Annotated in this window: 46 protein-coding genes and 1 riboswitch (2 of these 47 running past the window's edge); of the genes, 41 read left to right on the plus strand and 5 right to left on the minus strand. The window is 53.0% G+C overall.

Annotation, left to right across the window (positions count from 1 at the left end):
• The 5 genes from cobM to NST69_RS07455 form a co-directional block, all read left to right on the plus strand.
• Positions 1 to 10: the end of a precorrin-4 C(11)-methyltransferase gene (cobM, locus tag NST69_RS07435; protein ID WP_076079758.1), read on the plus strand. Its footprint begins 788 nt before the window's first position; the window shows 10 of its 798 coding nt (coding positions 789-798); its start codon lies off the left edge, out of view; its stop codon occupies positions 8 to 10.
• The gene (locus tag NST69_RS07440) at positions 3 to 1,142 is read left to right on the plus strand and encodes a cobalamin biosynthesis protein (RefSeq protein ID WP_342548896.1); all 1,140 of its coding nucleotides are present in this window, start codon (positions 3 to 5) and stop codon (positions 1,140 to 1,142) included. Before cobM ends, NST69_RS07440 begins: the two co-directional genes overlap by 8 nt.
• A 1-nt stretch (position 1,143) precedes the next feature.
• Positions 1,144 to 2,733, plus strand: coding sequence for a cobyrinate a,c-diamide synthase (locus tag NST69_RS07445; protein ID WP_339257385.1), 1,590 nt, complete (start codon positions 1,144 to 1,146; stop codon positions 2,731 to 2,733).
• Positions 2,734 to 3,157: 424 nt separating this feature from the next.
• Entirely contained in the window at positions 3,158 to 4,039 is an 882-nt protein-coding gene (locus tag NST69_RS07450) for an ROK family protein (RefSeq protein ID WP_051477785.1), read from the plus strand.
• A 169-nt stretch (positions 4,040 to 4,208) separates the two neighbouring features.
• Entirely contained in the window at positions 4,209 to 5,225 is a 1,017-nt protein-coding gene (locus NST69_RS07455) for an HRDC domain-containing protein (protein WP_342548897.1), read from the plus strand.
• 170 nt (positions 5,226 to 5,395) lie between these two features.
• Here the strand turns inward: NST69_RS07455 and corA are convergent, their stop codons facing one another.
• A complete protein-coding gene (gene corA / locus NST69_RS07460; RefSeq protein WP_209873045.1) occupies positions 5,396 to 6,331 on the minus strand; it encodes a magnesium/cobalt transporter CorA in 936 nt (311 codons plus the stop codon).
• Between the two features lie 526 nt (positions 6,332 to 6,857).
• A riboswitch (SAM riboswitch) is annotated at positions 6,858 to 6,989 on the plus strand.
• Positions 6,990 to 7,105: 116 nt separating this feature from the next.
• On the opposite strand from corA, the gene metA reads away from it, so the two are divergent.
• The 26 genes from metA to NST69_RS07590 all read left to right on the plus strand — a co-directional run bounded on the left by metA (position 7,106) and on the right by NST69_RS07590 (position 40,628).
• Positions 7,106 to 8,023, plus strand: a complete 918-nt coding sequence (metA, locus tag NST69_RS07465) for a homoserine O-succinyltransferase (RefSeq protein WP_339254979.1) — start codon at positions 7,106 to 7,108, stop codon at positions 8,021 to 8,023.
• Between the two features lie 48 nt (positions 8,024 to 8,071).
• A complete protein-coding gene (locus tag NST69_RS07470; RefSeq protein ID WP_036722449.1) occupies positions 8,072 to 9,238 on the plus strand; it encodes an aminotransferase class I/II-fold pyridoxal phosphate-dependent enzyme in 1,167 nt (388 codons plus the stop codon).
• A gap of 230 nt (positions 9,239 to 9,468) precedes the next feature.
• A complete protein-coding gene (gene mqnC / locus NST69_RS07475; RefSeq protein ID WP_339254980.1) occupies positions 9,469 to 10,605 on the plus strand; it encodes a cyclic dehypoxanthinyl futalosine synthase in 1,137 nt (378 codons plus the stop codon).
• A gap of 494 nt (positions 10,606 to 11,099) precedes the next feature.
• On the plus strand, positions 11,100 to 15,470 hold the full coding sequence (locus NST69_RS07480) for a bifunctional 2',3'-cyclic-nucleotide 2'-phosphodiesterase/3'-nucleotidase (RefSeq protein ID WP_342548898.1): 4,371 nt from the start codon (positions 11,100 to 11,102) through the stop codon (positions 15,468 to 15,470).
• A 150-nt stretch (positions 15,471 to 15,620) separates the two neighbouring features.
• Positions 15,621 to 16,463 carry an SPFH domain-containing protein gene (locus NST69_RS07485; protein ID WP_342548899.1) on the plus strand — a complete coding sequence of 281 codons (843 nt, stop codon included), beginning with the start codon at positions 15,621 to 15,623 and terminating at the stop codon, positions 16,461 to 16,463.
• Positions 16,464 to 16,476: 13 nt separating this feature from the next.
• Positions 16,477 to 16,650: a toxin-antitoxin system HicB family antitoxin gene (locus NST69_RS07490; protein ID WP_036722388.1), complete on the plus strand. Its 174-nt coding sequence runs from the start codon at positions 16,477 to 16,479 to the stop codon at positions 16,648 to 16,650.
• Between the two features lie 456 nt (positions 16,651 to 17,106).
• Positions 17,107 to 19,044 carry a threonine--tRNA ligase gene (gene thrS / locus NST69_RS07495; RefSeq protein WP_342548900.1) on the plus strand — a complete coding sequence of 646 codons (1,938 nt, stop codon included), beginning with the start codon at positions 17,107 to 17,109 and terminating at the stop codon, positions 19,042 to 19,044.
• Between the two features lie 114 nt (positions 19,045 to 19,158).
• Positions 19,159 to 19,917, plus strand: a complete 759-nt coding sequence (locus NST69_RS07500; protein ID WP_342548901.1) for a 3D domain-containing protein — start codon at positions 19,159 to 19,161, stop codon at positions 19,915 to 19,917.
• A 132-nt stretch (positions 19,918 to 20,049) separates the two neighbouring features.
• On the plus strand, positions 20,050 to 20,196 hold the full coding sequence (locus tag NST69_RS07505) for a hypothetical protein (protein ID WP_342548902.1): 147 nt from the start codon (positions 20,050 to 20,052) through the stop codon (positions 20,194 to 20,196).
• A gap of 265 nt (positions 20,197 to 20,461) precedes the next feature.
• Positions 20,462 to 21,541: a cell wall-active antibiotics response protein LiaF gene (gene liaF, locus NST69_RS07510; protein ID WP_342548903.1), complete on the plus strand. Its 1,080-nt coding sequence runs from the start codon at positions 20,462 to 20,464 to the stop codon at positions 21,539 to 21,541.
• Positions 21,542 to 22,582, plus strand: coding sequence for a sensor histidine kinase (locus NST69_RS07515; protein WP_342548904.1), 1,041 nt, complete (start codon positions 21,542 to 21,544; stop codon positions 22,580 to 22,582).
• 63 nt (positions 22,583 to 22,645) lie between these two features.
• Complete coding sequence (locus NST69_RS07520) at positions 22,646 to 23,299, plus strand: response regulator transcription factor (RefSeq protein WP_340755434.1); 654 nt, start codon at positions 22,646 to 22,648, stop codon at positions 23,297 to 23,299.
• A 54-nt stretch (positions 23,300 to 23,353) separates the two neighbouring features.
• Positions 23,354 to 24,349 carry an ROK family protein gene (locus NST69_RS07525; RefSeq protein WP_342550106.1) on the plus strand — a complete coding sequence of 332 codons (996 nt, stop codon included), beginning with the start codon at positions 23,354 to 23,356 and terminating at the stop codon, positions 24,347 to 24,349.
• 156 nt (positions 24,350 to 24,505) lie between these two features.
• Positions 24,506 to 25,717 (plus strand): MFS transporter, encoded by a 1,212-nt coding sequence (locus tag NST69_RS07530; protein WP_342548905.1) that lies wholly within the window; start codon positions 24,506 to 24,508, stop codon positions 25,715 to 25,717.
• Between the two features lie 263 nt (positions 25,718 to 25,980).
• Complete coding sequence (locus NST69_RS07535; RefSeq protein WP_342548906.1) at positions 25,981 to 27,642, plus strand: trypsin-like peptidase domain-containing protein; 1,662 nt, start codon at positions 25,981 to 25,983, stop codon at positions 27,640 to 27,642.
• A 130-nt stretch (positions 27,643 to 27,772) separates the two neighbouring features.
• Positions 27,773 to 28,459: a response regulator transcription factor gene (locus NST69_RS07540; protein WP_036722376.1), complete on the plus strand. Its 687-nt coding sequence runs from the start codon at positions 27,773 to 27,775 to the stop codon at positions 28,457 to 28,459.
• Between the two features lies 1 nt (position 28,460).
• Positions 28,461 to 29,912 carry a HAMP domain-containing sensor histidine kinase gene (locus NST69_RS07545; RefSeq protein ID WP_342548907.1) on the plus strand — a complete coding sequence of 484 codons (1,452 nt, stop codon included), beginning with the start codon at positions 28,461 to 28,463 and terminating at the stop codon, positions 29,910 to 29,912.
• Between the two features lie 57 nt (positions 29,913 to 29,969).
• Positions 29,970 to 30,926: a 4-hydroxy-3-methylbut-2-enyl diphosphate reductase gene (locus NST69_RS07550; RefSeq protein WP_209872942.1), complete on the plus strand. Its 957-nt coding sequence runs from the start codon at positions 29,970 to 29,972 to the stop codon at positions 30,924 to 30,926.
• Positions 30,927 to 31,187: 261 nt separating this feature from the next.
• Positions 31,188 to 32,234 carry a 3-deoxy-7-phosphoheptulonate synthase gene (gene aroF, locus NST69_RS07555; protein ID WP_036722366.1) on the plus strand — a complete coding sequence of 349 codons (1,047 nt, stop codon included), beginning with the start codon at positions 31,188 to 31,190 and terminating at the stop codon, positions 32,232 to 32,234.
• Positions 32,235 to 32,247: 13 nt separating this feature from the next.
• Complete coding sequence (locus NST69_RS07560) at positions 32,248 to 32,526, plus strand: hypothetical protein (protein WP_076079776.1); 279 nt, start codon at positions 32,248 to 32,250, stop codon at positions 32,524 to 32,526.
• Complete coding sequence (gene glnA, locus NST69_RS07565; protein ID WP_036722362.1) at positions 32,516 to 33,940, plus strand: type I glutamate--ammonia ligase; 1,425 nt, start codon at positions 32,516 to 32,518, stop codon at positions 33,938 to 33,940. The genes NST69_RS07560 and glnA overlap by 11 nt, the downstream gene beginning before the upstream one ends.
• Before the next feature lie 644 nt (positions 33,941 to 34,584).
• Positions 34,585 to 37,332 (plus strand): cellobiose phosphorylase, encoded by a 2,748-nt coding sequence (locus NST69_RS07570; protein ID WP_342548908.1) that lies wholly within the window; start codon positions 34,585 to 34,587, stop codon positions 37,330 to 37,332.
• A gap of 145 nt (positions 37,333 to 37,477) precedes the next feature.
• The gene (locus NST69_RS07575; protein WP_036722361.1) at positions 37,478 to 38,362 is read left to right on the plus strand and encodes a hypothetical protein; all 885 of its coding nucleotides are present in this window, start codon (positions 37,478 to 37,480) and stop codon (positions 38,360 to 38,362) included.
• A 106-nt stretch (positions 38,363 to 38,468) separates the two neighbouring features.
• Positions 38,469 to 39,560 (plus strand): 3-phosphoserine/phosphohydroxythreonine transaminase, encoded by a 1,092-nt coding sequence (serC, locus tag NST69_RS07580; protein WP_036722639.1) that lies wholly within the window; start codon positions 38,469 to 38,471, stop codon positions 39,558 to 39,560.
• A 195-nt stretch (positions 39,561 to 39,755) separates the two neighbouring features.
• Positions 39,756 to 40,220 carry a tRNA (uridine(34)/cytosine(34)/5-carboxymethylaminomethyluridine(34)-2'-O)-methyltransferase TrmL gene (gene trmL, locus NST69_RS07585; RefSeq protein WP_036697752.1) on the plus strand — a complete coding sequence of 155 codons (465 nt, stop codon included), beginning with the start codon at positions 39,756 to 39,758 and terminating at the stop codon, positions 40,218 to 40,220.
• 153 nt (positions 40,221 to 40,373) lie between these two features.
• Entirely contained in the window at positions 40,374 to 40,628 is a 255-nt protein-coding gene (locus tag NST69_RS07590; RefSeq protein ID WP_036697751.1) for an AbrB/MazE/SpoVT family DNA-binding domain-containing protein, read from the plus strand.
• Positions 40,629 to 41,014: 386 nt separating this feature from the next.
• On the opposite strand, the gene NST69_RS07595 is transcribed toward NST69_RS07590, so the two are convergent.
• Entirely contained in the window at positions 41,015 to 42,082 is a 1,068-nt protein-coding gene (locus NST69_RS07595; RefSeq protein WP_209872933.1) for a phosphodiester glycosidase family protein, read from the minus strand.
• A complete protein-coding gene (locus NST69_RS07600) occupies positions 42,079 to 42,486 on the minus strand; it encodes a hypothetical protein (RefSeq protein WP_036722356.1) in 408 nt (135 codons plus the stop codon). The genes NST69_RS07595 and NST69_RS07600 overlap by 4 nt, the downstream gene beginning before the upstream one ends.
• A 283-nt stretch (positions 42,487 to 42,769) precedes the next feature.
• Here NST69_RS07600 and NST69_RS07605 point away from each other — a divergent pair, with 283 nt between their 5' ends.
• From NST69_RS07605 to NST69_RS07625, 5 genes are all read left to right on the plus strand, one after another.
• On the plus strand, positions 42,770 to 43,426 hold the full coding sequence (locus NST69_RS07605; RefSeq protein WP_036722353.1) for a response regulator transcription factor: 657 nt from the start codon (positions 42,770 to 42,772) through the stop codon (positions 43,424 to 43,426).
• 67 nt (positions 43,427 to 43,493) lie between these two features.
• Complete coding sequence (locus NST69_RS07610; protein ID WP_036722351.1) at positions 43,494 to 44,711, plus strand: PLP-dependent aminotransferase family protein; 1,218 nt, start codon at positions 43,494 to 43,496, stop codon at positions 44,709 to 44,711.
• 266 nt (positions 44,712 to 44,977) lie between these two features.
• Complete coding sequence (locus tag NST69_RS07615) at positions 44,978 to 46,435, plus strand: 6-phospho-beta-glucosidase (RefSeq protein ID WP_209872927.1); 1,458 nt, start codon at positions 44,978 to 44,980, stop codon at positions 46,433 to 46,435.
• Positions 46,436 to 46,683: 248 nt separating this feature from the next.
• Positions 46,684 to 47,535, plus strand: a complete 852-nt coding sequence (locus NST69_RS07620; RefSeq protein WP_209872925.1) for a PRD domain-containing protein — start codon at positions 46,684 to 46,686, stop codon at positions 47,533 to 47,535.
• Between the two features lie 140 nt (positions 47,536 to 47,675).
• Positions 47,676 to 49,574, plus strand: coding sequence for a beta-glucoside-specific PTS transporter subunit IIABC (locus NST69_RS07625; RefSeq protein ID WP_342548909.1), 1,899 nt, complete (start codon positions 47,676 to 47,678; stop codon positions 49,572 to 49,574).
• A gap of 833 nt (positions 49,575 to 50,407) precedes the next feature.
• Here NST69_RS07625 and NST69_RS07630 read toward each other — a convergent pair.
• Positions 50,408 to 51,307, minus strand: coding sequence for a DUF2161 family putative PD-(D/E)XK-type phosphodiesterase (locus tag NST69_RS07630; protein ID WP_342548910.1), 900 nt, complete (start codon positions 51,305 to 51,307; stop codon positions 50,408 to 50,410).
• Between the two features lie 170 nt (positions 51,308 to 51,477).
• Here NST69_RS07630 and NST69_RS07635 point away from each other — a divergent pair, with 170 nt between their 5' ends.
• Entirely contained in the window at positions 51,478 to 53,373 is a 1,896-nt protein-coding gene (locus NST69_RS07635) for a PrkA family serine protein kinase (RefSeq protein WP_209991405.1), read from the plus strand.
• Positions 53,374 to 53,568: 195 nt separating this feature from the next.
• On the opposite strand, the gene NST69_RS07640 is transcribed toward NST69_RS07635, so the two are convergent.
• Entirely contained in the window at positions 53,569 to 54,450 is an 882-nt protein-coding gene (locus NST69_RS07640) for a hypothetical protein (RefSeq protein ID WP_342548911.1), read from the minus strand.
• Between the two features lie 160 nt (positions 54,451 to 54,610).
• Between NST69_RS07640 and NST69_RS07645 the strand changes: the two genes are divergently transcribed.
• The 4 genes from NST69_RS07645 to NST69_RS07660 all read left to right on the plus strand — a co-directional run.
• A complete protein-coding gene (locus tag NST69_RS07645; RefSeq protein ID WP_036721318.1) occupies positions 54,611 to 55,198 on the plus strand; it encodes a TetR/AcrR family transcriptional regulator in 588 nt (195 codons plus the stop codon).
• A 144-nt stretch (positions 55,199 to 55,342) separates the two neighbouring features.
• A complete protein-coding gene (locus NST69_RS07650; protein ID WP_036721321.1) occupies positions 55,343 to 55,786 on the plus strand; it encodes a flavodoxin domain-containing protein in 444 nt (147 codons plus the stop codon).
• A gap of 58 nt (positions 55,787 to 55,844) precedes the next feature.
• Positions 55,845 to 56,762: an AraC family transcriptional regulator gene (locus tag NST69_RS07655; protein ID WP_342548912.1), complete on the plus strand. Its 918-nt coding sequence runs from the start codon at positions 55,845 to 55,847 to the stop codon at positions 56,760 to 56,762.
• Between the two features lie 54 nt (positions 56,763 to 56,816).
• Positions 56,817 to 57,671, plus strand: partial view of a VanZ family protein gene (locus tag NST69_RS07660; RefSeq protein WP_342548913.1) — the 5' portion only. Its footprint extends 78 nt past the window's final position; the window shows 855 of its 933 coding nt (coding positions 1-855); the start codon lies at positions 56,817 to 56,819; its stop codon lies off the right edge, out of view.

Below are 57,671 nucleotides of genomic sequence, written 5' to 3' on the forward strand. Positions count from 1 at the left end.
CGGTGAGTAAGCGGTATGCGGCTGTTGCGATTACGCGCAGCGGGATAGAGCAGGCTGTGAAGCTTGGCGGGAGGCTTGGCGGGACTGAGGTCTTTGTCTATGCCAAGTATAGCGGAGAGCTGGAGGCGCGGAGCGGGGAGATCACTGTTTTTGACGGACCGGTCAGAGGGGTGCTGCCTGGGCTCTTCGGGAGCTATGAGGCGGTCATTCTGTTCTTCTCACTGGGGGCGGCTGTCCGGCTGACGGCTCCGCTGCTGCGGGATAAAAGAACCGATCCTGCCGTCATCGTCATCGATGAGCGCGGGGAGCATGTCATCAGCATGCTCTCCGGCCATCTTGGCGGAGCGAATAGGCTGACACTGGAGATTGCGGAGCTGCTGGGCAGCCATCCGGTGATCACCACGGCTTCGGATGTGCAGGGTACCTTCGCTGTCGATCTGCTGGGCCGGGAGTACGGCTGGCGTGCCGACAGCTTCACCTCCATGAAGGGGGTTAGTGCTGCGCTCGTTAACGGGGAGCCGGTAGCCTTTGTGCAGGAGAGCGGGGAACGTGACTGGCTGCCGCCGGGTGCTGAGGTGCCGGAGCATGTCTCTATGTTCGCAAGCAGAGCTGAGCTTCGGCATAGCGGACGCAGCTTCAGCGCAGCGATTGTGGTAAGCGACCGGGTGACGGAGGAACCAGAGGAGGACGCACCGGCAGATACTACTCTGGCCGAGTACACTGTAGTGTATCGCCCGCGCAGTCTGGTGCTTGGACTCGGCTGCAACCGCGGGACGTCTGCGGATGAGCTGGAAGCGGTGGTTCTTCACACTCTGCACGAGCTTAATTTGTCGCTCCATAGTGTGCGGAATGTGGCGACAGCCGGGATCAAGGGGGATGAAGCGGGACTCTTGGCCTTGTGCGCCAAATACAGCTGGGAGCTGGTTCTGTACACCCCGGAGCAGCTCAATACAGTAGAGCTGGACCATCCGTCTGAGGTGGTATTCAGGGCAACCGGGGCTTACGGTGTCTGTGAACCTGCTGCGCTGCTGTCTTCAGGTGCGCATTCGCTCCTGCAGCCTAAGCTCAAGAGCGGCAATGTGACCATCGCCGTAGCCCGGATTGTCTATCCCGGAGAGAAGGAGGGGAAGAGCGGTGAATGAGCTGAGGAATGCAGCCAGATATGAAAAAAAGCCTGGATCAGCCCCCCGTGAGCCGCAGGCGCATCCCCGCCTGGTCATCGCAGGCACAGGCAGCGGCTCGGGCAAAACAACCGTCACACTGGGGCTGATGCGCGCTTTTGCCCGGCGGGGCCTGAAGGTTCAGGGCTTCAAATGCGGCCCTGACTATATCGATCCCGCCTATCACACTGCGGTCACAGGCCATCCCTCGCGCAACCTGGACTCCTGGATGACTTCAAGCGACTATCTGCAGGAGTATTTCCTGCAGGCCTCGGCGGATGCTGACCTGTCCGTCATTGAGGGCGTGATGGGGTTGTATGACGGCAAGGAAGACACAGCACTGACCGGATCCACGGCGGAGATCGCCATCCTGACCGCCAGCCCTGTGCTGCTGGTGGTCGATGTCCGCAGCATGGGGCGCAGTGCCGCGGCGATAGTGCTGGGCTTCCGGCAGCTGGAGCCGCAGGTGCAGATTGCCGCCGTTCTGGTGAACCGCTGCGGCAGCGAGGGTCACTACCGGTTAGTTAAGGCTGCCATTGAAGCAGCCTGCGGGATTCCCGTGATTGGCTGGCTCCCCCGCGACAGCGGGCTGGACATCCCGGAGCGGCATCTGGGCCTGCTGCCCGCTGTGGAGCGAGGGGAGCTTGCGCCCTTGTTCGAGCGTGCCGCCGACATGCTGGAGCAAGGCACGGATCTGGAACGGCTGCTGGAGCTTGCGGCTGCCGCTCCTGCTGTGCAGGGGCAGCCTGTGTCGCCGGAGCAAGAAGCCTTGCTTGCCTGCATGCAGATGCCGGACCAGCAAGTTCGCTCTCTTACATATGCGGCTGAACTTTGTAACCCCGCTGCTCAGATACATAAGACACAGGCAGGCCCGGCGGGGCCTGGCCCGCTCATTGCCGTAGCCCGGGATGCGGCGTTCAATTTCTATTACGCCGATAATCTGGAGCTGCTTGCACGTGAAGGTGCTAAGCTGGTGTACTTCAGCCCGCTCAGCGGTGAAGGCATTCCGCCGGAAGCTGACGGCATCTATCTCGGCGGCGGCTTCCCGGAAGAATTCGCGGCGGTGATTGCCGCGAACCAGCTATTCCTCGACGGCCTGAGATCTGCCGCAGACGCTGGAATGCCACTGTATGCGGAGTGCGGCGGCTATATGGTGCTGGCCCGCAGTCTGACCGACCGCACCGGCACGGTGCATGAGATGGCCGGGATCATTCCGGCGCATACCGTGATGCAGGAACGCCGGGCGGCACTCGGGTATCGTGAAGTTACGGCACTTCACGACTGTCTGCTGCTGAAGCAGGGCGAGCGTCTGCGCGGCCATGAATTTCATTACTCCGTCATGAGCTATCCTGACGGGGAAGCCCGGACCTATGCCTATGAGAGTAAGGGCAGAGGGGGGAGCCAGCCTGAAGGCTACATCGGAGGAAGCATCATGGCTGCTTATGCTCATATCCATCTGGCCTCCCATCTTCCGGCAGCAGCCCGGCTTGTAGCAGCCTGCCGGGCCTATCGTGACCGCAAACAGGCTGTGCAGCAGCATGTTCCCGGCTCCCGCAACCAACAAGTGGAATAACGTATCTTAAATTATTAATTCTAACGAAATGTGTGGCGATAAGTGGAAAAACAACATCTATTCATGTTACTTTTAGCTACTTGGGCTAAAATGGGCAACATTAAGTGTTGTTTTTCCAACTGTTGTTCTAGCATCGGCTATTCGTTCATTAGCAAGTGTAGAAAATCCAACTACCCCCGTCCCGTTCAATGCGGCCTAAGCCTCATCAGCAAATCACTTATTCATACTGTATGTCAACCGCTTGTCATACGTATATTTGATACGTATAATAGGACAAGAGAACGCTTCATTAATGCGCTCGGACTGGTCAACCGGCTAGTTCCAGCGCAGGAAACTATCATTGTATTTATCGTATCTCAGGAGTCTATTGAAATTATCAGAAGCAACAGCATATGGATGCATCAGGAGAAGGGGGAACGCTGCAGTGAAATTGTTGGGAGCGATTGAAGCAGGGGGAACGAAGTTTGTATGCGGTATCGGGAATGAGGACGGGACGATTATCGACCGGGTGAGCTTTCCGACGGCTACTCCTCAGGAGACTATGGGCCAGGTAATGGATTATTTCAGCGGAAAATCAGTGGAGGCTATCGGGATCGGTTCATTCGGACCGATTGACCCTGTTATCGGCAGCCCCACCTATGGATATATTACAACCACACCGAAGCCGCATTGGGGCGGGTATAATCTGGTTGGAGCCGTTGAGGAGCAATTCCGGGTTCCGATCGGCTTTGATACAGATGTGAACGGCGCAGCGCTGGGCGAGTACACCTGGGGAGCAGCGCAAGGGCTGGACAGTTGTCTCTATATCACGGTGGGCACCGGGATTGGTGCCGGTGCTGTGGTAGGCGGGAAGCTCGTTCACGGGCTGTCCCACCCCGAGATGGGCCATATCCTGGTCCGTCGTCATCCTGAGGACCACTACGAAGGCTTTTGCCCTTATCACGGCGATTGCCTGGAGGGTCTGGCGGCGGGGCCGGCCATCGGCAAGCGCTGGGGTAAGCCCGCGGGCGAGCTGCCTGCGGATCATCCGGCCTGGGCGATGGAGGCCCACTATCTGGCTCATGCGCTTATGAACTATGTGCTGATCCTCTCGCCGCAGAAGATCGTAATGGGCGGCGGTGTGATGAAGCAGAGCCAGCTCTTCCCGCTGATCCATGCCAAGCTGCAGGAGCTGCTCGGCGGATATGTGCAGCATCCGGCGCTCAATGAAGAGATTGGCAGCTATATTGTGCCTCCGCAGCTTGGAGATAACGCTGGTCTGTCTGGCGCACTGGGTCTGGCCAAGCTGGCTTTAGACCGCAAGTAGGATATTTTGTCAAAAAGAGATTGACTGTTACGTAATATATGGTATTCTAGGTTTTAACAGTATAGCATTTAAGAGGAAGCACCTCTTTCACGAATGTCGTGGGAGAGGTGCTTTTTTTTGCGTTCAGAGCGCTCATGCGTACTGTAAGACGAAGAAAGAAGGGATTCATATGCAGATCGTATTTATGAACCGTTTGTGCAGAAGATCAGGAGTGGACGAAGAGAATTTTGCCCAGCTGTGGATTGGAGAGGAAGAGGGTCAGTGGCGTCTTGGCTGGCGTGATTTCTCCGGCGAAGAGGAGACGGGCGACAGCCTGTGGTATGAAGGCGGATCGTGGAATGAGATGCTGTGTGTATACCGGCACGAGCTTGCCGTCAAGATGGGAGATGGCTACCGCCCGCTGATTGACGGGGTATTTCATGATGACGATAACCTCAGCAGCCGCAGCCAGGAGCAGCTTAAGCTGCAGTATTACAGTGAGCAATACGGGAATGAAGCCATCTTCGAGGAGCTGTGCTCCTGGCGCAGAGGGAAGGCCTCCAGTGAGCGGAAGGCGCCTTATATCCTGGCCAGCAACCGACTGCTGCGCATGATCAGCGCATTTCTTCCCCGCACGGAGGAGGAGCTGCTGCAGCTCCCGGGTGTGGGTGAAGGCAAAGTCTCACAGTATGGTGCAGACTGGCTTAGCATCACCGCGGCGGCTGAGCGTGAGCATGATTTTCCGCTAAGCTGGGTGAATCATGCCATAGACGAAGAGAGCTTCGTATCCTGGCACTATAAGCAGAAGGAGCTTAAGTACAAGAAGCAGCTGGAGCGGCTGAGACTGCGGCGCGTTCTATTACAGGGGATTGAAGAGGGACAGGGGATGGAGCAGCTCAGAGTGCTTAGCGGAGTTTCCCGCCGTGAAGTGCTTGAAGTGGTAGAGGAGCTGGAGAAGGACGGCTACTCGGCCGAGAAGCTTATTGCCCTGGAGCTGAGCGAGGTGAGCCCCGAAGAACAGAACAATATTTGGACAGCCTATGAACTGATCGGCGACAACTTCCTGAAGCCTGTCCTCTACAAAGCCTACGGCGACAACTTCGTACCTGCTGACGGACTTGATCTGTATTACGAACGCCTGCGGCTGATCCGCATCCGCTTCCGGCGGGAGCATCCGGCGGCGTTAGGGATAGTTACCCCTCAATAATTATTGAGTCTGTCGGCCTGCATCGGCCCCAATCTGCGGTCCTGATGAACAGAACTCCTGATGGGCGTAGACGCATTACATACTGGTGACATACCAAAAAGACGAAGGCTCTCCGAGTCCCGGTAGCCGGGTATACGGTGCCTTCGTCCTTCGTATTCGTCCGCTCTGCTTCATAGCCACTCCTTCTTACGGAAGATAATTAGCATTCCGCAGCCTAGCGTCACCATAACGGCAATGACGCCATAGTAGCCGTACTCGGTGTGGATCTCCGGGATATTGTCAAAGTTCATGCCGTAGATTCCGGTAATCACGGTCAGCGGCATGAATATGGTAGTAATTGCTGTAAATACACGCATGATTTCATTGGCTCGGTTCGCAATACTGGACTGATAAGCTTCGCGCAAGTTGCCCATGAGATCGCGGTATGTTTCGAAGGTCTCAGAGATCTTGACCGCATTCTCATAAATATCGCTGAAATACTTCTGCAGCTGATCGTCGATTAGGCGAAGATCCTTCTTGTTGAGTGTGTTGATAACTTCCTTCTGCGGGCCGAGCATCTTCTTCAGCCAGAGAATCTCACTGCGCAGACCGATGATCTCGCTCAGATGCGATTTCTTGGTATGCATGAGGATGTCTTCCTCCAGCTTCTCGATCCGTGCTTCAATCCGGTCACCGACCGAGAAGAAGTTGTCGACAACGAGGTCAATCAGCAGATACAGGAAGCGGTCAGGCGTACTGACCTCCTGCTCCCATAGTACGGGCTTCAGGACACGCAGCTCATGGATCTTCTGCTTCGTAACGGTAATAATGAAATGTCTGCCAAGGAATACGTTAAGCGCACGCAGGAAGATTTCCTCATCATCGAACCGGATGCTGTTCACCACGATGAAGTAATGACTCTCATAAATCTCCAGCTTCGGACGCTGATCCTCTTCACTTAGACAGTCTTCCACAGCCAGATCATGCAGGCCGTATATAGGCTGAAGCTCTACAAGGTCCTCCACATCCGCATCAATCCAGTAGAACCCCTCGGCAGGGGCGGTTAAAGTTTCTTCAATATTGTCAATAGGCGTAAAAACCCCTGCATTCACCAGCCGGATTTTCATCTGATTCACTCCTTATGTCCCTGGTCTTCTCCAGGGGTATGCTAATTTCAGCACACGGAAAAAATCAGCTTGGCCGGTGGTACAATCATGGACGAAGGCCAAAAGACGGTCCGAGAGCATGAAGAAAAAGGGCTCCCGCCGCCGGCAAGCTGATGTTAATCCTGTGTGGTTGTTCATTCTGCACGCTTATTCGCGAGCCCGGGTCGCCTTCCATTGTTCTCTCACCTCTTCTTTTCGCCGTTTTTTTTGAAATATAAGAATGTATAGGTTTCACACGATACCTTATCCTTATATTTCTCGCTGAAACGGTACCGTCCTTTAAAGGGACGGCAAAGCCGTTTCCACTTGGTTGAAACACTTGTCTAGTATAACGCCGGGATATGGCTCTTACAAGAGAAATTGTTTTCTGTTATAAGGCCCCTTCAGCATTGTATGGACTTGACGAAAAGGAGGTTCATGATTTAAAGTGAAATTTAAGAAAAAGCATCGTTCAGATGCTTAAGGTTATTCAACTGAATACAGCTAAATCTTATCAAGAGCAGGTGGAGGGACTAGCCCGATGAAACCCGGCAACCGGCGTGTGAACGCACGGTGCTAATTCTTGCGGAAGCTTTGCAGGGCGTTATTCGTCCGGCGAAAGTTCTCTGGCAGATGAGAGAGGCGCATATGACTGCATGATATGACCTTTCTCGCCCGGGAAAGGTCTTTTTTCGCTACCCTGCCTCAGGTTGAACCACCAAGTGGAACCCCATTTCAGTTAAGGAGTGAACAGCAATGCCTATCAAAATTCCCGACAGCCTGCCGGCCAAAGAAGTATTATCCGGTGAGAATATTTTTGTAATGGATGAAAGCCAGGCTTTCCATCAGGATATCCGTCCTCTCCGGATCGCCATCCTGAACCTGATGCCTACCAAAGAAACTACTGAGACCCAGCTGCTGCGCCTTATCGGGAATTCCCCGCTTCAGGTGGATGTTGTTCTGCTGCACCCCAGCTCCCATACGTCGAAGAATACTTCGGCAGAGCATTTGAAGAGCTTTTACAAAACCTTTGATGAGATCAGCCACCGCCGGTTCGACGGCTTGATTGTAACCGGCGCTCCCGTAGAACAGCTGGAGTTCGAGGATGTCAACTACTGGGAAGAGCTGAAAGTGATTTTTGAGTGGAGCAAGCACAATGTAACCTCGACCATGCACATCTGTTGGGCGGCGCAGGCAGGGCTGTATCATCACTTCGGCGTGCGCAAGGTGAGTCTGCCGGACAAATGCTTTGGAGTGTTTCCGCATACAATGAGCCATAATAATGTCAAGCTGCTGCGCGGCTTCGATGAAGTGTTCCATGTTCCGCATTCCCGCCATACCGACGTCTCCCGTGAAGATATTGAGCAGAACCCGGAGCTGCAGATTCTGGCAGAATCCGAGGAAGCCGGGGTGTACCTGGTGGCTACGCATGACGGGAAGCAGATTTTTGTCACCGGACATTCGGAGTATGATCCCTTCTCCTTGAAATGGGAGTATGACCGGGATATCGCCAAGGGGCTGGAGGTTGCCCTGCCGAAGCACTATTATCCCAAGGATGATCCGACACGCACACCGCCGGCAGTCTGGCGCGCCCATGCTAACTTATTATTCGCTAATTGGCTCAATTACTATGTATACCAGGAGACTCCTTACGATATCGGGGCATTTATCTAAGAGGTTGACTTATTCTTAATAGAAGTAATTAATCAGGAGGCAATGGAGATGGATGAGAAACTGAGAATTGAGAGCAGACTGGCACAGATTGGTTCAATGGAGGACCCCGCCACCGGGGCCATTAATTACCCGATTTATCATGCGACGGCCTTCCGTCACCCGCGGCTTGGACAGAGTACAGGCTTTGACTACATCCGCACCAAAAATCCTACCCGCTCTGTCCTAGAAGAAGCGGCAGCGGCCCTGGAATCAGGGGATGCCGGCTTCGCCTGTGCCTCCGGTATGGCTGCACTGACTACAGTGTTCACCTTGTTTGGACAAGGGGACCATCTCATTGTATCGCTGGACTTGTACGGCGGTACTTACCGGCTGCTGGAACGGATTCTCTCCAAATACGGCATCAGCGCCTCCTATGTAGATACGAATGATCTGGATGGCCTGGAAGCGGCCCGCCAGCCGGGCACGAAGGCTGTATTCATTGAGACACCGACCAATCCGCTGATGATGATTACGGATGTCGAAGCCGTATGTACCTGGGCCCGCCGTCACGGGCTACTCACGATTGTGGACAATACGCTGCTGACCCCGTTCTTCCAGCGCCCGCTGGAGCTTGGCGCAGATATCGTGGTTCACAGTGCGACTAAGTATCTGGGCGGGCATAACGATGTGCTGGCGGGGCTGATTGTGACCAAGGGTGCAGAATTGTCGGCTGAAATGGCTGTCCTGCATAACTCCTTGGGAGCCGTGCTCGCGCCGAATGACAGCTACCAGCTGATGAAGGGCATGAAGACCCTCGCCCTGCGTATGGAGCGGCATGAGAGCAACGCCCTGGCTATTGCCCGTTATCTGCAGGAGCATCCGGCGATTGCCGAGGTCTTCCACCCGGGCCTGCCGGACCATCCGGGTTATGCCATTCAGAACCGCCAGTCCTCCGGCAACACCGGGATCTTCTCCTTCAAGGTAAAAGAGGCCAGCTATGTGGAGCCGTTGCTCCGCCATATCAAGCTAATTGCCTTCGCCGAGAGTCTGGGCGGTGTGGAATCGCTGATGACCTATCCGGCGATACAGACCCATGCCGATATTCCGGCTGAAATCCGCGATGCGGTCGGCGTGGATGACCGGCTGCTGCGCTTCTCTGTCGGCATAGAGCATGTAGATGATCTGATCGCCGATCTCGGGCAGGCCCTGGAGGCCGCCCGGAGCGAGCTGGAATAAGGCGATGCGCCGCCGGACCTGCCCGGCATGCGAGATTCGCAGAACGTACAAGCAGCAGTGCCTTCGGGCGCTGCTGTTTAATTTGCCTGGGACAAGGGCATTTGTTCGGTCCTGTGCAGCGAAACATTTTTCAAGAACAGCCGATTGTGATACGATGGGAGAACGGACTATTTTTATTTCAAATTGTATTTATCTCATAGACTTCATAGATGAAGAGGAGGCCGTCAACAGTGAGTGCAGTCGATCTTATACTGGATAAGGCACTGAAGGGTGAACGTCTTCAGTTGGAAGATACGGTCACATTATTCGAGAGCAATGAAATTGAGAAAATGGGCGCTGCCGCAGATATTATTATGAAGCGCTGGCACCCGGAGCCAGTGACGACATTCGTCATCGGCCGCAACATTAACTACACCAATGTATGTGATGTATATTGCCGATTCTGCGCCTTCTACCGCAGACCCGGTTCGGAGGAAGGCTATGTGCTTCCCGATGAGACGATCTACCAGAAGATTGCCGAGACCATGAGCGTAAACGGAACCGAGATTCTGATGCAGGGCGGTACGAATCCCAATCTGCCGTTCAGCTATTATACGGATATTCTGCGCGGCATCAAGCAGCGGTTCCCGGAGATTACGATGCATTCCTTCTCACCGGCGGAGATTATGAAGATGGTGGAGGTCTCCGGCCTGCCGCTGGAGCAGGTCATGCGTGAGATCCATGCTGCGGGCCTCGATTCCCTGCCCGGCGGCGGTGCAGAGATTCTCGATGACCGTACCCGCCGCAAGATCAGCCGGCTCAAGGGCTCCTGGCGCGAGTGGATGGACGTCATGCAGACCGCACACCGGATCGGCATGAATACAACAGCCACGATGGTGATCGGTCTGGGCGAGAGCATGGAAGAGCGGGCGCTGCATCTGCTGCGTGTCCGTGAAGCCCAGGACGAATGCATTGCGAACAAATATGATTCCGAGGGCTTCCTGGCGTTCATCTCCTGGACCTTCCAGCCGGATAATACGAACCTGAAGCTGGACCGCCAGACCCCGGAGGAATACCTGAAGACCGTAGCCATCAGCCGCCTGGTGCTGGACAATATCAAGAACTTCCAGTCCTCCTGGGTAACGATGGGGCCTGAAGTAGGCAAGCTCTCCCTGCAATACGGCTGCAATGACTTCGGCAGCACGATGATTGAGGAGAACGTAGTCTCCTCGGCGGGCGCCACCTACAAGGTCAACATCGAGTCGATCACCCAGCTCATCCGCGAAGCGGGCAAGATCCCGGCGCAGCGCAACACGCGCTATGACATCCTGCGCACGTTCGAGGATGCGAGTGTCAAGATTGATAATGATTTTGTGATGCAGAACTAGAATATAGCTATACACCAACAGATCAATAACGGGGCTGTGCTACATATAAGTAGCGCAGCCCCGTTATGTTTTTTGGAAACTATTATTTCCTCTTTGAATGATTCGTACAGTGACTTGGTTGCTGAATGTGGAGCAATCGTTACAGCGTCATGTAGCCAATGTATATGAAAAACAGCATACATTGTGTTCACTCGCAGAACAACATATATTGTGCTCGCTCACAGGCATATTGCCCGAATGTATGCGGAAAACAGCATACATTGTGCTCGCAGGCAGGTAATCCTAGCCATCCGTTAGGATGACTTGTTGTTGTTTTGTCATAGAGTTGTAAAAATTAATCGTTATATTTTACAAAAAACGCTGAAATAATGTGAGATTTTACACAACAATTCATAAGAGTTAATGGAATTTGATAGATTCATAGGGAAGGCTATGATACAATTTTTCGGACAGTGGTAGAATAATATAGCAATCACAGGGAGGAAATTAGATTTATGGGAGAGAGAAGATGGAACAAGCCGATAGCTTCTTTATTGGCTACCACAGTTCTGGCAGCACAGATGCTGGGCGGAGTATTCAATGTTCCTGTGCTGGCGGCAGGAAAGGCGGAGGCTTCTCCGGTGATTAATCCGGGAACCATTAATTTACGCTTGATGAGCACGACTGATGTTCATACGAACGTATATGGATGGGACTATTTCAAGGGTGCCGCCTCCGCGACTGTAGGTCTGGACCGTACTTCAACCTTAGTAAAGGCTGCACGCAATGACGCAGAGGGGAAATACAACCTTTTGCTGGATAATGGCGATTTAATTCAAGGAACACCGCTGGGAACGTATATGGCCCAAGTGTCTGATTTCAGGACTAGCGAAGACCAGATTCATCCGATCATCGCAGCTATGAACCTCATGGGTTATGATGCAGCAACCTTCGGCAATCATGAGTTCAATTATGGTTTGGATTATCTGGACCGGACAGTTAAAGGCAATGTAAGCAGCGCAACTTATAAGGAGTCTACGGGAGCGAAGTTCCCTTATGTGAATGCAAATATTTATAATGTGTCCGATAATAATAATACATTTGAACCTTATAAAATCATCGATAAAGAGGTAAAGGACAGCAACGGCAACACCGTTACCATTAGAGTCGGCCTCCTGGGTCTGGTTACTCCGCAAATCATGGAGTGGGACAAGGTAAACCTGGAGAAAAACGTTATTGCCAAAGATATTGTGGAAACGGCGAAGAAGTTTGTTCCTGAAATGAAGACGGCTGGTGCGGACGTTATCGTCGCCATGACTCATTCCGGGTTCGACGCTGCTGCTGCAGAAGGAACTGGAGCAGAGAATGTTATTAACCTGCTGAGCAAGGTACCTGGCATCGATGCCATTACCTTCTCGCATACCCACAAGGTATTCCCGACGAACGGGGATGACAGCAAGCTGGATGCTTCCTTCAAAGATCCATCCACCAAACTCCCTTACAATAATGATGTAGCCAAGGTAGACAACCTCAACGGCCATATTAATGGCACTCCGGCAGTACAAGCGGGCTATGGCGGAGGTTACCTGGGCCTTATCGATCTGAAAATCGCCCAGAGCAGCAGCGGCAAATGGGCAGTAGACAAAGCAGCTTCCAAGGCTTCTACGCGCTCTATTGCTGGCGCTGCCGTTGACACCGCTATCGATGATCTTGCCGGAGCGGCACATCAAGCTACGATTGATTACGTGAATCAGCCGCTTGGTGTAACTTCTGCGCCGATGAACAGCTATTTTGCTATGGTACAGGATGATCCGACAGTCCAGCTCGTAACCTATGCCCAGCAGCAGTATGTATCTAACTTAATTCATACGAACGAGAATCTGGCCGGCTACAGAAACTTGCCGATCCTGAGCGTTGGTGCACCGTTCAAGGCTGGACGCAACGGCCCTGAAGAGTATACAGATATCAAGAAGGGCGACCTTACAATAGCCAGTGCAAGCGATCTGTATCTGTATGACAATACGCTTAAGGCGATTGTAGTGAAAGGTTCGACCGTCAAAGAATGGGTAGAGATGAGTGCAGGAGCGTTCAACCGCATCAAGCCGTCCATCTCTACACCGCAATCTCTGTTAAATTCAGCATTTGCTGTGTACAATTTCGATGTGATTGACGGCATCCAATATACGCTTGATGTCACCCGCAATGCCAAGTACAAGCCTGATGGAAGCATCAACGATAAATCCTCCAGCCGGGTAACCTCCATCACCTATGGCGATAAGCCACTGGTCATGGATCAGGACTTCGTGGTCGTTACCAACAACTACCGTGCAAGCGGCGGGGGTAACTTCCCAGGTGTCAAAGAAGCGAAAATGATTATTGATTCCCAAATGGAGAACCGCCAGGTGCTGATGGATTACATCAAGGAAGCGGGGACCGTTGATCCTACCGCAGACAACAACTGGTCGATTGCTCCTATCGAAGGGAATGTCACTGTAACGTTCCCGTCTTCACCTAGAGCAGCAGCGGTCGCTCCTGCCAACATTACGGCTACGGGTACTACAGATGTAAGAGGCTTTGAGATCTACAACCTTAACTTGAAAAAAGCTCCTCCAACCCCAACGGGAGATGTTGAAGTCCATCTGCTGGGCATTAATGACTTCCACGGCCAACTGGACACTACCTCGGTGGTGAATGGTGAAGCTGTAGGCACAGCGGCTACACTTGCTGCTTATTTGAAGGAAGCCCGTGCCAAATATGAGCATTCGCTGCTGTTCCACAACGGCGACTCTGTGGGCGCATCCGCTCCGGTATCTTCGCTGGAACGGGACAAGCCTACGATGGAATGGATGAACCTCATGAAGTTCGACGTCGGCACCCTGGGGAACCATGAGTTTGACCAAGGTGTTGAGGCGATGAAGGCTCAAATCTATGGCGGCAAGGACCCTAAGAACGAGAAGGTCGACCATAATGGCGCAGATTTCGATTATATCAATGCCAACGCAGTAGACAGCACCACCGGCAAACCTATTATCACCCCTTATGTTGTAAAAGAAGTTGGCGGCGTGAAAATCGGCTTCATCGGAGTTGTGACCAAAGCAACGCCAAGCAAAGTATCGCCAGCCGGTACAGCTGGTGTGAAATTCCTGAGTGCCGAGGAAGAGGTCGCGGCGATTGAGAAATATGCGGCCGAGCTGAATGCTCAAGGCGTCAAGACGATCGTGGTGCTTGCCCATGATCCGGCAACAACCAAGGTTGATCCGGTTACCAAAAAGAATGTATCCACCGGTGAAGCTGTAGATCTGGCTAATGCGCTTCCTGCCAATTCCCCGGTTGATGTGATCGTAGCCGGAGACAATCATGGCTATGCCAATGATACGGTGAACGGTAAGCTGATCGTTCAGGCTTACTCTTACGGAACGGCTTTTGAAGACATCAAGCTAGTGATTGACGGAGCTACAGGTACAGTGAAGAGTAAAACAGCTACTGTAACGAGCACGGTTCAGAGTAAAATCACACCGGATGCCGAAACCAAGGCGTTGGTGGACTACTATCTGAGTCGGCACCCTGAACTAACCAAGCCTGTAGGAACTACTGACGGTACAATAACCCGTACAGATGCCTACACTAAGGAATCAGCATTGGGTAACCTGATTGCAGATGCGATGCGACATGCTATCTTCAAAGAGGGCGAGAAAAATCCTGCTGATTTCGCCTTCATGAACCCGGGCGGTATCCGTGCGGATCTTCCGAAAGGCAATGTAGCGTTCGGAGATCTGGCGAAGATCCAGCCGTTCGGCAACACGCTGGTGAAGCTGACCCTGACTGGTCAACAGATCAAGACCCTGCTGCAGCAGCAATGGGCTGTTAAGGCTGACGGCACCGCAGACACGAAGACATTGCAAATCTCAGGGCTGAAATATACAGCGAACATGTATCTGCCGGTTGCAGAGCGTGTGGCTAACCTGACTAAGGCTGACGGAACACCTATTGAAATGTCGAAGAGCTACACGGCTGTAGTCAATAACTTCATGGCTGCGGGCGGCGACAATTACAAGGTATTGACTGAGGCAAGCGCCTCGCTGGCCGGACCGATTGACCTGGATGTATTCTATGAATACATTAGGGACACATTCAACGGCGGGGCGATCACTGCTGCCATTGAAGGCCGGATCACTAATGTAGAGAAAGACCCTGGAACGGTTAATCCGAACCCTGGTAACCCTGGACCGGCTACAACTGCAACACCGAAGCCAACGGCTTCGCCTTCGGCCACTCCAAGTCCGGCAGCTACACCTGCGGCAACAGCAGCTCCAACGCCAAGCCCGGCTGTACCTGTTGTAGCCTTCAAGGATCTGGGCAAGGTAGCCTGGGCCGCAGATGCCATTAATGCATTGGCAGCCAAAGGCATTATCAAAGGAATGGACGGCACAAGCTTTGCACCAATGAAAAGTGTAACCCGCGCAGAATTCGTAACCATGCTGGTTCGTTCACTTGATTTGAGCAATTCGGCTTCACCTGCGACATTCAGCGATGTGAAGCAGGGAGTCTGGTACTCCGATACAATTGCTGCGGCTGTCAATGCAGGTCTTGTAAAAGGCTCCGGCAACGGTAAATTCGAGCCGGGACGTGAGATTACCCGTGAGGAAATGGCGATTATGATCGCGAATGCCCTCAAAGGTCAGCTGCAGCCGGTAGACGCTGCAACGTTGAACAAATTCACGGATAAGGCAAAGATTGCCCCTTACGCCCAGCAGGCAGTAGCACAGCTGACTCAGATTGGTATCGTCAACGGAGTCGATGCCAAGCAGTTCGCACCGAAGAGTATGGCTAACCGTGCCCAGGCTGCGGTCATTATCTTCCGTATGCTGGAGAACAAAGCTTCATAAGTTTAAAGTTTCATCATCATGTGATCATGAAATGATAATCAACCAGAGAGAAGGCCCGTGCTGAAATAGCGCGGGCCTTTTTTGGTTTACAATTGTATCCAAAAGTGATATCATAATCATATCAAATACATATCTAATGGAGGCGGCTTTATGAAAGAGAAAATTTTGCATCCGGTCAGCGGTTTTTGGGTCATCGCTCTGATTGCCATTTGTATCGGCGGCGGGATTTATGGTGCGATTCAGGAATATGTGGCATTGCCTGTTATCCTGTTCGTAGCGGCGTTCATTTTGAGCACCAGTATATCCGTGGTTCAGCCTAACAAGTCGGTGGTAGTGACTTTTTTCGGCCAATATGTGGGCACTATTGCAGCAAGCGGACTGTTCGCGGTCATTCCGTTCAGCATCCGTAAGACGGTATCTCTCCGGGTCCGCAACTTCAACAGCGTGAAGCTGAAGGTCAATGATGTGGAAGGTAATCCGATTGAGATTGCTGCGGTGATTGTGTTCAAGGTCGTTAATTCCGCCAAAGCGCTGTTCGATGTAGATAAATATATGGCATTTGTGGAAATTCAGAGTGAGACAGCACTGCGTCATGTGGCGAGTAAGTACCCTTACGATAACTTCAATGAGACCGGCATGTCCCTGCGGGCCAATGCTGATGAAATTGCCAAAGAGCTTGCCGTAGAGCTGCAGGAACGCTTGTCCCTTTCAGGTGTAGAGGTCATTGAAGCCAGGCTGACCCACTTGGCTTACTCTACCGAGATTGCCAGCACGATGCTGCAGCGCCAGCAGGCTTCGGCCATTCTGTCCGCCCGCCAGATCATTGTGGAGGGGGCTGTCAGCATGGTCGATATGGCGATCCGTCAGCTTAAGGAGAGCGGTGTAGTTGAACTGGATGAAGAGCGCAAGGCAGCAATGATCAATAATCTGATGGTCGCGATTGTGTCTGAGCGCGGCGCGAGCCCGGTAATCAATGCCGGCTCGTTGTACTAAAGGCGGTAATATTATGGCGGCCAAAAAAAGCTTTCCGCTGCGGATCGATCCCGAGCTGCACGAAGCGCTGGAACGCTGGGCGGGAGAAGAGTTTCGCAGCGTAAACGGACATATCGAATATTTGCTGCGTGAGTCTTTGAAGCGTGCAGGCCGCTTGCCGGTTAAAAAACGCCGGGAAGAAGAATAATCTGCCCGGGGCGGCGGCCCTTCTGGCCTGAAGACGGACAGCCGTTTTGCGCTTGACGGAAGATAAGCTGAGATTTATAATTGCCTTAATTCATGTTATCAGCGTTGACGAAGATATGAACCACTTGCTTTGGACCGTTTCAGAGAGAGGAAGCCTCAGGCTGCAACTTCCTCCGGTACCGGCTGTCGGTTTACCCCTTTGTAGCTGCGGTTATGAACCCCTGACGGCTTCCGTACTCCGGAACCTTAACGGATAGTAAGAACCGCCGGTTCATGGCCGTTATCCCCATGCTAACGAAGGATTATATTCTGCAGTGAAGCATAAGCAGCTGCTGCAAGGATAGATCGAATTTGGGTGGAATCACGGGTGCAATCACTCGTCCCTTTGCGGGACGGGTGTTTTTTGTGTGAAGAGTTCAAGGAAGTATAGCCCAACAAACCTTAGGAGGAAGTAATCATGTCAGTAAATATTAAGCTTCCGGACGGATCGGTCCGGGAATACGCAGACGGTAGCAGCATTGATGATGTAGCCGCCTCTATCAGCAGCGGACTGCGCAAGAACGCCGCAGCAGGCAAGCTCAACGGGATTATCGTAGACCTGTCAACACCGCTGCAGGAAGGCGATCTGGTAGAGATCGTAACTCTTGATTCGTCGGAAGGTCTTGAAGTGATGCGCCACAGTACAGCCCACCTGATGGCGCAGGCGGTAAGACGCCTGTTCGGCACCAAGGAAGTGAAGCTTGGAGTCGGTCCTGTGATCGAAGACGGCTTCTATTATGATATGGACCTGGAGCATCCGCTCAATCCCGAGGATCTGCTGAAGATTGAGAAGGAAATGGACCGCATCGTCTCGGAGAATCTGCCGATTGTCCGGCATGAGGTCAGCCGGGGGGAAGCACTGGAGCGCTTCGGCGAGCTGGGTGATCCTTACAAGCTGGAGCTGATTGAAGCCCTGCCGGAAGACAGTGTCATCACGATCTATGAGCAGGGCGAATTCTTCGACCTCTGCCGTGGCCCGCATTTGCCGTCTACGGCCAAGATCAAGGTATTCAAGCTTATGAATGTGGCCGGGGCTTACTGGCGCGGGGACAGCAAGAATAAGATGCTGCAGCGTGTCTACGGCACAGCCTGGATCAAAAAGGCACAGCTGGATGAGCATCTGCGCCTGCTGGAGGAAGCGAAGAAGCGCGACCACCGGAAGCTGGGCAAGGAGCTGGAGATTTTCACCTTCAACCAGTTAGTTGGACAAGGCCTGCCGATCTGGCTGCCTAAGGGCGCGAAGCTGCGCAGTATTCTGGAGCGTTATATTGTCGATCTGGAAGCAAGCCTCGGATACCAGCATGTCTACACTCCTGTACTGGGGAACGTAGAGCTGTACAAGACTTCCGGGCACTGGGAGCACTATCAGGAAGATATGTTCCCTAAGATGACTATCGATAACGAAGAGTTCGTGCTGCGCCCGATGAACTGCCCGCATCATATGATGATCTACAAGAGCTCGATGCACAGCTACCGCGATCTGCCGATCCGTATTGCTGAGCTTGGGATTCAGCACCGTTATGAAATGTCAGGAGCCTTGACTGGTCTGCACCGCGTGCGTTCCATGACGCTGAATGACTCACATATCTTCTGCCGTCTGGACCAGATCAAGGGCGAGTTCATCCGCGTGCTGGAATTGATTAAGCAGGTATACAGCGACTTCGGGATTGAAGATTACCGGTTCCGCCTGTCCTATCGTGATCCTAAGGATACTGAGAAATATTATGCCAACGACGAGATGTGGGAGACTGCACAGCGTATGCTGCGTGAGGTAGTCGAAGAAGCCGGCCTGCCGTTCTACGAAGCCGAAGGCGAAGCAGCCTTCTATGGTCCGAAGCTCGATGTGCAGATTAAAACTGTACTCGGCAAAGAAGAGACACTCTCGACCGTACAGATTGACTTCCTGCTGCCGGAACGCTTTGAGCTGGAATATGTCGGCGACGACGGCCAGAAGCACCGTCCGGTTGTCCTGCACCGCGGGATTCTGGGAACGATGGAACGGTTCGTAGCCTTCCTGCTGGAGAACTTTGCCGGTTCACTGCCGCTCTGGCTGTCTCCGCAGCAGGTGAAGATTATTCCTGTATCGTCAGCCTTCGACGACTATGCGAAGGAAGTGGAAGCGAAGCTGCTGCGCAGCGGCATCCGTGCGGAAGTGGATTTACGCAATGAGAAGATGGGCTACAAGATCCGTGAAGCTCAGCTCGAGAAGCTGCCGTACATGTTCGTGGTCGGCGAGAACGAGATGAACGCGGGCAGCGTAGCAATCCGTAAACGCGGTGAAGGGGATATCGGTGCCCAACCTCTGCAGGAAGCGATTGATTCACTTGCACAGGAAATTGCCGGACGTGTAATTTAATTCAGTCTGATTACTGAACCTCTGTTATAAGCCTCATGAGACCGCTATGGCGCGGTGTCATGTATAAAGTTTTGTGAATCGGGAAACCCTCGTACTATGGGGAGGGTTTAACTAATGAACAAAATGGGCTTATACCAGAGGTTTTGGTGTCTTTTCGTCACGATCGTCCTTATGCTGACCGCTGCCGGGATCTTCCCGGATTACGCGCGTAAGTCAGCCCAGGCGAGAGGGATGGAGGACACTGCAGGGCAGCATGGAAGCAGCATACAGAAGCAGTCACCCGTTGATCCTCAGCAGGCAGGCTCAGCATCCCGTCTTGGAGGCTCTTCAAGAGCCGTACAGCCGGATGCTGCAGACAAAGCTGCTAAGCCAGAGGTACAGGCAGCTAAGCCTAAGAATGCTGTCAAAGCACCCGGCTCGGTACCGGTAGCCGCTCCGGCTCCAGAGCAGATTATCACCTCGCTGAAAGTAATGGCGACCGGCTATACAGCCGGATACGAATCCACCGGCAAGACCGCTAAGCATCCGGAGTACGGGATTACGTATTCAGGAGTGAAGGTACGGCGGGACAAGAATGCGGTATCCACGATTGCAGCGGACCCGAAGGTGCTGCCGCTGGGAAGTATTTTATATATACCGGGTTATGGATATGGAATTGTGGCCGATACCGGATCGGCAATCAAAGGGCGCAAGATCGATCTCTACTTCAGCACCACCAAGCAGGTCTACAAGGAATGGGGCAAGAAGTCGGTTGTGGTTCAAGTGATCAAGCGCGGCGACGGCAAATGCACGGAAAGTATGCTGAAGAGTCTTGGCCATGCCATTCAGACCTATAATGCGGTTCCGCAATATTTGCTGGAAGAAGCTATTTAGGGATGCTTACGGCGGACATCCGGGAGTTTGAATTTATTTTCACGTGAGCATGCATAATACAGCGGGCTGCTTCCCATAATATCGACTGGGGCAAATACTTGCTTCTTCCGATACAATAGGGAGGTGATTCTCGTGGCCAATTCCAAGAAACCGAAGGTACAGGAAAATTACAAAACACCAAATGAAAAATACAATGCAGAGTTCGCTGTTGAAAATGACGGCGCCACTAAGCAAAGCGGCAATTCTATTGCCAAGCCGGCTCAGAAACCGCAGCAGTAATGCTGGGTTCCCGGTAAGCTCCTGAAGCAACAAGCTGTCCTGCCATGTCCGGATTACGGGCTGGAGGGCAGCTTTTTTTGAATTTATATGATTGTGGGGTTATTTTATGCAGCTATAATCTTACTTAATATTCCAGTTGTCTCGGTCTGGAGACTGAGATACGGTTCCTTCTTACGCCGCTGTTCTCTGCCGCATTCTTCCTGTAGACTAAGGTTATAAATGTTTACTAAGGAAGAGTTGTATTTACGACAAGGGGGATGACATTATGAAACGAAGGTTCACCAGCCAGGTACTCGGAGGCCTGCTCCTCATCGGTATTGGGGGAATGTTTCTGCTCCGGCAGATGGGCTACACGGATTTCAGTCTGGGCTCACTGATCTCCACCTATTGGCCGGTTATTCTGATCGTGATGGGCGTACAACGGTTTTTGGCCCCGGATGAGGAGCGTTCAAGATTCTCTGCAACACTCGGCGGATTTATATATCTGGCGATCGGTGTATTTTTCCTGGGACGGAATTTAGACTGGTTCTACTATTCGGCAAGCGACTTCTTCAAAATGCTGATTCCGGTCATGCTGATCGGCGGCGGATTATCCGTCATTTTCAGACCGCGGCGCAACACTCCGCCTATACCTCCGGCACCGCCTTCACCGCCCGGCTACTACCCGCCTGGACCCGGTAAGAGTCCGCTGGATACAGCGCCGCCCGCTCCGCTCGAATCTACGCTCGATCAGCAGTTCGAGCAGAAATTCGGCAAGCCGGCTGGCAGCGCGGACCGGAACTGGAATGATTATCTGCATAAGAATGAGGAAGACGCAGACGGTAACCCGCTGCATGCCTCGGCAGATACCCGCTGGCAGGAGAAGCAGGAGCGCCAGGAGCGCAGACGTCAGGAGCGTCAGGAACGGCATGCCCGCCGTCATGGCGAATGGCATGAGGAGTTCCAGGATTCCGGGAATGATAAGGACGCGACGAACCGCTCGGCTTTTATCGGTGATGTGCATATGGGCAAGGAGCATTTTCAACTGAAGCGGACCAATATTTCGCAATTCATCGGGGATACGGTGCTGGATCTGACCAATGCGCAGATTCCTTACGGCGAGACCAAGATTAATATCTCTGCTTTTGTCGGCGACATTAAGGTATACATTCCAGATGATATGGATCTGGGTGTGTCTGTAAATGGCAGTTCGTTCATCGGTGATATGCAGGTGCTTGAGCAGTCGCGCAGCGGGTTCATGAGTAATGTGCAGTGCAAGACGCCGTATTACAAGGAATCGGGCAAAAAGGTCCGTATCAACGTCAGCTGCTTCATCGGTGACGTTAAAGTTAAAACGGTGGGTTAAATGGGGATCTTCAGTAATACCAAGTGGATGCTGCTGGTGTATTTCTTGCTTAGCGGCGGGGTGACAGCGGGGCTGATGTATGCCGGGACATGCCTGGGCTATATTCAGGTGGTGGATACCCGGATGTGGATCTACCTGTGTCTGGGCATTGTACTATTCACAGTCATCATCGGCTACATCGCCGGTCAGCGGATTCAGCGGCGGATCGATCATCTGGATCTGAATATGCTGCAGGTGGCTAAGGGCAATATGTCGGTGCGGATGCCGGAGAGCGAGGACCAGTCTTTCGCACGTGTCTACCATGAGTTCAACATCATGATGGATACGGTCGAGAAGAAGATGAAGCGGCTCCAGCAGCTCGGAGAACAGGAAGTTATTGAGAAGGAAAAGGCAGCGGAGAGTGCGGTACTGGAAGAGCGCAGGCGTATGGCCCGGGATCTGCATGATACGGTGAGCCAGCAGCTGTTCGCTATTCACATGTCCGCCTCCTCGCTGCCTAAAGTGCTTGAACGCAGCGCCGAGCACGGGCAGACGGTGATGGATCAATTGATCAGTATGTCCCAGATGGCGCAAAAGCAGATGAGGGCGCTGATCGCACAGCTGCGTCCGGTAGAGCTGGAGGGACGTAATCTGTTCGAGGCACTGGAGAAGTGGTTCCCGGATTACTGCCGCCAGAACGGGCTCAAAGGGGTGAAGGAGCTCGAGCTTCAGGGTGAGCTGTCCGAAGCGATTGAGCATCAGCTGTTCCTGATTATTCAGGAGTCGATGGCGAATATCGTGAAGCATGCCGGTGCACGGGTGGTCAGTCTGTCCCTGCGGGAGGTGCCGCGCCAGGTGGTGCTGAGCATCAGCGATGACGGGCAGGGCTTCGAGCATGTGCAGCATAAGCAGGGGTCCTACGGTCTGACCACGATGCGTGAGCGGGCTGAAAAGCTGGGCGGTCAGGTCGAGATTATCAGCCGGAGGGGAGCGGGAACGACGATCCGCGTACATATTCCAAAGTTTGTCCAAGGGACTGAGGCCGGTTCTGAAGAAGCTTGAGGGGCTCAGCGGTGATGAAGCTGGAGCTGTATCATGCTTATACAATGTAAGGGGGAGTGCAGAATGAGTCTCGTAAAAGTACTGCTTGTAGATGATCACGATATGGTGAGGATGGGCCTTAAAACCTATCTGATGTTGGACCCGATGTTTGAAGTGATCGGAGAAGCAGCAAACGGGCATGAAGCGCTGGCGATGCTGCGCGAGCTGGGACAGGAGGCGCTGCCGGATCTGGTGCTGATGGATCTGATGATGCCGGTGATGAACGGGGCTGAGACCACCCGCGCGGTCCTGGCTGAATTCCCCGGGCTCAAGATCGTCATCCTTACCAGCTTCCTGGAGGACGATCTGGTGGTCGATGCGATTGAAGCCGGGGCTGTCAGCTATGTGCTGAAGACCGTCTCGGCAGAAGAGCTGATCTACGCGCTCCAAGGCGCCTATCGCGGCATGCCGGTGATGACCGGCGATGTGTCGCAGGCGCTGACCCGCGGCATCCGCCAGCGCACGGTCCAGGGCGACACCTCCGGCTTGACCGAGCGGGAGAAGGAAGTGCTGCTGCTGATCGCCGAGGGCAAGACAAATAAGGATATCGGCGAGGAGCTGCATATCAGCATCAAGACCGTGAAGACCCATGTCAGCAACCTGCTGATGAAATGCGAGCTGGATGACCGTACCCAGCTGGCGATCTACGCCCACCGCAAGGGCTGGGCGCAGGGGTAGCAGCTGCCGGTTTTTTGACTAAATCTAATGATCTAGTGAACCGATAAGGAGGCTATCCGAATAGCAAACGCCAATCTGATGAAGGAAATTAACCTGAATAATGTGCGCCAGGTGATGAAACGTATGGAGACGGCTACAAAACCCCAGCTAGCTGCACTGACCAAGCTAAGCGTAGTAACTGTGAACTCATTAGTTAAGGAGCTGTCCGAGTTAGGGGAGTTGTTTGAAGACTTGGTGGTGCCTTCCAACGGGGGCAGACCCGCACAGACCTATCGCTTTAATTACGATTTCAGTCTCGCGTTGGTGATGTACGTGACAGAAAAAGCGGGAAAAGTACTGATCTCCGCCGCAGTTATCAATTTGAAGGACGATATTCTGATGAAGGATGAGCATATGATCCCGGTTTTCGAAAGAGATTTTTGCTATACAATTATTGAACATGCCCTGAACCGGTATCCTTCCATCAAGGTCATTGGTATAGGTATTCCGGGACAAGCGGTAAACGGTGAAATTAAGGTTAGCAGTCTCCGGGAGCTGACGGGCACCCGGTTAATTGAAGAGATTGAGTCCCGGTTTGGGCTGCCTATCCTGGTGGAGAATGATGTGAATGCCGCGATCAGCGGATATTGCATGAAGCATAGCGAAGGCGAAGAGCAATATTTACTGGGTCTCTACTTTCCGAACGGTTACCCGCCGGGTATGGGGATATACCTGCACGGCAGCCTTCTAAAAGGAAATCAGGGGATGTCAGGAGAGGTAAAGTTCCTTCCCGATATGCCTGAATGGAGCCTGGAGATCCCCCGGGACACATTCATAGCTGCAACCTGCAGGATCTTACAGACGGTGAATGCTGTGCTGGCCCCGGATAGAATTGTCATCTATCAGGACAGAGTGGAGGATGCCGTCTGGACATCGGCCTGGACAGCCTATCAGCTTCAGCACCCCATGCCTGTTTATCCGGAAGTCATCTTACAGCATACCTTTCAGGAAGATTTCGAGCACGGTCTGCGCAGGCTGACCCTGAAGGAGTTAGAGCCGCAGCCCGTTTAGACCTAACGTACTAAGAACCCTTGTTAACTATACAGGGGTTTTTTTGTTGTTTTTGAATCATTCAATCCGCTCCTTGACAAAAAATAAGAGAGAGAACATACTTAGTATATATACTTTATAAAGTTTATTTATTAAGTGGTTTTAGGAGGAGAATCATTGTCTACGTATTTTTTGATTATTATTTATCTGGCTTTTATTAGTCTGGGACTTCCCGATTCTTTACTTGGCTCTGCTTGGCCTGTGATCTGGCCAGAGATGGGTTCATCGCTGGGATCGGCGGGAATCATCTCGATGATTATTGCCGGAGGGACCATCGTGTCCAGTCTGTTCAGCAACACAATCGTGAAGCGCCTGGGGACAGGACGAATTACCTTTGTCAGTTGCCTCTTAACCGCCGCCTCATTGTTCGGATTCTCCCTGTCTCCATCCGTGTTGTGGTTCATTGTAATGGCCGTTCCGCTGGGTCTTGGGGCAGGTGCAGTGGACGCGGCACTGAATCATTATGTGGCTGAACATTACAAGGCTCATCATATGAGCTGGCTGCACTGCTTCTGGGGCGTAGGCGCGACCCTGGGACCCATGATTATGGCAGTCAATCTCGTACACGCCCAGTCCTGGAGAGGGGGATATGCGGTTGTGGCCATCATTCAGTTCGGATTCGCAATGCTTCTGTTAGTGACGCTTCCGCTATGGAAAAAGGTTGCCGCCACGCGCGAGCCTCAGCTTCCCGCAGCGCTTAGCAGCACTCTTCCAGAGGAAACGGCAGTGAACCTTAAGCCGCAGGCGAACACCATCCGCTTGCGGGGCGTTAAGCCTACCCTGTTGACGTTCTTGTTGTACTGCGGAATAGAAGCAATGGTAGGACTGTGGGGCGCCAGTTATCTGGTGGGCGCAAGGGGAGTTGCGCCAGATACAGCAGCGGCCTGGATCTCCGTATACTATGCGGGCATTACAGTTGGCAGGCTGATTACCGGCTTCATCACTTTAAAAGTCCATAACCGCCTGCTTATCCGTTACGGTCAATTGGTGACCATTATAGGCGGAGCTATTCTTGTGATCCCGCTCCATCCGACCCTCTCGCTTGCAGGCCTGATATTGATTGGTCTTGGCCTCGCACCTATTTATCCGGGTCTCCTGCATGAGACGCCGGCCCGGTTCGGCAAGGAGAATGCAGCCCGCTTAATCGGGTATCAGATGGCGGTAGCCTATACGGGGACAACGTTAATTCCGCCGTTATTCGGACTTTTATCCGTGGGCACCAGTGTTGCCGTATTCCCCTTTGCTGTACTTACGTTACTGATCTTCATGTTCGGCAGTACAGAGCGTGTGAACCGGCTATTGGGCCAATCCACTTTAGGGAGGGAATAAACGGATGGCTTATATTCTTATATGTGCAATCATCTGGCTGGCCGCCTACTTTCATATGGCAGCATTCAAAGAACCTATGGAGGTGAAGCCTATCCGTAGTGTAGAAGATCTGTTTGATTAATCAACGATCCATCATCGTCTTGGTATCTTTTATCTCCGCTTAAATTGTTTTTAATGTGACCTTAAGGTTTACAGTACAAAATAAGGACATCAAAACAAATAACACTTTGCCTGACACGGCAAGGCGCGGGAGGAAAGTAAACATGGACGATAACAAAAACAACTTCAATCGTGAGAACAACTACAATCGTGATCATGAACCGGGACCGGATCGTGAATGGGACAATAATCATAATGATACTGATAACAGCACTAATTCATCCGCAGAAGGCGGCTCCTACTACTATTCTTATGGACCTTTCAAATCGTTGAACAATGATGAGATGAACGGCAATGACCCGCAGCATTATAACCGCCGCGATCCCGAGCGGGTAGAGGTTACACCGCCACAGCCGGTGAAGTCCTTACCGTATAACACATCGCTTCGCACTACCGGCAATGACGGGAACGGCGGACGCGGCGGCAATCCTCCTGAGGGGGGCAACGGCTGGCAGTACAACCGTAAGCCGAAGAAGCCGGTGAAGGCGGTACTGGTATCTTTTCTCGCCGGAATGGTGGTCTTATCAGGCTCCATGTTCATGGCAGACCGGGGGAACTGGTTCACCGGAGGCCAGGAGGCAACCACGGTTGCAACGAATCCGGCAGGGAAGACGGCAAGCGGCAATGCTAATATTACACCTTCCACTTCCGCAGCGGCGCTGGTCACCGGCTCGGGAGATGTATCCGGCGTAGTTGAGGGGGTAGGGCCGGCAGTCGTCAAGATTGAGACGCTGGTGAAATCGAACAACTCGCGGAACAGAAGCAGCAGTCCGAATATGAGCGATCCGTTCTCACAGTTCTTCTTCGGGGATCAATTCGGTGGTGGAGGTTCCGGTTCGAATAATTCGGAATCCCAGCCGGGCTCGAATAATTCTTCTCCGCAGCTTACACCTTACGGTATTGGCACAGGCTTCATCTATGATTCGAACGGTTATATCCTGACCAACCAGCACGTGGTAGATGGCGCCGATGTCATCCAGGTTACCGTAGACGGCACCTCCAAGACTTATGAAGCGAAGCTGCTGGGCTCCAGCAAGGATCTCGATCTCGCCGTACTGAAGATTGAAGGCTCGGACTTCCCGTCTGTGGCGCTTGGCGATTCCGACAGCATCAAGGTAGGCTCTGAGGTTGTGGCGATCGGTAACCCGCAGGGCTTCGACCATACAGTGACAACCGGGGTGCTCAGTGCCAGAGGCCGCAGTATTGATATTGCCGAAGAAGACGGCAGTGGTACAAAAACCTACAAAAATCTGCTGCAAACCGACGCCTCGATCAACCCGGGGAACTCCGGCGGACCGCTGCTCAACATGAATGGCCAGGTCATCGGTATGAACGTTGCAGTAAGCAGAGATGCCCAAGGGATCGGCTTTGCGATTCCGGTAAATACCATTAAAGGCGTAGTAGATAAGCTCGAAGCAAATCAGGAAATTCCTAAAGAACCGGTACCATTCATTGGGGCTACTCTGATGACAATTACCGATGAAGTTGCCAAGCAAATGGGAACCACGATTAAAGAAGGCTCTGTAGTAGCTGAAATTGTCTTTAAATCTCCTGCTTATACAGCGGATCTGCGTCCTTACGATATCATTACAGGAATTGACGGAAAGAGCTATGCTACCAGCCAGGATCTGATCACTTACATTCAGACGCTTAAGGTAGGCGATAAGGCGACTCTGAATGTGGTCCGTGACGGCAAAAAGCTGGATCTGCCGGTAACGATCGGCAACAAGAATGATTTCGAGACCACGCAGACTCAGAAGCAATAAGCACATCATGCGGTGGGCGTTAGAGCGGAAGGGGCAACCCTTCCGCTCTGTGCTGTTCGTGTACGGATGCGGAGAGACTGGTGCATCTGATACAATAGAGATATATGAATGAGACAATGGGGGCTGCCGGATGCGACCGAATATACTGATAATTGATGATGATGAGAAAATAACCTCTATGCTCCGCCGCGGGCTGGCCTTTGAGGGCTATGATGTCAAGACGGCGTCCAACGGGGCTGACGGGCTGCGTGCCGTTCTGAACAGTGATCCCGATGTGGTCATTCTGGATGTTATGATGCCCCAGGTGGACGGGTTCGAGGTATGCCGCCGTCTGCGGGAGGGCGGGAGCAGCGTTCCTGTGCTGATGCTGACGGCCAAGGATGAAATCGAGCACCGGGTGAAGGGGCTGGACCTCGGCGCGGATGACTATCTGGTGAAGCCGTTTGCGCTGGAGGAGCTGCTGGCACGGGTCCGGGCACTGCTCCGGCGCAAAAGCGAGCAGGGCGGTAGCCCGGATCAGGCGGTCACCTATGAGGATATTACGCTGGATGTGGATTCCCGGGAAGTGACCCGCGCCGGGCGGCGCCTGGAGCTGACGGCGAAGGAATTTGAGCTGCTGCATCTGTTCATGCAGAATCCGAAGCGGGTGCTCTCCCGCGATCTCATTATGGATAAGATCTGGGGCTACGATTACAGCGGGGAATCGAATGTCCTGGAGGTATATATTGCAATGCTGCGTCAGAAGACGGAGGAGCATGGCGGCAAACGACTGATTCAGACGATCCGGGGAGCCGGTTACATCCTAAGAGGTGACTAATATGTCCATACGTTTGCGGCTTACTGCCTGGTATTCGGGAATTCTGGCTGTCATGCTGCTGGTTTTGTCCGGCGTGATCTATGCGTTTGTCTATATTAATACGTACGGCGATTTGAAAAACCGGCTCCAGAATCAATCGCATCAGGTAGAGCTGAAGGCGGGCCTGAGCCCGGACGGAAACCTGCAGCCTGTGCTTGGGGGACCAGCGGGTCAGAGCCTGTTCGCCCAAATGTACATCTATGATCTGGACCGGCTGATTCTAAGCCCAAATATGACCGAAATTAAACTGAAATTCCAGGTTCCCGCCAAGGAGGACCTGCATAACCAGGAGGGATTCCTGCAGGCCAGCTATGGCGGTAACCCCTTCCTGATCTATCAGCGGGCGGTTGATGTAACGCTCAACAACAGTCTGCCTGCGCCTGCTGTCCTTCAGGTCGCCGTCTATACGGGGGAACAGGTCACGCTGCTGAACCGGCTGAAGAATATTCTGCTGGCCGGCTCCTTCGCTACCCTGCTCGCAGCCTTCACCTTCGGCCTCTTCCTGGCCCGTAAGGCGATGAGTCCGATTGGCAAGGTCATTGAAGCTGCGAATGGAATACAGACGGGAACTGACCTTAGCTGGCGGATCGTATATGACGGTCCGCAGGATGAGATCGGGCGGCTGATTGAGACGGTGAACAGTATGCTCGGGCGGATGGAGGGCTTCTATACGGGGCTGGAGGAGGCCTATGCCACGCAGCGCCGCTTCGTCTCGGATGCTTCGCATGAGCTGCGGACACCGCTTACAACCATCCGCGGGAATATTGATCTGCTGCAAAAGGTCTGGGAGATGAAGCCGGATGACAGCCGGATGTCCGAGGCGGACATCCGCCAGCTCTCGATTGAATCGGTGAAGGATATTGCTGATGAAGCTGCGCGCATGAGCCGTCTGGTAGCGGATATGCTCTCCCTGGCCCGTGCGGATACCGGCCGGACCTTCGAGATCGAGCCGGTGGCGCTGGAGCCGATGATGACTGAGGTAGCCCGCCGGGCGTCCTTCCTGACGCGCGAAGCGGAGTGGTCTGTAGGTGAGATGGGCCATCTGAACGGTAAGTATATCCTGGGCAACAAGGATTATCTGCAGCAGATGATGTTTATTTTCATTGATAATGCTTTCAAATACACCCCGGCAGGTGAGGTTACGCTGGATGCCTTGCTGTATCAGAATCAGGTGGGAATCCGCATTGCTGATACGGGAATCGGGATGGACAAAGATGAGGTGCCGCATATCTTCGACCGCTTCTACCGCGCAGATGAATCCAGAGGAATTACGGAAGGCATCGGGCTAGGACTGTCCATTGCCAAATGGATTATTGAGGAGCACGGAGGCTCTGTTGAGGTGGTCACCCGTCAGGGGGAAGGGACGACCTTTGTGATTTGGCTGCCGCTTCTCTTTGCCCCGCCGCTGGAATAGGGTATAATTGAGTGGCTCCTATTACAGCAGTCATTGACAGCAGAAAGCGGTGAATTCATGGAAGTCATCAAAATCTCTCCCCGGGGTTATTGCTATGGCGTCGTCGATGCTATGGTGATGGCACGGCAGGCTGCGCAGAATCTGGATCTGCCCCGGCCGATTTATATACTGGGCATGATTGTGCACAACAGCCATGTCACGAACTCCTTCGAGGATGACGGAATTATTACGCTGGACGGGCATAACCGTCTGGATATTCTAGATAAAATAGATAAGGGAACAGTCATCTTCACAGCCCACGGCGTATCGCCTGAAGTACGTAAGGTGGCACGCGCCAAAGGGCTGACCACGGTGGATGCCACCTGCCCTGATGTGACCAAGACGCATGATCTCATCAAGGAGAAGGTTGATGAGGGCTGCGAGATTATCTATATTGGCAAGAAAGGCCACCCGGAGCCGGAAGGTGCGGTGGGAATTGCGCCGGAGCATGTCCATCTGATCGAGAAAGAAGAGGACATTGCCGGCCTCTCTATCACTTCCTCACGGATTGTCATTACGAACCAGACCACAATGAGCCAGTGGGATATCAAGCATATTATGCGCAAGCTGCTGGAGACCTTCCCTGGTGCCGAAGTTCATAATGAGATTTGTATGGCTACGCAAGTGCGGCAGGAGGCTGTCGCTGAGCAGGCGGGCCAGTGCGAGCTGGTTATTGTGGTCGGTGACCCGCGCAGCAATAACTCCAACCGCTTGGCGCAGGTATCAGAGGAGATCGCGGGAGTTACGGCCTATCGCATCTCGGATGTATCCGAGATGAATACAGAATGGCTGAAGGGAATCACTAAGGTAGGTGTGACTTCCGGCGCTTCTACACCGACACCGATCACCAAGGAAGTCATTAATTATCTGGAGCAATATGACGAAGCGAAGCCGGAGACCTGGGAGATCAAGCGTACGGTCAATATGGCGAAGCTTCTGCCGCCTGTGAAGAATAAGACGGCCAGCACCAGCTGACAGGTCTGAATAACTATAACGATGAACTCATAGCGGATAACCGGCAGTGCGGCCTGAGAGGGCTGTGCTGCTTTCTTCGTTTTTGCCACATAGAATTCACACGTAACGGGGAATAATGGTTGACTGAAAGGGGAATATGAGATAAAATTACTTTAGTGCTTAAAAGCGTACACGCGTCGTAGCGAAATAGTAAATCAAACAATTAGCAGTGTGCCGGTCTATCCAACAACACTAATACGGGTCCAAAAGGGGAGCTATCATATGATCGTTATTACATCCAACCAAACACCTCAGGAACAGGTGAATGAGATTATTGCCGTGATTGAGAAGGAAGGCTTGCAGGTCCATCTCTCTGTAGGGGCTGACCATACCGTAATCGGACTGGTAGGGGGCGTCACTCCGAAGCTAGCCGAGCATCTTCGCCAGATGAAGGGCGTGGAGAATGTAGTTAAGATTACCAAATCCTATAAGCTGGCGAGCCGCGACTTCCATCCGGAGGATACGGTTATCGATATCCGCGGAGTGAAGATCGGCGGGGAGAATATGGTCGTTATGGGCGGTCCGTGTGCCGTGGAATCTCCGGAGCAGATCGATGAGATTGCCCGGCTGGTCAAGGCTTCCGGCGGCCAGGTACTGCGCGGAGGTGCCTTCAAGCCGCGTACCGGACCTTACAGCTTCCAAGGGGTTGGCGTGGAAGGGCTGACAATGATGGCGGAAGCCGGTAAACGTCACGGCCTGCTGACCATTACTGAGGTCATGACGCCGGAATACGTGGATATTTGTGCTGAGCATGCGGATATTCTGCAGGTAGGTACACGCAACATGCAGAACTTTGACCTGCTGCGCAAGCTGGGGACCTGCGGCCGTCCTGTGCTGTTGAAGCGCGGGTTCAGTGCGACCTATGATGAGCTGCTGAATGCGGCAGAATACATTCTCGCGGGGGGCAACCGGGATGTCATGCTGTGCGAGCGAGGCATCCGTACCTTCGAGACTTACACGCGTAACACGCTGGATCTGTCGGCCATTCCTGTGTTGCAGAACCTCAGCCATCTGCCTGTAATCTCTGACCCGAGCCACGGCACCGGACGCCGCGAACTGGTAGCCCCTATGGCCAAGGCCTCGGTTGCTGCAGGCGCCAACGGTCTGATCATCGAGATGCATACCGACCCCGATAACTCCATGACCGGAGACGGCGTTCAGTCTCTGTTCCCTGAGCAATTCGACAGCCTGCTGCGGGATCTGGAGAAGCTGGCACCGCTGGTGGGCCGCAAGTTCTCTCCGTCTCTGGAGGCTGCGCCTGTAGTATGATTGTCAACGAATAATGACTATTGAACAGCTCTCTTCTCCCGCTTCAGGCTGGAGGATGAGAGCTGTTTTTGCTGCATATTGGACAAAGGTGACATGGAATCCGGATGAAATTGGTATTTTCACCAAAGCGTCAGAATATCTCACATTGTCGCAAGAAATACCTGACATAAGCATTGACGATGTTAGGTATGCGATTTATAATGACGACAGCAAAAAAATAAAAACAAGAACATTTGATACGATGAGCGGCCTAATGTTCGGAATCTGGGGAGGAATTAAGCATGTCGGTTGAAAAAGTATTGCAGACGATCAAGGAAAACAATATCGAGTGGGTGGATTTCCGGTTTGTAGATTTGGGTGGACGTGCTCACCATATCTCTTTGCCAGCATCCGCAGTTGAAGAAGAAACCTTTGTAAATGGAGTAGCATTCGATGGTTCTTCCATTACAGGCTTCCGGGGGATTGAAGAGTCGGATATGGTAATGATGCCTGATCCAAGCACCACTTACATTGACCCGTTCACTGCTCACCCGACACTGAACATTATGTGCGACATTTTCACGCCTGATGGCGAACGTTATGAGCGCGACCCGCGCGGTATCGCAGTGAAGGCTGAAGAATTCCTGCAATCCAGCGGTGTAGGTACAGCAGCATTCTTCGCACCTGAATCCGAGTTCTTCATCTTCGACGATGTACGTTACGAGAGCGGAATGAACACTTCCTCCTTCTACGTAGATTCCGAAGAAGCAGCATGGAACACTGGCCGCAAGGAAGAAGGCGGCAACATGGCATTCAAGGTTGGCGTGAAGGGCGGATACGTGCCTGTAGCTCCAGTGGATTCCCAGCAGGATATCCGCAGTGAAATGTGCCGTTTGCTTGGTGAAGCGGGCCTCGAAATCGAGCGTCATCATCACGAAGTAGCAACAGCAGGCCAGGCGGAAATCAACTTCCGTTTCGACACCTTGAAGAAAACAGCTGATAATCTCCTCACTTACAAATACATTGTGCAGAACACTGCACGCCAATACGGCAAGGTAGCCACCTTCATGCCAAAACCGCTGTTCGGCGATAACGGTAGCGGAATGCACGTTCACCAATCGATCTTCAACGGCAGCGAGCCTTTGTTCTATGAAAAAGGTGCCTATGCCAACCTGAGTGAAATGGCGCTGCACTACATCGGCGGTATCCTGTATCATGCTCCTGCATTGATCGCGCTGACGAACCCAAGCACCAACTCGTTCAAGCGTCTGGTTCCTGGCTATGAAGCACCGGTCAACCTGGTCTATTCCAAGGGGAACCGTTCCGCTGCTGTCCGTATCCCGGTAGCTGCTGTAACACCTAAGGGCTGTCGCATCGAATTCCGTACACCAGACTCTACGGCTAACCCATACCTGGCCTTCTCCGCTATGCTGATGGCTGGTCTGGACGGAATTAAGAAGAAGATCAACCCTGAAGAAATGGGCTACGGTCCGCTGGACAAGAACATCTACGAATTGTCTGATGCAGACAAAGAGAAGATCCGCAGCGTTCCGGGTACCCTGGACGAAGCTCTGGATGCACTGGAGGCGGACTTCGAATTCTTGACAGAGGGCGGCGTATTCACCAAAGACTTCATCGATAACTATATCGCCCTGAAGCGTTCCGAAGCTCAAGCCGTTGCCATCCGCGTTCATCCGCATGAATACTCCCTGTACTTCGACGTATAAGCTTATAAGATAAGCTAGTGTAAAACTAGCTGGATAGAGAGGCCCCTGGAATCTTTTGATTCCGGGGGCTTTTTGTATTTATCGTGTAAACAAACTTCGGTGGCGGCTGATCGTGCTGGAGGGTGAGGTGGAAGGTGAAAGGTGAAAGGGATAGATCCCTCTGATTTAGCGGGGAGCTGGCAAATGAGCTAAATGAGGAGCACTAGTGCACCTGAATTCGGCCAAAGTGGGCAAATGAGCTAAATGAGGAGCATTAGTGCACCTGAATTCGATCAAAGTGGGCAAATGAGTTAAATGAGGAGCACTAGTGCACCTGAATTCGGAGAATGTGTGCTAGTTGAGCAAATGTGAAGCCCTGTTCTCATTTGTCGCAAATAGCTTAATATTGTGGTTTCGTAAATTTTCGTTACTAAAATAGTGTTAATGTAATAAAATTACAATTAAATGTGGTTCTCTGAGCTTTAGAGTATTAATTTTGCACATTAATCTCTGCTCATAAGTCACGAATAACGCTTTACAAAGGGAAATAACGGTGTAATAATGAAATCGAAACCGATTTCGGAAAGCGGTACCGGGCTTTGCGATTATGTGGTCATACGCAATCAAGAATACGTCTGCTGTTAGGAAAAGGGAGGATGAATGTATTGAAGGAGCAATCAAAGGTGTCAAGATCAGGCTGGAGCTTCACCGGGAATAACGGGGACTTTCGGCTGGAGCAGCCGGACCGGAGCAGCTTTTTATATTTTCCGCTGGTGAATGAAGGGGGCATGATGTCCTCGGTGAGTCCTAAGCTGCATGGTCAGGCCACTTCGGGCCATAATACCTTTCTGACACCGCCAATCTCGGTGGAGGATCTGCATAACTCCCGCGCCTCGCGCAATTTCTGGGTGTACATTGAAGGCAAGGGCGCCTGGTCGGGTGCCGGCAATTCTGCACGGCAGAATGCGGCGTTCTATGGCGAAGCAGCAGATGAATCCTTGCTGGAGGCAGGACTTCTGTGGCATCGGGTGACGCGGGAGAGTAAGGAGCTGGGGCTGAGAGCGGAGATCACAAGCTTCGTACCCTGCGGCAACGACAAGGTTGAGCTGATGAAGGTGGTACTTACGAACAGCGGTACAGAGGCGCTTACGCTGACATCTACAGCGGCTATTCCGTTGTATGCGCGTTCTGCGGATGATCTGCGCGATCACCGGCATGTCACCTCGCTGCTGAACCGGATCTATACTTCGGCGTATGGCGTAGAGGTGCAGCCTGCGCTGTCCTTCGACGAACGCGGCCACCGGGTGAATCATACTTCGTACGGGGTATTCGGGGCTGGTGAGGGCGGAGCGCTGCCAACCGGATTATTCCCGGTGCAGGAGGAATTCATCGGCGAGGGCGGAAGTCTGGACTGGCCGGAAGCGGTCGTGAACAATCTGGCGCCGCCGATTGGGGAGGATGGCGGAGTGCCTTGGGAAGGATATGAGGCGCTGGGTGGTTTGCGGTTCGCCGCAATCACTTTGGAGCCGGGTCAGAGTCATTCTTATGTCGTAGTCATGGCGATTGACAATGATAGAATCGATGTGCAGGCACTGATGGCCAAATATGGCTCTGCTGCGGCTTTTGACGCGTTGCTTGATGAGAATAAACGCTTCTGGGCGGATAAAGTCAATACGGTAGAATTCCATACCGGAGATCATGCCGCCGACGAATGGATGAAATGGGTCACGCTGCAGCCGGTGCTGCGCAGGCTATACGGCAACTCGTTCCTGCCTTACCACGATTATGGCAGAGGGGGACGCGGCTGGCGTGATCTCTGGCAGGATTGCCTGGCTCTGTTGATTATGGAGCCTGCGGATGTGCGCAGCCTGCTGCTGAACAACTATGCCGGAGTTCGAATTGACGGCAGCAATGCGACGATCATCGGGCAGCAGCCGGGCGAATTCATTGCCGACCGCAACAATATTCCCCGGGTCTGGATGGACCATGGTGCATGGCCGTTCCTGACTACCATGCTATACTTGGATCAGAGCGGGGATCTGGACTTCCTGCTGCAGGAGCAGACTTATTTCCGTGATACCTTCATGAACCGCTGTAAGGACCGCGACGCCTCCTGGGAGCCGGGGGCAGGAAGCAATCTGCGGACAACTGCGGGCGAAGAGTATACAGGTACTATTCTGGAGCATATCCTGCTGCAGAATCTGGTTCCTTTCTTCAATGTGGGTGAGCACAATAACATCCTTCTGGAAGGCGCAGACTGGAACGATGGCCTCGATATGGCAGCACAGCGGGGCGAAAGTGTTACATTCACAGCCTTCTATGCCAGCAACCTGCTCGATCTGTCCAAACTGCTGGTTACCCTGAAGGAACGGACTGGCGGAGATACGCTGGAGCTGGCCGAAGAGATGGTGCTGCTGCTTGACTCGCTCGGCCAAGCTGTCGATTATGAATCGGTGACGGCCAAGCATGAGCTGCTCAGCCGCTTCTATGCTGCTGCACCGAATAAGGTGAGCGGGGTAAGAGCCGTGCTGACGCTTGAAGAGGTTGCAGCAGATCTCGCCCGTAAGGCGGAATGGATCTTCGATCACCTGCGCCGCAATGAATGGGTAGAGAGCGGACACGGTGACGGCTGGTTCAACGGCTATTATAATAATGACGGTGAACGTGTAGAAGGGGAATGGGCGGAGAGCACACGGATGACGCTTACCGGTCAGGTCTTCCCGCTCCTCGGGCACGCTGCTGCTCCAGAGCAGATTCCTGCGATCATCTCTGCGGTAGAGCGCAATCTGTACGATGAGAAAATCGGCTACCGTCTGAACAGCAACTTCGGCGGCATTCAGCAGAATCTGGGCCGGGCATTCGGCTTCGCCTTCGGACACAAGGAGAACGGAGCCATGTTCAGCCACATGACCGTTATGTACGGCAATGCGCTGTATAAGCGCGGATACGTCAAAGAAGGCCGCAAGGTGCTGGATTCACTGTATAATCTGAGTGCGAACTTCGAGGTGAGCCGGATGTATCCCGGAATTCCGGAATATATCAATGAGCAGGGCAGAGGAATGTATACGTATCTGACAGGCTCGGCAAGCTGGCTGCTGCTGACGATGGTAACTGAGGTATTTGGCGTCAAAGGCAAGCTCGGCGACCTGCTGCTGCAGCCGAAGCTGGTGAATGAACAGTTTGACGGCGATAAAAGCGCCTCGATCAAGACTATCTTTGCCGGACGCGAGCTGAAAGTCGTCTATATGGCCTCTGGAAGCACGGAATACGGAGAGTATCAAATACACGCAGTCCGCTTGAACGGGGCTGAGGTAACGCTTCAGCGCGTCTCAGAGGGTGCTATGATTCCACGCAGCCTGTTGACAGACCTGCCTGAAGGAGAAATTCATCTGCTGGAGGTAGAGCTGGCCTAAAGCCGGAGCTGCTGAATTCTATCGCCTGCTCTGCCGGTCCTCGCGGAGCAGGCGTTTTAATATCCAAATAACCCGTATAGAATGGGCTTGGAAATGCTATGATAGGATGTGCTGCGTCCAACCAGGACAGAAAGGAAAGAGATCAATGACACGTATACTATCCAATGGAGTACTGACCGTAGAGATTGCTGATGTGGGAGCCTATGGAGGCACCCGTTTTGACTGGACAGGATTTATTACAGGCGTGAAGCTGGACGAGGGCGGGCATACCTTTTGTGTTCCGGAAAGTCTGGTGCCTGGGCAGGGTACTGGAGGGATAGGCCTCTGCAATGAGTTTGGCATTTCCCGGGCAATTGGTTATGAAGATGCTGCTCCTGGGGAATGGTTCCCCAAGCCCGGCATCGGGCTGCTGCAGAAGCAAAGTGATGAGCCTTATTCATTCGTCGGGGAGTATCCGCTTAAGCCATTCCCGATCACTGAAGAGTGGAGCGAAGACTCGGTTACATACACTGTGCAGCCGCTGGAATGCCGGGGCTACAGCATGCGGCTGGTCAAGACATTGAAGCTTGAAGATAACCGGCTGGATATTTCCTACAGGATAGAGAATACAGGGACCGAAGCGCTGCGGATTGAAGAGTATATCCATAATTTTGTCGGCATTGATGGGGCGCTGGTAGGGACGGATTATGAGCTTAGGCTGCCGGGAACGCCCCAGATCGTGGCCCCGGAATCGGCGTATACGGAGAATTTGCTCAGCATAGACGGGAATAGCCTGACATGGGCCGGGGAACCGGACCGCCAATTCTATTGCAGACTCGAAGGCTGGGAGCAGGCGGAGGCGGACTATTACTGGGAGCTGATCCATAAGCCTACTGGGGCCTGCATCAGAGAGAGCGGAGATTTCGCAGCTGAGCGGATTGCGCTGTGGGGAGACAAGCATGTAATTTCACCCGAGGTTTTTGCAGACATCACTATTTTACCGCGTCACAGCAAGGGTTGGAGCCGCAGCTACCTGTTTTCAGCCTCCTGATTGCGGCCTAGCTTACCTCATATGTGAATAATTATACTTGCTGGTGTTTATCGTTATCTGCTATCATAGCGATATCCATATTCATAGGAGAGAAAGGGTGGGAGTTATTTTGAGCAAGAGAGCATACAATTTTAATGCCGGTCCGGCCGCATTGCCGCTGGCAGTATTGGAACGTGCACAGGCGGAGTTCGTTGAATTCCGGGAGAGCGGAATGTCCATTATGGAGATGTCGCACCGCGGGGCGATATACGAATCCGTGCATAATGAAGCTCAGGAACGCCTGCTTTCGCTCCTCGGCAATCCGCAGGGCTACAAGGTATTGTTCATCCAGGGCGGAGCAAGCACACAGTTCGCCATGGTTCCGATGAACCTTATCGCTGAAGGCCAGGTCGGCAGTTATGTCATGACAGGAAGCTGGGCGGACAAAGCCCTGAAGGAAGCCAAGCTGACAGGCGGCGGTCATGTAGCCGCATCCTCCGCAGACAAGAAATTCCTGGCTATTCCTGAGCTTAGCAGCATCAAGGCTGCAGACAATGCCGCTTACCTGCATATCACCTCGAATGAGACGATTGAAGGCACGCAGTATGCACAGTATCCTGATGCCGGTAACATTCCGCTGGTTGCCGATATGTCCAGTGATATTCTGAGCCGCGACTTCGATGTGAACCAATTCGGTCTGATCTATGCCGGTGCACAGAAGAATCTCGGACCGTCGGGCGTTACCGTAGTGATTGCCAAGGAAGAGCTGATCGCAAGTTCTCCGGCGAATATTCCGACGATTCTGCGGTATGATACTCATTACAAGAACAACTCTCTCTACAATACGCCGCCATCCTTCTCTGTATATATGGTTAACGAAGTGTTAAAATGGATTGAGGAACAGGGCGGGCTTGCCGGCACTGAAGCCAAGAACCGTGACAAAGCAGGTCTCCTGTATGATTATATCGACGGCAGCGACGGCTTCTACCGCGGAGTTGCGGAAGAAGGCAGCCGTTCCATCATGAATGTAACGTTCCGGATGCAATCGGAGGAGCTGGAGAAGCAGTTCATCAAAGCTTCCGAAGCGGAAGGCTTTGTTGGCCTCAAGGGACACCGCAGCGTAGGCGGCTTACGGGCTTCGATCTACAACGCAGTCCCACATGAGAGCGTTAAGGCGCTGGCTGATTTCATGAAGCATTTCCGGCAAACTCAAGGGTAATGAAAGAATGTTCCTGACCTTCCGCCTTGCAGCGGAAGGTTTCTTCTTGCCCGCAGCCAGGATCATAGAGCCTGGCCTGTGTCCGGCCTGTATCTGCAAGCAGCATCAAGAATACACCACAGGGCCATGGAGGACACGGCGGATACTTACTCCGCCGCACTCCTTAAGACCCTACAGAGAGGAAGCATTCGTATTATGGCATTACACATTGTGCTGGTGGAACCGGAAATACCGGCGAATACCGGCAATATCGCCCGTACCTGTGCGGCCACAGGAACCCATCTCCATCTCGTGCACCCGCTGGGCTTCCGCACAGACGATGCTACGCTGAAGCGTGCCGGACTCGATTATTGGCATGCAGTGAATATTGAATATCATAATTCCTTCAGTGAAGTTTTGGAGAAGTATCAGGAAGGGCGGTTCTTCTACGCGACCACCAAGGCCAAGAAGCGCTATAGCGATTTCGCCTTCCGGGATGGAGACTTCTTCGTGTTCGGGAAAGAAACCAAGGGGTTGCCGGCAGAGATCCTGGAGGCTGGTCAGGAAACGGCGATGCGGATGCCGATGAGCGAGGCGGTCAGATCGCTTAATTTGTCCAATTCGGCAGCGATTGTGGTCTATGAAGCGCTCCGGCAGCTCGATTTCCCACAACTTTTCTAAAAGTTGACATCATTTTTTATTTTTTTCAGCAGGATTCGACATTTTAGTAACGAAATAGTTGATTAGTGCCGAAGAAAGTAATAGGGTACGTGAACTTGGATGTCAGAAATGGCACTACTAATCATAAGTTGAACAGGAGAGTGTAAGTTAGATATGAAACCTGCTGGCGTTGTACGTAAAGTAGATCAGCTGGGTAGAATTGTTCTGCCTAAGTCTCTGCGTAAAAGGTATCAAATGAATGAAGGTGATCCTGTAGAAATTCTTGTTCAGGGCGACCACATTATTCTGGAGCGTTACCGTCCGAAGTGTGTCTTCTGCGGATCTATGGAAGGCGTAAGCGAATATAAAGACCGTTACATTTGTTCAAGCTGCCTTACCGAGATGACCCAACTGCCAAAACACGCGTAAGCGTAGAGCGCATCAATTATCTACATAGGGTAAAACGCGTAAGCGCGTCTTATAACATGGATGCTGGTTGGACTCGGCTTCAGTGAATAGTGAAGAACACAAAAAGAGCGCCGCACACATCCGTGCGGTGCTCCTTTTTGTGGTATACGTCCATCAGATTGTTCGCGGAGGGCGGGTCACAGCCCCTTAGTCTTGTCGTCGTTGTAGGAAGAAGTAAGAATACCAGCCAGAAACAGTACAAATACCAGGGTCACGATCCAAAAAGTCAGGGAGAACGACATGCAGGCACCTCCATTATTGACGATCTTCGTTACCCTGAGTATACCCTTTTAATCTGTAAAAATAAATGAAAATGTGATATTTAGCATTGACGGTTATACTCGGAATTACTTGAAGAACAAGAAGTTGGTTGGGACACGGCGCAAATTGCCGTCGGAAGGCTTGTTAATGACCTTGCCGCGGAAAATCATGGACGATGAGCCGCCGCCGTCCAGGTTATAAGCATCGATGACGCCGAGATTGTACAGCTTATCCTGCAGCTCAGCCAGTGTTGCTCCCGAGTTACCGTTCTCGTTATATCCGTCAGCGACCAGAATCAGCAGCTGATTATCCTTGTAGTTGCCGATGATGGTCCGCGGTGCCCGCTTCGGGGCCAGCTGCCATTTCAGCGGAATGGCTGTCTTGCTCTGATTCTTCAGCAGCACAGGGACGAAGGTTGCTCCGAATACCGGCTCCAGCTGATCGAGCTGGTCACGACTGGTGAATTTGCCGCCGATCAGCTGGCCGGATTTGTTCAGGCCGACGAAGCTGAGATCCTTGTAGCTGGGCTCGAAGCCGTACAGATATTCTCCGCCGACGATGGTGGTCGAGAGCGGATAACGCTTGCCGTTCTGATCAGCGAAGCCGCCGGCATTAATGCCGGCCGAGGCACCGTAGCGGTTCACGGCCTGCAGTGTGGTCTCGGAAGCGCCCGTGCCGTCACCGGCCAGGCTCATCTTCATGGCTGAGGTATCCTTCAGCTTAATCTTCATTGCGTATGCTGTATAATTGCCGGGGTTCAGCCGGTATAATTCAATGGTAATCCGGTCGCTGCTGATCACATCGGCAGGAATGCCGAGCCGGGAACTAATCCGGCGGTTGTAGATCCGCTCAGGACGGGAGGTCTGGGCCGTTGCTGTGCTGACCAGTGTGTTCATAGCGTTCGTGGTCTGCTTGTAGAGCTGTGCGCTGGTACCGATAGAGTCTATGGTGTAAGCGGCATAGCTCTTGGCCACAGCCAGGTCCTGCTTCAATTGCGCGGTTTCATTCACGGGTCCGGGGTCAGCTGCGAAGGGGGCGGTATTCAGCTTAAGCTCAAGCGGAGGCTGGTACAGCCACAGACAGAGCAGCAGTCCGAACAATGGAGCGGTCAGGAGCATGAAGAACCGGTTCACTCTTTTGACAGGAGTCATCATTTCAGCAGATCCATCTCTTTCTTGAGCGTATCAAGCTGTTTCTTGACCTCGCTTAATTGCGTGTACAGCTTGTTGCTGTTGTCCGTCTTGTTACTGGCATTATCCTTGGTGAAGGTCAGCAGCTCGTTGAACGTCTGCACGGTGCTCTGAAGCTCCTTCACTTGTTCTGACAGGACGGCGATCTTCGACTCGTAGTCGGTCTTCAAAACGGTAAGCTGCTGCTGGCTTTGAGATCCAAGCTCGCTCAGCACCTGATCCTTCAGATGATTGGTGTAGCTGTACACGGCATATACGCCGGCTGTGATCATCAGAATCCAGAACAGTAGAAACCATTTGACGGACGAGCCGCTTCTCTCTGCACTCCGGCGAGAGTGTACCCGGGTCGATTCCGCTAGCGGTTGCATTTCATCACCTCAAGCCATATTTTTTCAAGTTCTCATTCTATCAGACTTTCAGGTTTTTCGCAAAAGTGAAAGAGCCGCGCAGAAACGACAAAAAGTAATTGCATCCTGTTAAACTACTGCGATACAATTTCTATAGATTGGAATATCTGATGGACGTATTCAAGGTAAAAGTAGGAAGAATAGACTTATGACAGCATAGATCCTTGCTTGCGTGTTGACAGGAAACGCTTACAGCGCTTTCCATTCTGGAAAATTATATAGATAGCAGGAGGTCTGGGCATTAATGACGAAGGTCTGGCAGGTGGTCATCGTGGGATGTCATCCCACAAGTATGCTGGGAACAAAATTAATTCTGGAAGATGAGGAGGGACTGACGGTAGACGGCATGTTCGCTACCTGGGAAGAATGTCTCGCGGGCATGGAGGAATTAAGGCCTGATCTGGTGCTGAGTGATTATCAAATGCATGACGGAACCGTAGAGCAGGTGCTGCCGGACATGAAAAAAAGCTCACCGTGCTCCCACATTATTATCATGACGGAGGAGAACGATAAGGAGATATTCCTGCCCCTGATTGAACTGGGAGCGAGCGGGGTATTGTCGAAGGGAGCCACTCCGGATCAGCTTCTGCAGATGATCCGCGGCATCCGCGAAGGGTTCCTCTCCATTCCGCTGGAATGGATCGAAAAGGGCTTCCGTCCGGTAGCCTCCTCCAGAGGGTTGGAAGGCGTCTTGCAGCTGACACAGACGGAGATGTTCATCATGGAACGCATTGTGCAAGGAATTACATACGACAAAATCGCACTTGAAATTGAAGTCAGCCGCCGTTCGATCGATAACTACCTGCGCAAGATTTATGTGAAGCTGGAAGTATCGACAAGAGCGCAGGCAATTGAGAAGTTCGCGCTTTTCTCAAGACAGAACAAGCAAATCTACGCATAATCCCTGTATTACGACATAATGGCGTCAGGACTGGAATATTCTTAAACCAGATAAAGGGGGGAAGCGTATGAAGTATGAGTTTTCTTCGCGCGCACATACATTGTTATCTTCACCGCTGCTGAGTATCCGTAAGGAGACACGCCGGGGTACGCTGATCTCGCTGGCAGAGGAGCTCCCGGCAGAAGAATTATTTCCGCTGTCACTGCTGTCTGAGGCGGCATCTACCGTGATCTCCACAGATGCAAGTGCGCTGCAGTACGGGGAGCCTGAAGGGTATGGCCCGCTCCGCGAATGGCTGACCGGAGATTGGCTCCACAGCAAAGGGGTGGCGGTAACCGAAGGCGGAGTGCTGCTGACAACGGGCAGCCAGCAGGCCATCGATCTGCTGTCCAGGGTGTACATCGATCCAGGGGATCATGTGCTGGTTGAGAATCCGACTTCTCCCGGTATTCTGCAGGCGCTGCGGATGCAGGGAGCCGTCATTATTCCGGTCCAGGGGGATGGGGACGGCCTGCTGCCGGATCATCTGCGCCGAACGATCCGCAGCTATAGGCCCAAGATGCTGTTCGCTGCGCCAAGCTTCACCAACCCCAGCGGAGTACTCTGGAGCCTTGCCCGGCGGCAAGAGATTCTGGAGCTGTGTATCTCACATAATGTGCTGATCGTAGAGGATGATTCCTATGGCGATCTGCACTTCCAGCGGAGTGAGGGCCACCCCTCCAAGAAATATCCTACTCTATATGCGCTGGAGAATGTCAGCGAGGGCGGGCATGTGCTGTACATCGGCTCCTTCAGCAAGACGGTCGCGCCGGCGCTGCGGACGGGCTGGGCGGCGGGAAGCCGTGAGCTGATCGGCATGATGGCTGCCGCCAAGCAGATGGCGGACTGGCAGTCCAGCTCGCTGAACCAGCGCCTGCTGCATCATCTGCTCAGTGTGTCGGCCTTTGATCTGCGGGAGCATATCGCGCTGCTGAACCGCGAATACAATACCCGCCTGAAGCTGATGGCGGAGCTGCTGAAGCGTCCGGCCTGGAAGCATAGTGTGTATGATATGCCGGCCGGCGGCATGTTCCTCTGGGTATCGCTGCCTGAAGGCCTGGACGCGATGGCTCTGCTGCGGGCTTCGCTGTCTAAGGGGGTAGCCTTCCTGCCTGGCCCGCTCTGCAGTGTAAGCGGAGGCTCGGACCGTATCCGGCTCAACTTCAGCCATCCCGGCCGCGATGAGCTGCTGCTTGGAATGAATCTGATGAGCGAAGCGGTGACCGAGTTCACGGCGCGCAGCTAGGGGAGAAGGAACGGGCGCAAATATGAGCTTCACAGAAATTGAGTAGATTTTCATTTGAATTTTGCTGGATGCTATGTTAGGCTGGAGTCAATTAAATCTTCCATAAACACATCGTTTACTGGATTGTTACTGGCCGTGCCAGGCAAAACCTAAACTGATGGTGACTGATTTGAACCCGTTCGCCGGGCTCGATGATCTTGCCATAGGTTTAGGTTTTTCTGTTATATAGGCCATGCAGAAAGATCATAATGAAAGGGGTAAGGACTATGGCTACAGTACTTAACGGATTTCCTGAGCATTTCTTATGGGGCGGGGCAACCGCTGCCAATCAGCTGGAGGGCGCTTTTGATCAGGGGGGCAAAGGGCTGTCAACCGCAGATATGATCGCCTTCGTGCCAAAGGATAAGCGCACAGGGGATCATTCGATGGAGATCTCTTCGGAGCGTATCGCCCGGATTCTTGCCGGAGAGACGGATGACTGGTTCCCGAAACGCGAAGGCGTTGACTTCTATCACCGCTACAAGGAGGACATTGCTCTATTCGCCGAAATGGGCTTCAAGGTGTTCCGGCTGTCGATTAACTGGGCACGGATCTTCCCGAACGGCGATGATGCCGAGCCTAACGAGCAGGGTCTGCAATTCTACGACGATGTATTCGATGAACTGTTGAAATACGGCATTGAGCCGCTGGTTACTCTCTCGCACTATGAGACTCCGCTCGGTCTTACACAGAAGTATAACGGCTGGGCCAGCCGTGAAGTGGTCGGCTTCTATGTGAAGTATGCTGAGACTGTATTTACACGTTACCGGAAAAAAGTAAAGTACTGGCTGACCTTCAACGAGATCAATGTCATGCTGTTCAGCCCGTATACCGGAGGCGGTATTCTTACAGACCGCGTGGAGAACAAGCTGCAAGCGGTCTTTCAGGGGCTGCACCATCAGTTCGTAGCAAGCGCCCTGGTTACCAGACTCGGACATGAGATTATTCCAGGCTCGCAGATTGGCTGTATGCTGGCCCGTATGGAGAGCTACGCGCATACCTGCAATCCGGCGGATGTACGTAAGAGACAGCAGGAGGACCAGCTGAATCTGTTCTTCACGGATGTGCATGCGCGCGGCAAGTACCCGCGTTATATGAACCGTTATTTTGCCGAGAACCATATTGAGATTGTCCGTGAACCGGGGGATGATGAGCTTCTTGCTGCGAATACAGTAGATTTCATCTCGTTCAGCTATTATATGACGCTTACGGTGTCCGCAGGTCCGGAGGGTGAGGCGACTGAAGGAAACCTGCTGGGCGGCATCAAGAACCCGTATCTGAAGGCCTCCGACTGGGGCTGGCAGATTGATCCTGTGGGTCTGCGCATTACCCTGAATAACCTGTACGACCGTTACCAGAAGCCGTTGTTCATCGTAGAGAACGGGCTGGGCGCATATGACAAGGTGGAGGAAGACGGATCGATCCATGACCATTACCGGATTGATTATTTGCGGGAACACATCAAGGAGATGAAGGAAGCGGTTAAGGACGGCGTGGAGCTGATGGGCTATACGGCCTGGGGCCCGATTGACCTGGTGAGCATGTCGACCTCGGAAATGTCCAAGCGCTACGGCTTCATCTACGTAGACCTGGACGACACGGGAAGCGGCACGCTGAACCGCAGTAAGAAGGATTCTTTTGAGTGGTACAAGCAGGTGATTTCGTCGAACGGTGAAATATTGTAGGTGAAATGGGGCAAGCTTAAGAAGCACAGGCCTTAATAAACCGTTTTCATAAAAGTGTTGTCATATTAACAATGATATGCTAAGATGCTGCTACAGGTAGAATAACTGGATTGTTACTGTTCATTCAGGCAAAACCAGAAACGGGCACTCTTTTGATGCCGTTTTGGTTTTGCCTTTTTTAATACGATAATGTTGTATCCCCGCGCCTGCGGGGGGATTTTATTACTCTGACGGTGTAAGGTGATGGAATGAAAATTGCTAAGGTGCTCAACAACAATGTGGTCACCGTACTCGATGCCAGCGGGAAGGAACGGGTCGTAATGGGCCGCGGTATCGCCTTCAAGAAGCAGGCCGGGGATGATGTTGAGGATGCTCAGGTCGAGAAGGTATTCGCCCTGGAGAATAAAGAAGGTTCACAGAAGCTGATGTCGCTTCTCTCGGAGATCCCGCTGGAATATGTGGAATGCACCGATGAAGTGATCCGTTATGCCGAGACGGTGCTCGGGGAGAAGCTGCATGACAGCATCTATATCTCACTGACGGACCATATCCATTTCGCCATCGACCGCCACCGTCAGGGGCTTCAAATCAAGAATGCACTGCTGTGGGAAATCAAGCGGATGTACCGTAAGGAGTTCTCCATTGGACTCAAGGCGCTGCAAATTATCGAGGAACGGCTTGGGGTTCTGCTGCCGGAGGACGAGTGCGCTTTCATCGCGATGCATCTGGTTAATGCGCAGATGAACGGTGAGATGCGGGAGACGGTAAGTATCACGAATATCGTGAAGGACATCTTGAATATTGTCCGGCGGAGCTTCCTGATTGAGCTGGATGAAGAATCACTCGGGTATTACCGCTTCCTGACCCATCTGAAGTTCTTTGCGCAGCGGGTGGTTCAGGGCACTCCGATGGAGGAGCGGGACCAGGATCATGCGCTGCATGATCTGGTCATGAAGCAGTACCCGGCTGCCCATGCGGTTGCGGTGAAGATAGCGGACTATTCCCGCAAGATATACAAACGGGTCTTGTCCAAGGAAGAAATATTGTATCTGACCATTCATATTGAACGGATTATCCGTAATGAGGATATAACAGAATAATGTGGTGCAGGATTGCTACTCGGAACAGAGGCAAAACCTAAACCCGGACAGTGCTGGAGGCAGAAGACTGCCTTTCCCCGCTGATCGGCGTTTAGGTTTTTTTTTACGGAAAACATACTACATCTAAGGAGCAACATCTTATGAATACAAAAGAGCTGTCCAAAGAAATATTGAAGCTTGTCGGCGGAGAAGACAATATCGATCAGGTAACCCACTGTATGACCCGTCTGCGCTTCAATCTGAATGACAACAACCGTGCGGACAAAGCGGCCCTGCAGAAGACGGACGGGGTTATGGGCGTGATGATTAACGGCGGGCAATTCCAGGTCATTATCGGCAATGATGTGCCGGTGGTCTACAATGAGCTGATTGGCAATATGTCCGTTTCTCCTGAGAAGAAGGCTTCCGGTGACAAGGTGGAGAAAAAGAAGCAGAATCCGCTCAGCAAGCTGTTTGACTTCATCTCGGGAATCTTCACACCGATCCTGCCGGCCATTACCGGTGCGGGGATGATCAAGGGGATTGTCGCCCTGCTGGTGGCGGTGGGCTGGATGGGGACAGAGAACTCCACGTATATCATTCTCTCGGCGATCGGGGACGGTGCCTTTTACTTCCTGCCGATTGTTCTGGCCATCAGCGCTGCCCGTAAGCTGGGAAGCAATATGTACATCGCTGCTGCGATAGGTGCGGCCATTCTGCATCCGACCGTCACCACGCTGCTGGGGTCCGGGGAGCCTGTTACCTTTGCTTCACTGCCGGTGGTAGCTGCAACCTACGCTTCGTCCGTCATTCCGATTGTGATTGCAGTATGGCTGGCCTCCTATGTGGAAAAAGCCGTTGATAAAGTAACCTATGCTTCCCTGAAGCTGATTATCGTTCCGACAGTTACGCTGCTGGTCATTGTGCCGCTTACCCTGATTGCCGTAGGCCCGCTGGGAGTAATTATCGGGGATGGCCTGACTGGAGGGATCAGCTGGCTGTTCGAGAATACGGGATTGTTCGCAGGCCTGCTGCTGGGCGGAACCATGTCGCTGCTGATCATTACCGGGATGCACTATGCTCTGATTCCAATCATGATCGCATCCATTGCACAGCTTGGCTATGACTATATGATTCCGATTATGATGGTGGCGAACTTCGCCCAGGCGGGCAGTGCGCTGGGTGTCTCACTGAGAACGAAGAACAGCAAGCTGAAGTCCCTCTCCCTGTCCACAAGTATTACGGCTTTCATGGGGATTACAGAACCGGCTATGTACGGTGTGAATATGCGGCTTAAGAAACCGTTCATCGCTGCCCTGATCGGCGGAGCCGCCGGTGGTGCGTTCCTAAGCTTGTTCAAGGTAAAAGCGTATGTCATCGGCGGACTCGCCGGGCTCTCCGGCATCCCGATGGTTCTCGGTGCGACCTTTGTCTATTCGGTCATCGGCTTCGCCATCGGGGCGGCAGTTGCTGCCATTGTCACTTATATTATCGGCTTTGAGGATGAGCCGGAAGCTGCTGCTGCGCCTGCGGTGACTTCTGCCGAGCCTGTCACATCTGACGCTAACACTACTGTAATCGGCGCTACTGCTGAGCCTACGATGGTGAATCAAGAGGTGTTCAGTCCGATTGCCGGAGCGGTGAAGCCGCTCAGCGAAGTGAGCGACCCGGCCTTCTCGGAAGAGATTATGGGTAAAGGATATGCCATTCAGCCGTCCGAAGGCCGCGTAGTCTCGCCGGTCCAGGGAACGGTGTTCTCGCTCTCGAAGAGCGGACATGCCATTGGTCTGGTCAGCGACAGCGGAGCGGAAATGCTGATCCATATCGGCATCGACACGGTGAAGCTGAAAGGCCTGCATTTCTCGCCCAAGGTAACCGCCGGAACCCGGGTGGCTGTCGGCGATCTCCTGATGGAATTCGATCTGGTCGAGATCGAGAAGGCTGGCTATAGCACGATTACGCCGGTTATTATTACGAACATCCAGCAGTACCAGTCGATCCAGTCTGCTGGCGCCACCTCGGTTAAGGAGAAGGAGCTGCTGTATACGGTGCTTGCTTAGGGCGAGCCAGGAGCGAATAAGCGAAGGGCTGGGGCTTGGAGTGAATGAGCGAAGAGCACAGTATAAACCAGTAGGATATTCTAGAGTATAGATCAGGTAAGTGGATAGAGAAGGTACAAAGGAGTTGTCGCTCGCAGCAGGTCTGCGTGGGGACAACTCCTTTTGTGCTTGTATAGTTGGCGCGAGAGATGATTCGCAGGCTGAATGTGTGCGGAAAACTGAATACAATGTGCTGGACGAGGGTAAGCGGGCCGAATGTGTGTGAAAAACCGAATACAATGTGATGGACGAGGGTACGCGGACCGAAAGTGTGCGGAAAACCGAATACAATGTGCTGGGGCGAAGGTAAGCGGACCAAATGTGTGTAAAAAACCGAATACATGTATTGGCGCTTATCCAGTAACTTTATTCTGTGGAGATAGGTGGAAAAAGAGCATCTAATTTGACTGGATTCCTGAGAGTTGGGACTTTAGTTGGAAAAAGTACATTTATTCAGCTGAAATATGCTACTTGAGACAAAATGGTGGGAAATAAGTGTTGTTTATCCAACTAATCTTTTGCGCCGGGAAAAACTCAATGATTTAAGTGTTGATTTTCCATCTATTGGTTGGGCAGTCGAGCGTGAACGCCTCATGATTGCGTGAATGCCTATGTAAGGCGGGCGCGGCTGACTGGGGCCGGCAGATGGAGCAGTGATCGGACAGATGGGCAGACACGGCAGCCTGGGTCCGGCAGGTGGGGCTGCGAACGGATGGACAAGCGCGGGCGGGCCGGGTTCAGCTGATGAAGCTGCGGCCAGAATCCGCTGAGATCCGCTCCGGCCAGGCGCGGGCCTACAGCTTGCCCGCGCTGATCTCCGCGACCGCTGCATACTCGATCAGCGCGGCTTGTCCGGCGGCCGTGAGCGTGTAGCGGCCGCGCTGCACCCGGAAGAACCACGCATAGTAGTTCTTCTGCAGGATCGCAGCGGCGCCGGGCACGCCGCTGCGCTTCCGCAACGCGGCGGGCGTGACGCCGACGCCGCGCGCGCCCTCCGCCCGGCTGTGCGCAGCCGCCGGGCCCGCACCCGCAGCGGCATCACCCGCCGCCGCTGCTGCCGCACCCGCGGCCGCCGGCTCCCCGGCGGCCAGGGCAGTGCCCGGCGCGCCGCTTAGCGCCGCGCGCCCTCCGCCGAAGCCGGCCGCTCCGGCGGCTTCGGCCTCCAGGGCCTGCAGCGCGAGGGCCACGCGCAGCGCCTTCTCGCGGTAGGCAGTCACGAGCTTGACGCGCGTGCTGCCGCCGGTGTTGTAGTCCCCGCTGCGCTCGCGGAACTCATAGAGCAAGCGCTCGCGGCGGCGCACCGCGCTGCGGGCCTGCGGCGGCGCGTCGCCCGGCTCCGCGAGCACCTCGACGAGCGGGGCCTTCGTCTTGTAGAAGACGACGGTGATCAGCCCGAGGCCGAGCCGGCGGCACAGCCCGGTGAGCTCGCCCCAGCGCTGGTTGACCGCGCCCTTCTTCTCCCTGACGCGTTCTACCGCGAGGTAGACGTTAGGGCTGAGCCGCAGCCGTTCAATCCCCTGCAGCAGCAGAGCGAGATTGAACGATTTTTTCATCTCTACGATTAGCGGCTGGGCCTCGTCCTCCCGGATACCGACCAGATCGCAGGTACGCACCTCGCCCTTGATCTCATAGCCCTGCCGTTCAAAAAATCCCTTCAAAGGAGCATACAGCTCCGTTTCCTGTTTGATCGCCATTGGTTGTCACTCCTGCCCTGGATTGCAGCGTAATTATAATAGAGAATTCATGATTCTCTATTATAGCACAGCAAAAAAGAGGTCAACTATTCCGGGCTCGCCGCATAGGTATGTAATACACTTTCTAAGCTTGGTGGAGCAAGTAGGAGCGCAAGAGGAGGCAGCGAGCCATGGATATTTTTGAGCGTATAGCTTCGTATCGGGCTGAGAACGACCGTTTGGCGTGGAGCGGCACTTTCAAGGACTATATAGAACTGCTGAGACTAGACCCCTCTCCCGCAAAAACGGCTCATTCCCGCGTATACGACATGATCAAGTCACACGGCGTCGAGGACATCAACGGACGTAAACGGTATAAGTTTTTTGAACAGGAGATCTTTGGACTGGATCGTGCGGTGGAGAAGCTGGTGGAAGAATACTTCCATTCCGCAGCCCGAAGGCTGGATGTGCGCAAACGGATCTTGCTCCTGATGGGTCCGGTCAGTGGAGGGAAGTCAACGCTGGTAACGCTGCTGAAGCGCGGCCTGGAGCAATATTCGCGTACGGATGCGGGTGCGGTGTATGCGATTGAGGGCTGCCCGATGCATGAAGACCCGCTGCATTTGATTCCGCTGGAGCTGCGTCCGGAGATTGAGCGGGAGCTTGGCGTACGGGTTGAAGGCAATCTATGCCCGTCCTGCCAGATGCGGCTGAAGAATGAGTACCACGGGGACATTGAACAGGTTGGCGTGGTCCGGGTGCTGTTGTCGGAAGAGGAGCGGGTGGGGATTGGTACATTCAGCCCTTCCGACCCGAAGTCGCAGGATATCGCTGACCTGACGGGGAGCATCGACTTCTCAACCATTACCGAATTCGGCTCGGAGTCCGATCCGCGCGCTTACCGCTTCGACGGGGAGCTGAACAAGGCCAACCGCGGCCTGATGGAATTCCAGGAAATGCTGAAATGCGATGAGAAGTTCCTGTGGAACCTGCTGTCCTTGACCCAAGAGGGCAACTTCAAGGCCGGGCGGTTCGCGCTAATCAGTGCTGATGAACTCATCGTGGCCCATACGAATGAGACAGAATATAAGTCCTTCATCTCCAATAAAAAGAATGAAGCGCTCCAGTCCCGCATGATCGTCATGCCGGTTCCCTATAATCTGCGCGTCTCTGAAGAGGAAAAGATCTACGCCAAGCTGATCGGCCAGAGCGATATGAAGCATGTGCATATTGCCCCTCACGCGCTGCGTGCGGCGGCGATCTTCTCAATCCTGACCCGGCTCAAGGAGAGCAAGAAGCAGGGGATGGATCTGATCAAGAAGCTGCGTATGTACGATGGCGAAGAGGTCGAGGGCTACAAGGAAGCGGATCTGAAGGAGATGCAGACCGAATACTTAGATGAAGGCATGTCCGGCATCGACCCGCGTTATGTCATTAACCGCATCTCCAGCGCCCTGATCAAAGGCGATCTGCAGTGCATGAACGCGCTGGATGTGCTGCGGGCAATCAAGGACGGTCTGGATCAGCATCCTTCGATTACGAAGGAGGAGCGCGAGCGTTATCTGAACTTTATTTCTATTGCCCGCAAGGAATACGATATTCTCGCCAAAAGCGAAGTGCAAAAGGCCTTCGTCTACTCTTTTGAAGAATCCGCCAAAACGCTGTTCGAGAATTATCTCGACAATATCGAAGCCTTCTGCAACTGGTCCAAAATCCGCGACCCCCTTACCGATGAGGAGATGGAGCCGGATGAGCGGCTGATGCGCTCCATTGAAGAGCAGATCGGCATCTCGGAGAATGCGAAGAAGGCCTTCCGCGAGGAGATCCTGATCCGTATTTCGTCCTACTCCCGCAAGGGCAAGAAGTTCGAGTACAACAATCACGACCGGTTGCGGGAAGCCATCGAGAAGAAGCTGTTCACGGACCTCAAGGATATCGTCAAAATCACCACTTCCTCCAAGACACCTGATGAAAGCCAGCTCAAACGGATCAACGAGGTCAGCCGCCGCCTGATCGACGAGCACAACTACTGCCCGATCTGTGCCAATGAGCTGCTGAAATATGTCGGAAGCCTGCTGAACCGCTGACGGAGGCGGATTCACGGATACTGGGGACCGGGGACTGCCATCAGGCAGTCCTCTTGTCTGTCCCGGAGCTAATTAAGACTTGAACGCTCAGCCAAAAGGGAATATCCCAGGCCATGGTGATGGCTTAGGGATATTCCCTTTAGTCTAGCGAAGCGCCTGATCGGCGAATCCGTGCGGACTGGATAACTAATTCTTCTAATCCTCCTGAGAGTCCTTGGGCTCCTGCTCCTTACCGCCAATCTTGAAGCTTAATTGGCCGTTATATTTGCCGAGCTGTCCGCCCACGCCGATGCCTGCGCCTTCGCCGCCGCCGAACTGGGCTTTGGCCTCAGCCCCGATGCCCTTGTTGCCGCCGAGCTGAACATGAGAGTCAAAGCCTGCACCTTGACTAAGCCCCAGATGAGCACCCGCATCTGCATTCAGCCCGTGATCGCCCCCGGCCTGTGCGCCCAACTTGACATCTGCGCCTTGCCCGCCGCCGAGCTGGGCCTTGCCTTGTGCAGCCACCCCGTATTTGCCGAAGGCCTGGGCTTCGGCGTTCACTCCGAGGCCTTGCCCGTTGCCCACATGGGTATCGCCTTGCGCTTCGATCCCGCAGGAGCTGCTGCCGATATGGCCGTCTGCCTGCATGCTTGCGCCGCTGTACGCCAGGTTTCCTCCGGCATTCATGCCGATGCCGTGTTTACCCCCTAACTCGCCTCCTACATCGACATGAATTCCCTTTCCGCCGGCCTGACTTGCCCCGGGATGGCCGTCCACCGGCTTGTTCGCGGCAGCCGGATGTCCACTTTCGAGGACCGTCTGCGGCTTGCTGGCATTCTGAATCTGCTGCCAGCCGTCCATGTTGTCCTCCGCATGGTCATTCTCGAGCTTATGTGGAGCGGCCGGAGGTTCGGAGGCCCTGACAGTCTGCGTATTCCCGGCAGTTGCGGAATTCTTAGCAATCCTCGGAGCGGTCTCCTCAGTGGACTCCGAACGTACCAGGTAGTGGTAATGCGAATAAGGGTAGGGCTGCGGCAGATGCCGATAGCCTGACGGATGAGCTGAGCTGTTCGAATCTTCGTTCCTGTAATTCATGCGGGAACCCTCCATTCTTGAAGTCATTACAATAGCCTATTCACCGAAATGGGAAGTGATTCGTGTCAGCTGAATATAAAAGTGCATTGTAATGCCTGCAAGGCTATGCTACATTATGAATGAATTATATATTATTCACTCAGGCGCGGAGGGCATACGGATGGAAGATAAGAAGGCTGAGATTTTCAGATGCGGCAAAGAGCTGTTCAGCTCCAAGGGCTTCAAGGACACCAATATTTCCGACATCACCAAAATGTGCGGATATGCCGTAGGCACGTTCTATAATTATTACGCTTCGAAAGAGAAGCTGTTCATCGATATTTATCTGCAGGAGAACGAGAAGCTGAAACGGAGTATCCTGCAATCTTCGGTCAATCTGGACGACGAGCCTGCCAAAGTGCTCAAAGAAATCATGGCGCTTAATTACAGCGGGATCAATACGAATCCAATCCTGAAGGAATGGTACAACAAAGCTCTTTTCAGCAAGCTGGAGAAGGAATTCTATGAGCATGGCGGAATAGAGGGTATTCATGAAATGATGAACAGCGGCACGCTGGAATTAATCCGGCACTGGAAGTCCAGGGGGAAAATCAGAACAGATCTGGAGGACGGGATGATTCTTGCCTTGTTCAACTCCGTGCCGTATATCGACATTCACAAGGAAGAGATCGGGGTTAGCTATTTCCCGCAGATCTTGGACTATTTGGTCGAATTTATAATGAAAGGCTTGACGGATACACAGCATTGACAAAGGTATCCGGCATCGCTTTGCTGGCGGCAGAATACACTATTAAATGTTCAGTGGATATCCTGGGCATTTTATTTTGGCTTGAAATGAATGAATTTAATTAAGTTCATTCATATTTTAAATATAACGAATTGAGGCGCCATTATGAAGACTATCATTATTTACCGATCCGGCCGTAGCATGAACACACAGAAGATTGCAGCCGCTATGGCTGAAGTGTTGGGGGCAGATTTGGCCAAAGTGGAGGACGTTAAGCCTGAGATGCTGTCCGTATATGACCTGATTGGCCTCGGTTCAGGCATTTACGCCTCCAAAATTCACCGCAGGATGTTCAAATTCATCAAGAGAATGCCGCTCCGGGACAAAAATGTCTTTATTTTCTGCACATCCGGCTCTGGAGAATTCAAGAATCAGGCACTGGTTGAGGCCAAACTGGCGGCCAAGGGCAGTAACGTGATCGGTGAGTTCCATTGTCCCGGGGAGTTCAGCCCGCTGGGCTTCAATCTGGATAAAAAAGGGCATCCCGATGAGCTGGATGTTGAGAAAGCCCGCCTGTTCGCAGCCGCTATATTTGACAAGATTGTCTGATTATATAGCAAGACTGGATCAGTCCCGGAGTCCGCCATCTGCTATAATGTATGCACCTATGTATACTGAAAGGCCGGTGGAGTCACTGAATTACAGCAGAGAGATCGGGCGGAGTATTGATTATATTGAGGAGCATCTCATGGACCCGCTGACAGCGGAGCAGATTGCGGCGTATGCGGGTTATTCGCTGTTTCATTTTTGCCGGATGTTCAGCCAGTCTCAGGACATGCCGGTCATGGAATATGTGCGCACCCGGAGATTGTCGCGGGCTGCCGTTGAATTGTTCAACGGGCGGAGAATTACGGACATCGCGCTGGAGTATGGGTTCGAGACTCCCGGCGGCTTCGCCAAAGCCTTCCGCAAGTCTTACGGCTACAGCCCCTCCCAGTATGCGGCGCGGATGAACGGCTATGTCCGGGACCGGCTGGCGTATGACATCAAGGAATACATCGCGGAGCCTGTATTGGTGACGAAGCCTGCTTTTAACGTAGCGGGGTATGGAATCGAGACGGATGTAGAGGCCGGGAATGCTACGCAGGATGTCGCTTCCTTCTGGTATTACTATGAGGGCGACAATCTGGAGGATCAGATGTACGCAAAGCTGAATCCGCCGAAGCACGGGGAGGTCGGCTTATGTATACCGTCAGACGCTGGCGGTAATGCTGTGTATCTGCTGGGGGTTATAGTGGAGGACTTCAGTAAGGTCACTCCTGACATGCTTACGGCTGTTGTACCGGCGGCGCAGTACGTGGTATTCACGACACCTCCGGTGGACGCTACTGATGAGGCGAGACCGGAGACTTTTGCCGAGGTGGTCAAGAGTACCTGGAGATATATCTTCGAGGACTGGTTCCCGGGCAGCGGCTACATGCATGACGAAGATAAACTGAACTTTGAGTTCTACGACGAACGCTGTCACGCCCGCGTGGATTCCGTGATGGAGATTTATGTCCCTGTACGGGAACGGGTTTCATGAAACCACTAACCGTTTAATTGTAATAAGTGGAAATATAGAGTGAAGGAGTTAACCATGGTCAAACAACGCAAGAATTTGCTAACGGTAACTATATTGTACACACTGTTTGTTCTTTATTTTATGTTCTTTGCTTTCGGCAGAGGTGAGGCATCGGATCATACCGTCTACACCTTTATTTTCATGCCTGATAACTTCCTTCTGCTGCCGTATCCATCTGATCTTTTCCCTCCTACCCTGATGGATTTGGTGGGCTTCGGGAACACGCTTGCGTTTGTTCCTTTCGGCATATTGATTCCATGGCTGTACCGGGTCGGCTTCGTCCGGTTCATCACCTTATTCTTGATCGCGATTCTTGTGCTTGAAACGATCCAGGCTCTTACCTTCCTGGGCAGCTTCGATATCAACGACGCTCTTCAGAATTCGGTTGGGGCAGCCCTTGGCTTCGGAGCGTACAAGCTTGGTTTCCGTTACCGCAGCCTCGGGCGCAATCTGGTGGCAACGGCTATATCAGGGTTGGTTCTTTTTATAGCTTTATGGGGACTAGGCGCGGCGGTAGACAAAATATTAACTAAAGTAGAGGGTCCGTTTACGGCGATCACGGAATGGACGGACACCTCGGGCAATTCATCCGCAGACAAACCGGACAGTATTCAAATCAACGGACAGAAGATACCGCTCCGCTCTAACCTGTATGGCGCTGAAGGCGGAGATTCCAGAACATTCACGTACAAGTCTGAGGGACAGACGATTTTCTCCTTCACTTTCGGAAACCCCGAACCAACGGATTATTCCGGTGAGATCAGTATTACCCGGGATGGCCAGGAGATTCTGAATTATACTGGAGATTTTCAACGTACTAATCCTGAACAGTACCCTGTGGTATATGAGATGCCGGTTGAGCCCGGGGAT

Origin of the sequence: Paenibacillus sp. FSL P2-0089, from assembly GCF_038595095.1 — a bacterium.
GTDB classification, from domain to species: Bacteria; Bacillota; Bacilli; order Paenibacillales; family Paenibacillaceae; genus Paenibacillus_AQ; species Paenibacillus_AQ silagei.

Coding starts and splice junctions, on each gene's coding strand:
- NST69_RS07590 (WP_036697751.1), top strand. CDS start 40,374: ATGAAACCTGCTGGCGTTGTACGTAAAGTAGATCAGCTGGGTAGAATT.
- trmL (WP_036697752.1), top strand. CDS start 39,756: ATGGCATTACACATTGTGCTGGTGGAACCGGAAATACCGGCGAATACC.
- NST69_RS07645 (WP_036721318.1), top strand. CDS start 54,611: ATGGAAGATAAGAAGGCTGAGATTTTCAGATGCGGCAAAGAGCTGTTC.
- NST69_RS07560 (WP_076079776.1), top strand. CDS start 32,248: ATGACTATTGAACAGCTCTCTTCTCCCGCTTCAGGCTGGAGGATGAGA.
- NST69_RS07470 (WP_036722449.1), top strand. CDS start 8,072: ATGGATGAGAAACTGAGAATTGAGAGCAGACTGGCACAGATTGGTTCA.
- NST69_RS07605 (WP_036722353.1), top strand. CDS start 42,770: ATGACGAAGGTCTGGCAGGTGGTCATCGTGGGATGTCATCCCACAAGT.
- glnA (WP_036722362.1), top strand. CDS start 32,516: ATGTCGGTTGAAAAAGTATTGCAGACGATCAAGGAAAACAATATCGAG.
- NST69_RS07500 (WP_342548901.1), top strand. CDS start 19,159: ATGAACAAAATGGGCTTATACCAGAGGTTTTGGTGTCTTTTCGTCACG.
- liaF (WP_342548903.1), top strand. CDS start 20,462: ATGAAACGAAGGTTCACCAGCCAGGTACTCGGAGGCCTGCTCCTCATC.
- NST69_RS07455 (WP_342548897.1), top strand. CDS start 4,209: ATGCAGATCGTATTTATGAACCGTTTGTGCAGAAGATCAGGAGTGGAC.
- NST69_RS07615 (WP_209872927.1), top strand. CDS start 44,978: ATGGCTACAGTACTTAACGGATTTCCTGAGCATTTCTTATGGGGCGGG.
- NST69_RS07655 (WP_342548912.1), top strand. CDS start 55,845: ATGTATACTGAAAGGCCGGTGGAGTCACTGAATTACAGCAGAGAGATC.
- NST69_RS07575 (WP_036722361.1), top strand. CDS start 37,478: ATGACACGTATACTATCCAATGGAGTACTGACCGTAGAGATTGCTGAT.
- NST69_RS07630 (WP_342548910.1), bottom strand. CDS start 51,307: ATGGCGATCAAACAGGAAACGGAGCTGTATGCTCCTTTGAAGGGATTT.
- NST69_RS07485 (WP_342548899.1), top strand. CDS start 15,621: ATGAAAGAGAAAATTTTGCATCCGGTCAGCGGTTTTTGGGTCATCGCT.
- NST69_RS07600 (WP_036722356.1), bottom strand. CDS start 42,486: ATGCAACCGCTAGCGGAATCGACCCGGGTACACTCTCGCCGGAGTGCA.
- NST69_RS07520 (WP_340755434.1), top strand. CDS start 22,646: ATGAGTCTCGTAAAAGTACTGCTTGTAGATGATCACGATATGGTGAGG.
- NST69_RS07610 (WP_036722351.1), top strand. CDS start 43,494: ATGAAGTATGAGTTTTCTTCGCGCGCACATACATTGTTATCTTCACCG.
- NST69_RS07535 (WP_342548906.1), top strand. CDS start 25,981: ATGGACGATAACAAAAACAACTTCAATCGTGAGAACAACTACAATCGT.
- NST69_RS07550 (WP_209872942.1), top strand. CDS start 29,970: ATGGAAGTCATCAAAATCTCTCCCCGGGGTTATTGCTATGGCGTCGTC.
- NST69_RS07635 (WP_209991405.1), top strand. CDS start 51,478: ATGGATATTTTTGAGCGTATAGCTTCGTATCGGGCTGAGAACGACCGT.
- NST69_RS07620 (WP_209872925.1), top strand. CDS start 46,684: ATGAAAATTGCTAAGGTGCTCAACAACAATGTGGTCACCGTACTCGAT.
- thrS (WP_342548900.1), top strand. CDS start 17,107: ATGTCAGTAAATATTAAGCTTCCGGACGGATCGGTCCGGGAATACGCA.
- NST69_RS07595 (WP_209872933.1), bottom strand. CDS start 42,082: ATGATGACTCCTGTCAAAAGAGTGAACCGGTTCTTCATGCTCCTGACC.
- NST69_RS07490 (WP_036722388.1), top strand. CDS start 16,477: ATGGCGGCCAAAAAAAGCTTTCCGCTGCGGATCGATCCCGAGCTGCAC.
- aroF (WP_036722366.1), top strand. CDS start 31,188: ATGATCGTTATTACATCCAACCAAACACCTCAGGAACAGGTGAATGAG.
- NST69_RS07480 (WP_342548898.1), top strand. CDS start 11,100: ATGGGAGAGAGAAGATGGAACAAGCCGATAGCTTCTTTATTGGCTACC.
- NST69_RS07640 (WP_342548911.1), bottom strand. CDS start 54,450: ATGAATTACAGGAACGAAGATTCGAACAGCTCAGCTCATCCGTCAGGC.
- NST69_RS07515 (WP_342548904.1), top strand. CDS start 21,542: ATGGGGATCTTCAGTAATACCAAGTGGATGCTGCTGGTGTATTTCTTG.
- corA (WP_209873045.1), bottom strand. CDS start 6,331: ATGAAAATCCGGCTGGTGAATGCAGGGGTTTTTACGCCTATTGACAAT.
- NST69_RS07540 (WP_036722376.1), top strand. CDS start 27,773: ATGCGACCGAATATACTGATAATTGATGATGATGAGAAAATAACCTCT.
- NST69_RS07625 (WP_342548909.1), top strand. CDS start 47,676: ATGAATACAAAAGAGCTGTCCAAAGAAATATTGAAGCTTGTCGGCGGA.
- NST69_RS07650 (WP_036721321.1), top strand. CDS start 55,343: ATGAAGACTATCATTATTTACCGATCCGGCCGTAGCATGAACACACAG.
- metA (WP_339254979.1), top strand. CDS start 7,106: ATGCCTATCAAAATTCCCGACAGCCTGCCGGCCAAAGAAGTATTATCC.
- NST69_RS07545 (WP_342548907.1), top strand. CDS start 28,461: ATGTCCATACGTTTGCGGCTTACTGCCTGGTATTCGGGAATTCTGGCT.